Consider the following 56,756-nt stretch of genomic DNA (forward strand, 5'->3'; position numbering starts at 1 on the left):
ACATGGCGCGAGTGACGGGGCTCGAACCCGCGACCTCCGGCGTGACAGGCCGGCACTCTAACCGACTGAGCTACACCCGCGCATATGACCCAAGGGGCCAGTATTACCACCATCGGCATTTTCTGAAAATGCCTCAAGTCAAACCATGTCAAGAATGGCGCGAGTGACGGGGCTCGAACCCGCGACCTCCGGCGTGACAGGCCGGCACTCTAACCGACTGAGCTACACCCGCATCATCTTGAAGTGGCTGGGGCGTTTCCGCCCCGGCACCGAAGCGGGCTTGCCCGTTCGATGAGCGGCTAACTAAGCGGTTCGCATTTGGGTGTCAAGCGTGTTTGGAGACAAATCCGTGACAGAGCCAAATTTGATCCACAGGCAAGATCAAAGCCGGCTCTTCCCTCCCCTATCATAGGAGGCTCGCTTCCCTTTGCACGGCCGGACGTCCCGCCATGAGGAGAGCCGGTGCGCGGATGTTCATCAAAGTCTCGATGATAAGAACCTATAGGACAGGCTCGATCGGGTTTTCTGGCAAGGAGAGATCCGCGGAGCGATGCTCGTGCATCGGTCAAGGATCTCGACACCGCCAGAAAGCTTGAGAAGCCTGCCGAAGGTAATGCGTGGCTGGCTCTGGCGTCGTTGCGATGTTTGCTCGATGCAGCACCGCGCCGAGGCAGAGACCAGCGATGAGCCGTGCGCCATCCTATGGGTTCCCATCATCGAGACTTGGTATTGGTCCCTGCTCGACGGATTCGAGCGAAAGTCGCCGTGAGACCAATCGTCGTTTTCCACAGTCGCCGTTCACCGTTTTTTTTCCACAACGCGAGAACCCGACAACTCCTGCACTTCTGTCGCGTCGTGCAAAAAAAATCGAAAAAACGACGGAAATGCTCTTGCGGTTTTTTTCGGTTACGCCTAGATCACGGCCACCGACGCGGCGGACACATCCGGTCCGGACGCTGAAGGGCGATTAGCTCAGTTGGTAGAGCGCCTCGTTTACACCGAGGATGTCGGCGGTTCGAGTCCGTCATCGCCCACCATTTTCTCTTCTCATGTAATTGATGACGTAGTTCAGGCCATGCGTCTGCCTCTCGCAGCGCTTTATGCCGCAATGCGCGATGAACGCCCGGCGTCTCGCGGACTCAACGCATCAAAACATCGTGCTGTTGGCGCTGCCAGCAAACTCAAGCGGTGGAAACCACTTTGGCGTTCAGTCGTGTCGCGGAGCGGATTCTCTTGAAAGCGCCCTTGCTCTGGCGGCGCGCTGCGAAAGAACGCCTCAAATCCGATTCGCCATCCCATCTCAAACGCGGCCGATTCGCATAAGAATCGGCTAGACACCGCGATACTGCTCGTCGCTGACATGTTCGAGCCAATCGACCGCCCTGCCGTCGAGTGCTTCCTGAATGGCGAGGTGAGCCATGGCGGTATCCGGCGCGGCACCGTGCCAGTGCTTTTCACCCGGCGAAAACCAAACCACGTCCCCAGTCTTTATCTCGCGCACCGGCCCGCCCCAGACCTGCGCCAGCCCGCGGCCCGAGGTGACCACCAGGGTCTGCCCCAGCGGATGCGTATGCCACGCAGTGCGTGCCCCAGGCTCGAACGTCACGTTCACGGCCCGCACACGAGCCGGCTCCGCCGCCTCGATCACGGGGTCCTGCCTGACCGCTCCGGTAAAATACTCGGCCGGAGGCCGCGTTGAGGGCCGTGAACCGCTGGGTATGATATCCATCTGCCGTTCCTCCAGTTCTTCGTGGCGACCATTCGGCAACAGCATGCCGATTTAAGCAAGCGTCAAAGCCTGTGGATGGTCACTTCCGGGCACGCCGCCCGGGCGATGTCGCAAAGATGCTCGTGATGCGTCAGATAGATCACCTGCCCGAGGCGGGCCATATCCGCCATCAACGCGAAGGCGCGACCGGCACGACCGTCGTCAAACGTCTCCATGATGTCGTCAGCAATGAAGGGCAAGGCTTCGCGCGCTGCGGCCACTTCATGGTAGCCCGCGATCCTGAGTGACAGATAGAGCTGGAAGCGCGTGCCCTTGGAGAGATCGCGTGCCAGCTTGGATCCGCCGGCAGCGGCGTTGGCAATCAGGAACTCCTGGCCCTTGTCGGCCTGTGCCGACAGACCCGTATATTCTCCGCCACTGATACGGCTGAAGGTTTCCGAGGCGCGCCGCATCATGGCGCTGCGGTGGCGCTCGCGAAAGAGCCGGAGCGCCTGTTCGGCAGCGATCAGACCCGCCCTCAGTTTGAGATAGCCGAGCGCCTTTGCCTCGATCTCCAAAAGCAGCGTGCGGCGACGCTGCTCGAGGGCTGCAACTGTGTCATCGCCGGCGATACTTGCAAGCGCGGCTTCCTTCGTTCGCATGTCGGCATGCAACTCGCTGACATCGCGGTCGCTTTCCTCAAGAAGCGCCTCGATGCGAACCAACTCCAGCCTTACCGCCTCGTCATCAAGCGTGGCCAGTAACGCCAACGCATCGTCGATGCTGACAACGCCAAGGCGCGACACCAGGTCGGCCTCCGCTTCGGTGATGCGCTGGCACAGCCTCTCTTGTTCGCGCGAAGCGTCGAGCCGCAAGCCTGCTTCATCCAAAGTCTCGCAGTCGAAAAAATCGAGCACGAGGCGCTTGCGGGCAACGTGGAGCTCCTGCTCCGCAGCGACCTTGCGTTTCTCCTCTTCAAGCCGGACACATTCCGCCAACAGCGCCGCGCGCCGAGCCTCGTGTTTTTCAGCGTCGGCAATGCGCGCCTTCATGGCGGCGAAGGTCGCAAGCGTATCGTCGACGGCCGAAGCGCCGGCAAGGTCTGCGATCGCCGTCTCAAAGGCCACTTGGTCCTTGCGCATGCCGGTGACGCGGTGATCGAGATCCACCTTGCGCTGCACCAGCTTGTCGAGATCCTGCAAGACGGCGAGCATGGGCGCAATTTGATCCGGCAGCGGCCGCTCAGACCGACCAGCAAGCCAGGTGCCCGACAGCAGATCATCCCATTGCGCCTGCCAGGACGACAAGGCGTCTTCGGCCTGCGTCAAGGTCGACAGCCGCTGCTCCAGACCGTCGCCGGCACGTCGAGCGGCCTCGCGCGCCGCCTTGCCGGCAACGAAGGCCGCCTGTGCCTGCGCGATGGCATTTTCGGCAAAGGCCATGAGATCATCAAGCCGCTGCGGCAGACGTTCGGTCAGTCCGATCTCGGCGAGTGATTCCTTGAGTGTTTCACGCGCGTTCTTCGCGTCGGCCTGGGCGCGATCGAACTCCAGCCGGGTTGAGCGCTGCTGCGTGCGAACATCGAGCGCCGCAAGCCGAGCCGCAAGCCAAGCCTCCAGTTGCGGCAGTTGCGTGACGCCAGGTAATCCACAGGCTGCCGCAGCCATCTGCACGGCTTCCAGCAACACGGACGATTCCCCGGCGACTGAAACCTGATTTTCCCGAAGCGAATCGAGCCGCGCCCGGCGCTCGGCGATCGACAAGGCGAGCGAGCGCATATCTGCGACCTTTGCCGCCTCGGCAAGCCGCAATGCCGTTGCATCGTCGTCGCGCCGCAAGGCGTCTTCAAAGATCACGGCGGTCGTTGCATCCAGCCGCGCCTTGTGCTTTTCCCAGGCATGCTGCCGATGCTGGCGAAGCTCGGTGGAAGCCCTGTCGTCAATGGCCCCACCCGAAGCCGTCAGGGCGTCGAGGCGGGCCGCCTCGCCAGCCAGCTGCTCGGTCTCGCCGCCGATGCGATCTGCAAGGCGCAGACGCCTTTCGTCCAGCGCCGCAAGCTCCCGTCGCCAGATCTCGATCGTGCCAGCGGCCGGCACAGGCAGACCGAGCAGATCATCGGCGCTGCCGGAAAACGGATTCAAAGCCTCGAGCTTATCGGCAAGCTCGGCATCCAGGCGCTCGAGCGACTGTCTTGCGGCATGCAGGCGCAGACCGCAATCGTCCTGCCGCAGGCGCCGAAGACGCTCGACAAGCACGGTCGGATCGGCACCCGGGCCGCCTTCGGCCTGTAGCCGCACCAGCTCGCCGGCCGTCTCCCGCTCCGCACGCGTTGCCGCATCCGCCTCCTGTCGGGCCGATGCCGCACGCTCCTGCAGCGCCGAATGTTGCCGGGAGAGTTCCTGCAGGCGGGTGTTTGTGGCCGCCGGCAGCAGCAGCGACGCCGGATCCCGGTCGCCGGGCTCTCCGAGCCGGACAAGGCAGGCGGCAATTTCGGTTTTCGTTCGCGACAGTTCGTCGATCCGTGCCGGCATGTCGCGCGCCGCGGTCACATACCGTGCATCAAGCGCGGTCTCCTGCAGCACGTTCAAACGTTCCGTCAGGACGAGGGCCGCCTCGTCACGCGGCAGATCTTCCAGTTCGTCCTGCCTGCGCCGGGCTTCGTCGTCAAGCTGGCGCAGCCTGGTCGCGATTTCGATGTCGCGTCGGCGCAACGCCGGCAGATCCGCTGCCCACTCGGCCGGCGCTCGCGGCAAGGCCGGCGCCTTTGCCAGATCGGCTCGCAGACCATCAAGTCGCCTGAAGAGCGGCAAGGCATCCATCTGAGCCTTCAGCCGGTCACGTTCCATGCGCAGCTCGACACGGTGCGCCATGGCCGCGTCGTGACGCTCACGGGCCGCCAGAAGCGTCTTGCGCAACGCCGCGTATTCGCGGGCATTGATATCAAGCCGACTGCGCTCGACCTTCAGCGCGTCGAGTTCGGCCTTCAATTCGGAAAGCTGATGCTTGCGTGCCTGAGGTCGGTAAAAGGCATCCGCCTCACCGCGGAGGATAGACAGGATCGCGGCGCTATCGGGTAGGCCGGAACTGGCGGAAAAAAGCAGCGAACCGAGTTCACCCTCACTCTTCAGGATCGATTCCCCGCCCTCCTCGATGCTGTCGTCGTCGAGCGAGAACATCATGCGATAGGTCGCACGGTCGATCGAGCCGAGCGAGGCGGAAAACAGATTGTCCGGCAGCGGCTGATCGTCGGCGCCCACCAGCGTGTTGGTCTTGCGCTTCACTCGGAAGGCCTGGTGCGTGCGACCAGCCGCCTCGACAACCCCGCCGACCCGCATGGTTGGATAGGGGTGCAGAAAGCCGTAAGAGCTGTAATGCTCGATGCCGAAAAGCAGATCGAGGAAGCCTGAAAACAACGTCGACTTGCCGGCCTCGTTCGGTCCGTAGACGATATGCAGGTCCGGCGTGCCCGATGCCGCCGGACCGAAATCAAGACGGCGCTCGGTAAATTTGCCGTAGCGCACCAGGTCGAGTTCGCGCAACCGCATCAGCGAGCCCCCCCGCCGGCGCTGCCGTGAAGATGCGCAAGCACCTCCGCTGCACCGGAGACACCGGCATCGAATGCCAGTCTTTCGACAGCCGCTTCATCCGGCGCCAAGAGCTGGCGCAACTCCGGCGGCAGTTGCTGCAGCAACTCCTCGACGGCGGCGCGCACGTCCTGACGGTAGCCATGGGCTGGCAGGACGTCGGTTGAGACAAGCGCCGCCAATTCATCGACCGGGTCGGCCATCACCGTCCCGGTTCCGGCATCCGGGTTGCGGCACTCGAGCTCGATCTTCTCGACCCAGCAGCCGCCGATACCCGCAGCCACATTGTCGATCTCTGCCTGGAGCAGATCGCCATCGCGGCGCAGGCGCCAGGCAAGCGGTGTCGCACCGGTCAAGGTCAGCCGAAGGATCACGTGATCGGCAGCGTTGGCATTGCGAGCCCGCAGGAAGGCGTTTCGGACCGCATCGAGCATATCGCCCCACTCGGAAATGCCCGCAAGGTCAATGCTCATCCTCTCGAAAGTCGCAAGGCCGATCGCCCGTTCCTCGATCGTCAACCGCCCCTCGTCGCTGACTGTCACCAGCATTACGCCCTTGGCCCCGGCTTCATTGATGTCGCGCCCCTGCGGCATGCCCGGCATGACGACAAAGGGTTCGCTGGCATGCACCTGATGTTGATGAACGTGGCCGAGTGCCCAATAGTCGAAGCCGTGTGCCTGGAGCTCCGCTACGCTGCAGGGCGCGTAAAGATCGTGGCCGGCTGCACCCGCAAGGCTCGTGTGCAGCATGCCGATATTGATCGTGTCGACAGCGGGCATGTGAAAGGACGGCAGCAGGCTTTCCGGCGCGTGCGGGCTCGCAAAGCTCATGCCGTGGATATAGACATCGCGGCCGCTCTCCAGCGTCTTGGCCAGAACAGGCTTGCTGCGGCCCTTGAAGACATGCGTAGACGGCGGCAAGGTCAGTTCATTCGTCACCTGCGATTGGGCATCATGGTTGCCACGGATGATGAAGACACGGATGCCGGCTTCGTCCAGGCGGCGCAGTTCGCCCGCGAGGAACAGCGCGGTGTTCATGGACGTCTGGCTGCCGTCGTAAAGGTCGCCGGCGATCAACAGGGCATCGACCTCTTCGGCAAGGCAGAGATCGACAATCCGCACGAGCGCCTGCCGGGTGGCGCCGCGCACGATTTCGGCAAGATCGGCATTTCGAAGCGCGAGGCTGCGTAGCGGCGAATCGAGATGGAGGTCGGCGGTGTGAACGAAACGGAAGGGCATGGGCGACCATGGCCCGCGACAGCAGCACCCGTCAATGCACCGGCGACCGTCATCCACGCGAACGCGCCCATCCCACACGGTTATTTCAGGCCACCCAAGTAAAGACAGTCCTAATACATGTGGACTGCAGTTTCGGCATGAAACGATCGCTCGAAAGAGCGCGTGCTCCTATGTGCAAATATCAGATTATACTCACTCTAATCGATTAGCGCTTTTGTAATAACTTGTTGGATAGGTTTCGCGCGGCTGCATTTTGCGTGCAGTCAAGCACAGGAATGACTCCCTGCTTCGGCATCCGCTCCGTCATGACGATCAAGAGCCGGAACGACTTATTCATGCACAAGCTTTTACGGACGCCGTTCCTCCGGAGTTATTCATGTCGCGCCTAAAGATATCACACACTCTTATTGCCCTTTTCCTGATGGTTGGCCTCATCGTCACCGTCTTGGCTGTCGCCTCGCTCGGCGGCATCAAGATGATGAACGAGCGCAACAACGAGATCGCCACCACCTGGTTGCCGCGCGTCTCGCTTTCGCGTGCGCTCGAAACCCAGCTTTCGGACACACGCATGTCGTTTGCCCGGCACCTGATCTCCCTGACGCCTTTCGAGAAGAAGGCAGCGGAGAAGGTCATCGGTGAAACCGTGGCCGGGTTCGGCAAGCTATCGGACGAATACGCCGCGCTCATGGTCACCGACGCCGACAAGGCGGCGCTCGACAAGGTAAAAAGTACCTACGAAGCCTATCTCTCCGTCTCCGCCGGCATGGTCAAACTCTCCAACAATCTCGAAAACATGAAGGCGCAAAGCGTGTTCAAGGTCGAGATGCGCGAAACGGAACAACTGGTCGATCAGGCGATCAAGGACATGCGCGCGCTTAACCTTGCCGGCGCAGACGCTGCCGTTGCTGCAAGCTCCGCCACGCACGACCAGATCCGCACGATCGAAATGGGTGTCATCGCGGTTGCGGCCTTCATCGTGCTCGGCGCCATCCTCTACGCAATCCGCGGCATCGCTCGTCCGATCCAGATCATCACCCGCTCGATGGCGGGTCTTGCAAACGGCGACACCTCCACCGCCATTCCCTACGGTGCGCGCAAGGACGAGATCGGCGAGATGGCCCGCGCGGTCGAGGTCTTCCGTGAAGCCGCCATCTCCAATCTGCAGCTCGAGGAAGATGCCAAGGTGCAGCGTGAGCAGGCTGAGGCCGAGCGTCGACGCGTAACGGAGGAGGCGGAAGCCGCCGCGCAGATTCGCCTGCAGGAAGCAACGGCGGGTCTTGCGACCGGTCTTCGCCGCCTGGCGGCGGGCGATCTCGCCTTCCAGCTCAACGAACCTTTTGCGCCGGATTTCGAACAGCTGCGTCACGACCTCAATCAGGCCGTTGCGCAGCTGGCCGATACGCTGGCTGCCGTCTCCTCCAGCTCCGGCAGCATCGACAGCGGCGCACGCGAAGTCAGCCAGAGCGCCGACGACCTGTCGCGCCGTACCGAACAGCAGGCCGCCTCGCTGGAAGAAACAGCTGCCGCCCTCGACCAGATCACGGCCAATGTCGGCAGTTCGTCCAAACGAACCAACGAAGCCCGCGCCATCGCCAGCCAGGCAAACGAAAGCGCCCACAAGTCCGGCGCCATCGTCTCCGGTGCGGTCGACGCCATGGGTCGTATCGAGCATTCGTCGAGCCAGATCTCCAACATCATCGGCGTCATCGACGAGATCGCATTCCAGACCAACCTGTTGGCGCTGAATGCTGGCGTGGAAGCGGCGCGCGCCGGCGATGCCGGCAAGGGCTTTGCCGTCGTTGCCCAGGAAGTGCGCGAACTGGCACAGCGCTCGGCCAATGCCGCCAAGGAGATCAAGGACCTGATCCGCAACTCGGCCGTCGAGGTGCAGAGCGGCGTCAAGCTGGTCCGCGAGACCGGCGAAGCGCTGCGCACGATCGAAGGTTTCATCGTGACGATCAATCAGCACATGGATGCGATCGCTGTTTCGGCGCAGGAACAGTCTGCCGGCCTTTACGAGGTCAACACTGCCGTCAACCAGATGGATCAGGTGACCCAGCAGAACGCCGCCATGGTCGAAGAGGCGAATGCCGCAAGCGCGACGCTGGCACAGGAGGCAGGTCGTCTGCGCGAGCTTATCGCCCGCTTCACGCTCGCCGAGACTTCCGGCTACGGCTACGCACCTTCGGCCGGTTCATCGCGCTGGGCGGCATAGTCCGAACAGGCGAAATTCTTGAGCATGCAAGTGAAACGGTCTCCGGAAACGGAGGCCGTTTCTTCGTTGAGGAGGTCGTTACCGTGAAACGGCAGAGGTTTTAGTCGACAAATGTAGCAATTGTAACTATCAATAATGTTGCTGCCATTTGACATGGCACCTCACAATTTTCCAACGATGATCATGAAGAAGACATTCGAAGTTTCCGACAGGCTGTTTGAGCTTTATCACCGCGTCCACCGGCTCGTGAACGAGTCGATGACAGAGGAAGGCGTTTCGCTGGCGCGCAGCAAATTCCTGTTTTTCCTGAGCAAGCTCGGCCCCTGTCGTTCGACGGATATCGCCTGCGCACTGAACTTCGCGCCGCGCACCGTCACCGAAGCGATCGATGGCCTTGAGCGTGACCGGCTCGTGATGCGCAAGCCGGATCCCGAGGACCGCCGCGCCAAGATCGTCTCGATCACCGACACAGGGCGCGTCATACTGGAAGCGGCTGAACACCCGCGCAAACAGCTGATCGAGGAAATCTTCTCGGCACTCGACGACAAGGAGCTCGATCAGCTCTTCGATATCGTCGGCAAGCTCGTCGACAAGACGGACGAGATCCGCAAGCGCAAGGACGAGGCGGAAGCCGCACAGATTGCGGTCGCCCGCTAAACACTTCTTTCCGCCAATGCTGATAGCCAAAACAGAAAGAGGCCGGGACGTCATGTCCCGGCCTCTTCCGTTTTTCTCCTGGCCCGACGCTTACATCGCGTCGATGGCACCGATGGAGAAGAACAGCGTTTCGCCGGAGGAATCGTCGACACCGTCATTGTCGGTGACGACATAGCCGTTACCGGCGGCATCGACGGTAAAACCTTCGACCTTGTCGACGACGTAGCCATTGAGAGCCTTCAGATCGGGAATGAGGTCACGAACCTCTTCCTTCTTGACGACCGGAAGCTCGCCGCCGAGCGCTGCCGGCTTCAACTCGGCAAGCGCGACACGGTAGAGCTTCTTGAGCTTGGCGGCCTGACCGATCAGGTTGTCGCGTTCGATGATATAGGCGTAGTCGCCGTGCACCGAGATTTCCGAGAGGCCGACCCAGCCGCCGTCTGCCTTCTCGAGCGGATAGCGGACTGCACCCCATTCTTCGCTCGATGGCTTGTAGGAGACGAGCTTGACGAAGCCCTTCTGGTCGTCCTTCCATTCGCGCTGGACGGCCATCCAGAGCACCTGATCGTCGCCTTCGCCGACGACCGTCACACCCTCGAAGCCGAAGCGCGTCTCGCCTGCACGCAGAGCTTCGGGAAGAGCGATCTCCTTCTTGATTTCGCCCTTCTTGTTCACCTTCAGCAGTGCATGGCTATAGAGTTTGTCGGAGTTGCCTTCGGAAGCAAGCCAGAAGCCCCCTTCCCCATCATTGGCGACGCCTTCGATGTCGAGCTTCTGTGCCGGCGCGCCGTCGCGGGTGATGCGGAGCGTCTCGGTGATCAGCGCCGGCTTCTGGGTCGCGTCGATGGTGAAGATGGTCGGCTGCGACGCATAGACGGAATCATTGACGGCACGCAGGAAACCCGGCTTGTCGGCAACGGCGGCCAGACCCGAAAGCGCGCCAAACCCGACAGGTAGACCATCCTTGTCGGCCGAGCGGATCTGCGGATAGGCAGCCTCGCCTTCGCCACGCTCGTAGATCATCACATGCGAGCGAGCGCCGCCGTCCTCGCCAAGGTCGACCTCGTTGGCGGTGGCAAGCAGATTGCGCGACGGGATCGCAACGGCGCCTTCCGGCGAGATACCCGACGGCAACAACTGCAGCAGTTCCGGCTCGGCGCCGGTGTCCTTGTAGACGCCGACGACGGATGCGCGTTCAGCAAGCACGAACAACAGATTGTCGTCGCCGAACTTCGCGGCCTCGAGGCCCTCCGGCTCGACGCCCTTGGCCGACGAGCGCTTCTCCGGGTAATGGCCGATCGACGCAATCGCGTGTTCGAAGCTGGCGCCGGACTCGAACAGCACCTTGCCGGTCGTATCGAAAATCGTGAAGCCGCGCGAACCGCCCTCGTAGTCGCCCTCGTTGGCAACGACGATGCGGGTGTCGTCGAGCCACTTGACGGCATCGGGCTCGCGCTTGCGGCCGGGCTGCTCGTCCTTGAAGGCGACCGCGCCGTCGCGCTTGGTATCGATGTCCTTGAGGTCGACGCTGCCTGCAGAGAAATGCGTCTTCACCGTCGCCGACTTGGCATCGATGATGACGATGTGGTTGTTCTCCTGCAGTGTCAGCGCAATCTCGTCCTTGCCGTTGAAGGAAACGAATTCCGGCTCCGGATCGTCGCCGGCAACGTCGGCAAGGCCCGTCAGGGTCACGTGCTTGATCGTGGCGCAATCGGCAACACCGTCCTTCAGCGACAAGATCACCAGGTCGCCGGCAGGCATCTGCGGGATCTTGCCGTCATTGACCTCCTCGTCACGCTCATTCTCGATGGCGATCGCGGCAAGCGTGCGGTCCTTGTTGACCGCGACGGAGTCCGGCTGACCGCCGAGATCGCAGGTCGCTTCGATCTTCTTGGAGGCGACGTCGACGGTGGCGAGGAAGCCGGAGGGCTTGATGAAGCTTTCGCGCGTGTTGACGGCCACGAGTGCCTTGGCACCAGCGACGGTCACCGATGTCGGCTCGCCATCGAACGAAACGATGCCGGCCGCCTTCGGCGCCTTGGCGTCTGTGATGTCGATGAGGCCGATGCGCTTGCCGGGGCTATCGGAATAAATCAGCGTGTTGCCGTCTTCGGTGGCCGTGATGATTTCCGCAGAAGTCGTTTCCTTGCGGGCGTCACCTTCCAGATTGTCGGCAACGGCGAAGGACGCGATACGATTGAACACCGGTTCGGCAGCAGCCGGAAAAGCAACAGACGCAAGAAGCATGGCGGCGAGCGCCGTTCTGCATGATGAAATGGTCATGAAATCCCCCATGTCGAATATCCAAAACAAGGGGGTTCTGCGGGATGGCGATGACAGGCGCATGACAATCCCGCAGCTTTGTTGTGCAGCGTCGCTTTACGCGCTTGCGCGCTCGCGTTTCATCTCGTGGCGCATGATGAAGAGCGAGGCGCCGAGGATCAATGCGGCTCCCAGCCAGAGATAACCGCTCGGCGCATAACCGAAGACGAGCCAGCCGGCGAGAACGTTGAGTGGCAACTTGAGATCATCGAAGGGCTGCACATAGGCGGCATCGGCAACCGTATACGCCAGCGTCAACAGAAACTGTGCCACGACGGTCAGGAGCCCCGCCAGCGCCAGCAGCGCGAGCATGGTGCCGCTCGGCACGACGAAGCCTGCCGACAGCGCCAGCACGCCGTTGATCGGCGTCAGAAGCACGAGCAGCCACACTGTGATCGTCTCGGGACGCTCGATGCCGGTCAGGCTCTTCGTGATCAGCGACGACGCACCCCAAAGCAGCGCCGAGAGAACCGGCAGCAAGGCTGCCCAGGTGAAACTCTCCGACCAGGGCTGCAGAATGATCGCAGCGCCGGCAAAACCAACTGCCGCAGCGCCCCAACGGGACGCGCCGACGCGTTCGCCAAGGAAGAGCCGTGCACCGAGAATGATGAAGAACGGTGACGTCATCACCAGCGCGATCGCCTGCCAGATCGGGACGGAGGCCAGGCCCGAAACCCAGGCCCCGACCCCCAGGGCTGCGAGGCCTACGCGGACGATGTGACGCCAGGGATAAACGGTGCGCATCGCCGATAGACCGACCCGCAACAGGAAAGGCAGGGAGAAGATGAGCGCGAACGCATATTGCCAGAAGGCGGTCGAGGTGGCGGAAAAGCCGAGTTGCATCGTCATCCATTGCGTGACGACATTCAGCAGAGCAAAGGCAACGCCGGCCAGTATCATCCAGGCGGCCCCGGCCATGGCACGGGAGGTGAAAAATGCTTGAGTAGTCTCGCTCATGTCCTTCATCCGCAAACAGGGACCAACAAAAACCAGGACGCATGAGCGCAGGGTGCGAAGACGGGCAGCCGTGCCCTTCGCATCCACGATCATTCTCTTTCATCCGGACTGTGACCGTCGGCTCCGGAATTGCACCGGATCTGCTATCCTTCCAGCCCACAAAGGCTGGAAGTGCTCGCGGGCTTGAGCCGAAGCCCTTACCGCCGGTGGGGACTTTCACCCCGCCCTGAGAACAGGCTGAGCCGTAGACCAAAGCCTGCGCTGCTGCAAGGCCACCCGAAAATGCAGAAGGGTCCGGCGTGAGCCGAACCCTTCAAGACTTGGACTGCCGGCCTCGTATCCGGCCGTCAAGCAAACTTATCAGCCGTTAACGGCATCCTTCAGGCCCTTGCCGGCCGTGAACTTCGGAACGTTACGTGCCGGGATGTCAACTTCAGCGCCCGTGGACGGGTTGCGGCCCTTGGAGGCTTCGCGACGCGAAACGGAGAAGTTGCCGAAACCGACGAGGCGAATGTCGCCACCGTTCTTCAGTTCAGCCTGGATGGTCTCGAAAACTGCATCAACTGCGGAAGATGCGTCGGTCTTGGAAAGTCCGGCCTTCTCAGCAACGGCAGACACGAGCTCATTTTTGTTCATGTTTCCACCCCTTTCAAAATGGTTCGAAACGACTGTGTTTTTAAGCCGCGGCGGCTTGCGCATCGCCCGCGTCTTGCCATTCCCAATTGCGCCTAATCCCTTGGAATGCAAGGCTTGCGGCATGCTTTTACAACAAAAAAGACCGGCCAGGGGCCGGTCTTCCTTGTTTTTCTGCCAAATGAGCCTGAGACGAGCAAAATTGCGCCCGCCAGCCCTGTCGATCAGTGGGCGATGGAAGCGCCCGCTTCGTCCTGCGAATCAACCGCAGCGACGGTTGCCGGCTCATTTGCCGGGTCCCATTCGATCGGCTCCGGGACGCGGATGAGAGCGTGTTCGAGCACTTCGCCCATCCGCGAGACCGGGATGATCTCCAGCACGTTCTTCACGTTGTCCGGAATCTCGGCCAGATCCTTGGCATTCTCCTCAGGGATCAGCACCTTCTTGATGCCGCCGCGGACGGCAGCCAGCAGCTTTTCCTTCAGACCGCCGATCGGCAGCACGCGGCCGCGAAGGGTGATTTCACCCGTCATCGCCACATCCTTGGAGATCGGAATACCGGTCATCACGGAGACGATCGCCGTTGCCATGGCAACACCGGCCGACGGGCCATCCTTGGGCGTCGCGCCTTCCGGCAAGTGCACGTGGATGTCGCGCTTGTCGAACAGCGGCGGCTCGATGCCGAAGTCGATCGCGCGCGAACGGACGTAAGACGCCGCCGCAGAAATCGATTCCTTCATCACGTCACGCAGGTTGCCTGTAACGGTCATGCGGCCCTTGCCGGGCATCATGACGCCTTCGATCGTCAGCAGTTCGCCGCCGACCTCTGTCCAGGCAAGTCCTGTGACCACGCCAACCTGATCGTCGCGCTCGGCTTCACCGTGCCGGTACCGCGGCACGCCCAGGTAATCCGGGATGTTTTCAGCGGTGACGGCTACGGACTTGGCCTTGCCCTTGATGATCTCGGTCACAGCCTTGCGGGCGAGCTTCATCAGTTCGCGCTCGAAGTTACGAACGCCCGCTTCACGCGTGTAGGTCTGGATGATCGCCATCAGCGCACCGTCGGTGACCGAAAACTCCTTCGGCTGCAGCGCATGATCGCGGATCGCCTTCGGCAGCAGGTGCCGCTTGGCGATCTCCAGCTTTTCCTCTTCGGTGTAGCCGGCAATGCGGATCACTTCCATGCGGTCCATCAGCGGCGCCGGAATGTTCAGCGTGTTCGCCGTGGTGATGAACATCACGTTGGACAGATCGTATTCGACTTCCAGGTAGTGGTCCATGAAGGTCGAGTTCTGTTCCGGATCCAGCACCTCCAAGAGGGCCGACGACGGGTCGCCGCGGAAGTCCTGGCCCATCTTGTCGATCTCGTCGAACAGGAAGAGCGGGTTGGACTTCTTTGCCTTCTTCATCGACTGGACGACCTTGCCGGGCATCGAACCGATGTAGGTGCGGCGGTGACCGCGGATTTCCGCTTCGTCACGAACGCCACCCAGCGCCATGCGCACGTACTCACGGCCGGTCGCCTTGGCGATCGACTTGGCAAGCGAGGTCTTGCCGACGCCCGGAGGGCCAACGAGGCACAGGATCGGGCCCTTGATCTTCGTCGAACGCGCCTGAACGGCCAGGTACTCGACGATGCGTTCCTTGACCTTGTCGAGGCCGAAGTGATCGACGTTGAGCACTTCCTCGGCATGGTTCAGGTCGGTCTTGATCTTGGACTTTTTGCCCCACGGCATGCCCAGCAGCCAATCCAGATAGTTGCGCACGACGGTTGCTTCCGCCGACATCGGGCTCATCTGGCGCAGCTTCTTCAGCTCCGCATCAGCCTTTTCGCGCGCTTCTTTCGAGAGCTTGGTCTTGGCGATGCGCTCTTCGATTTCGGCCATCTCGTCGCGGCCGTCTTCGCCGTCGCCGAGTTCCTTCTGGATCGCCTTCATCTGTTCGTTGAGGTAGTACTCGCGCTGGGTCTTCTCCATCTGGCGCTTGACGCGCGAGCGGATACGCTTTTCCACCTGCAAGACGGAGATCTCACCTTCCATGAAGCCGAGCGCCTTTTCGAGACGCATCTTCACGCTGGTGGTTTCCAGCATTTCCTGTTTCTCGACGATCTTGATCGACAGATGCGAAGCGACCGTGTCGGCAAGCTTCGAATAATCTTCGATCTGGCTCGCGACGCCGACGACCTCAGGAGAGATCTTCTTGTTGAGCTTCACGTAGCTTTCGAATTCGGAGACGACCGAGCGGCTGAGCGCCTCGATCTCAACCGGGTCTTCCTCCGGCTCGTCGAGCGCCTGTGCTGTCGCTTCATAGAATTCTTCACGCGGCGTGTAGTTGTCGATCTTGGCGCGCGTGCGCCCTTCGACCAGCACCTTGACGGTGCCGTCGGGCAGCTTCAGCAGCTGCAGAACATTGGCAATCGTGCCTACCTGGTAGATCGCGGAGGGTTCCGGATCGTCGTCCGTCGCGTTGATCTGGGTGGCAAGCATGATCTGCTTGTCGGTCCCCATGACTTCTTCTAGCGCACGGATGGACTTCTCACGGCCGACGAAAAGCGGCACGATCATGTGCGGGAAGACTACAATGTCGCGAAGCGGCAAGACCGGATAGGTCGCGCTTTCGGTCGCCGGAGACGTTTTGCTCGTCATGTCATTTCCTTTCCGTCCCGATTTCGGGCCCGTTCCCGGGAGCCACAGCGGCACTCCCGGTTGTCATGTTTTCCACATGAAAGTGGAGTGCTAGAGAGTCCTTTTCAAGGCTCGACGCGACATCCACCATCATTGGCCGGGTCCTTCTGACTACGCTTTATTGCTGTTGCGTACCTTGCGACGGAAAACGAGGCTTCAAGGGTGCGCAACGGCCGAGGCCCGTTACTGAATCGTCACATCATTGCGTTGTTAAGACACTTTAGCAACAACCGAATTGTTAAATCTCGCGCCGCAGAAGCCATCTCAACAACTAAGTGTGGGGTCATGAAAAAGCCCGCACGAGGCGGGCTTTTTCAAATCTGATCTGTGCTTCGCGCTTAGGCCGAGACGTTGGTCTTCTCTTCCGAGCGCTCGGAATAGATGTAGAGCGGCCGTGCTGCACCCTTCACCACCTCGTCGGAAATCACGACTTCGCGGACGCCTTCGAGCGTCGGCAGCTCGAACATCGTGTCGAGCAGGATCTTTTCCATGATCGAGCGCAGGCCACGTGCGCCGGTCTTGCGCACGATGGCGCGACGGGCGATCTCGCGCAGCGCGTCCTCGTGGAAGGTCAGCTCGACGTCTTCCATCTCGAACAGCCGCTGGTACTGCTTGATAAGAGCGTTCTTCGGCTCGGACAGGATCTGGATCAGCGCGTCTTCGTCCAGGTCTTCGAGCGTCGCCAGAACCGGCAGACGTCCGATGAATTCCGGGATGAGGCCGAACTTGACCAGGTCTTCCGGCTCCAGCTCGCGCAGAACCTCGCCGACGCGGCGATCTTCGGGTGAACGGACCGTTGCGCCGAAACCGATCGATGTCTTCTCGCCGCGGGCGGAAATGATCTTGTCGAGGCCGGCGAATGCACCGCCGCAGATGAACAGGATGTTAGTCGTATCCACCTGCAGGAATTCCTGCTGCGGATGCTTGCGGCCACCCTGCGGCGGCACGGAGGCGACGGTGCCCTCCATGATCTTCAGCAGCGCCTGCTGCACGCCCTCGCCCGAAACGTCACGGGTGATCGACGGGTTGTCGGACTTGCGCGAGATCTTGTCGACTTCGTCGATGTAGACGATGCCGCGCTGGGCGCGCTCGACGTTGTAGTCGGCAGCCTGAAGCAGCTTCAGGATGATGTTTTCGACGTCTTCACCGACATAGCCGGCTTCCGTCAACGTCGTTGCGTCAGCCATCGTGAAGGGCACGTCAATGATGCGCGCAAGCGTCTGCGCGAGATAGGTCTTGCCGCAACCGGTCGGGCCGACGAGCATGATGTTCGACTTCGCCAACTCCACATCGCTGCCCTTGGCCGCGTGGGCCAGGCGCTTGTAGTGATTGTGCACGGCGACCGACAGGATGCGCTTCGCCTGCTGCTGGCCGATGACGTACTCGTCGAGGACCTTGATGATTTCCTGGGGGGTAGGAACACCATCGCGGGACTTGACCATCGAGGTCTTGTTCTCTTCGCGAATGATGTCCATGCAGAGCTCGACGCATTCATCGCAGATGAAAACCGTCGGTCCGGCAATCAGCTTGCGGACTTCGTGCTGGCTCTTGCCGCAAAACGAACAATAAAGCGTATTCTTCGAGTCACCGCCGTTGCTACCGCTGACCTTGCTCATTTCCATTTCCTTCCAGCACGCCGGATATCCTCGAAAAGATACCACGGACCACTCAATTCGCCCCGCGCAAAGATCTGCGCTGCATTAAGAGGGCTTCCGGGAGTACCCACCGTATCAGGGCATTTTGCCCAAGATTCGGCCGCAACGACTCTCCCACCTAACTCTGAACCCTATGCCTTCACAGCTCAACATAGCATTAAGGGTTCATCTTAGCGGCTTTACCCCCTCGATAAAGCCCTTTCACTATTACAATTGTGTCACAATTGCATCTATCGTGACACAAAAGCGCGCCATCACGCCTGCTCTGCAGCCTCGATCGCTTCGCGCGACGTGATGACCTTGTCGATCAGACCCCAGTCGAGCGCCTCGTCGGAACTCATGAAATGGTCGCGATCGAGCGTCTGTTCAACCTCTTCGTAGGTCCGGCCGCAATGCTTGACGTAAACCTCGTTGAGGCGACGCTTCATCTTGAGGATGTCCTTAGCGTGGCGCTCGATGTCGGAGGCCTGGCCCTGGAAACCGCCGGACGGCTGATGAACCATGATGCGCGAATTCGGGGTGGCGAAACGCATGTCCTTGTGGCCGGCAGCCAGCAGAAGCGAGCCCATCGAGGCGGCCTGGCCGATGCAGAGCGTCGAAACAGCCGGCTTGATGAACTGCATGGTGTCGTAGATCGCCATGCCAGCGGTAACGACGCCGCCCGGAGAATTGATGTAAAGCGCGATTTCCTTTTTCGGATTTTCCGCTTCAAGGAAAAGAAGCTGGGCGCAGACGAGCGTCGCCATCTGATCTTCGACCGGACCGGTCAGGAAGATGATGCGCTCTTTCAGAAGGCGCGAAAAGATATCGTAGGAACGTTCGCCGCGGTTGGTCTGCTCCACAACCATCGGCACCAGCGCCATGGCGGTATCAACTGGATTTCTCATATCGAACCTTCATCAATCGGGCCCGCAAAACCTTTGCGAGCCGGGAATCACAGGATTAGCCTTCTGCTCCTACATAGAGTGTCAACACCCTTCACTTCAAGTCGCGAACGTCCGATAACCTTAATCGGCGGCGCCCTTCCAGCCTAAGAACAGAACTCCTCCACACGTGATTGCTGATAGAACATTTTTTCGCCAACGCCTTCGCCGGCGCCTTGGCTTTTGCGCTTTGCGCACAGCATTCGCCGCCGCTCGGTAAACGAACGGTAAACCCGTGCACGCTGGCAGCGACGTCAGAGCTGAGATTCGATCGGCAGGATGCGAATGAGCCCAGCGATGAAGCGCCGCAGCAGACTGGCATCCGGCTCGCCCCGTAACAATCGCTCTGTCCCGTTGGACCGGTCGTGCCAGACAAGCCGCGTGCCTTCGAGGCCGAGCCGGTAACTGACGGAAGGCGCCGTCTCCTCCTCAAACATCTTCACGAGTTCACCCGCAAGCGCGGCATCCGTAAAAACCACGCCCATCTCGGTATTCAGCGATGCCGACCGCGGATCGAAGTTCATCGAACCGACGAAGCCGTTGAGACCATCGACGACAAAGGCCTTGCTGTGAAGGCTGGCATTGCGCCGGCCGAACAGGGACATGCGATGGCTTTCGACGGCATCGCCCTGCTCTTTCAGTTCGAAGAGCTCGATGCCGGCGCGAACGAGGCTTCGACGATATTTCACATAGCCGCCGTGAACGGCGGCCACGTCGGTGGCGGCCAGCGAGTTGGTGAGCACCGCCACCCGCGCGCCATTCTTCACCAGAGCCGTCAGTTCGCGTGTCCCGGCGGTGCCGGGAATAAAGTATGGCGAGATGATGCGCAGATCCCTCTTTGCCGCCTGGATTAGGGGGAAGAGTTCGCGCAGCAGCCAGTTCTGCCGCTTCTGCATCAGGGCCTTCTCGGGCGGATCGGCCTTAAGACGGACATCGTCGATCCAATGCAGCGCCTTCGATCCGCTAAAGGACGCCTCGCCCCCCATCACATCGGCCACGCGCTCCAGATAGAAACGAGCGGCGGGTGTTCGCGCATGCGCGTCGAGCGCGTCCCTAAGGGCCGGCAGGTATTGTTTGCGCGGGGTGCGCAACTTGCCGATCGGCAACACGGATGTACTGTTCCAATAGCGATCGAACATTGCCGATGCCTGCTCGACCACCGGCCCGATCATCCAGACATCGAGGTCACGAAAGTTCGAAAGCTCTGCCGCATCGAAATAGGCGTCACCAATATTGCGGCCGCCGGCGATCGCCACACGCGCATCGGCAACCCACAGCTTGTTGTGCATCCGGCGCGTGGCGCTGAAGGCGCGGATGGCCATCTCGAAACCGCGGCGGATGCGGTCGGTGCGGGCACGGCTGGGATTGAAGAGTCTCACTTCAATGTTCGCATGGGCATCGAGCGCGATGCACATCCGGTCGTGGATGCCGGCATTGATATCGTCGAGCAGCAAGCGGACGTGGACGCCGCGATCCGCTGCCGCCAGGATTTCCCGTGTGAGCAGGAGACCGGTCAGGTCGTCCTTCCAATAGTAGTACTGCAAATCGAGGCTTCGTCCGGCCCTTCGCGCTGCATGCGCCCTGACGACGAAAGCTTCGATGTTGTCTGAGACGAGCGATATGCCGTTCGTTCCGGCGTGGGTACCAAGCAATGGAAAGATGGCTCGGTCCAGTTCGGTCTCGGCCTCGGCGACGGGAAGCGCTGAAGACGGGTCTCCGTGCGGACGCCGACCGAAGCGGCCGTAGACATAGAGGATCGCTGCGCCGAACGCGCCGCCGATGGCGACAACGGCAACAATGACAAAGGACAACATCACCTGCCCGCCAGAAAGTGTCTCAGACCGATCCGGCCCGGCTCACTTCAATCCGTTCGTTGTTATGGTCTTCCCGCTTGCCGACCTTCAGATCGATCGATGCCTTGACCGGCAAATGATCGGAAGCGACGCGGGCCAGTGGAGAATCATGCACGGCGACCGACGTCACCAGGCTATGGGGATTACCGAGAACGCGATCGAGCGGCAACAGCGGAAAACGGGAAGGAAAGCTCGCGACCGTTGCATGCGACGGGTCGAACACCGGGCTGAGGAAGGACAGTGACGAGCGTTTGCCCATGCGCCACTCGTTGAGATCGCCGATCAGCAAGGTCGGTCGCCCGCCCGCATCGGATGCCGCCTCGATGATCGCCTCGGCCTGCTGGGCGCGGGAGTGCCGCAACAATCCGAGATGGGCCGCGATCACGCGCAAGGGACCCATCTTGAGGTCCAGATCGACCACGAGCGCTCCGCGCGGCTCGACGCCCGGCAGCTTCAATTGCTGAACATCGGAAACCGCACCCTCACGCAGAAGCAGCACGTTGCCGTGCCAGCCATGCCCTTTTGTGGAAAAGCCGGAGATCGGAACAGATACCAGATGCGCCTCGCGTCGCAGGTGCTCGAGGTCGAGCAGCCCGGCACGCTCACCGAAGCGCTGGTCAGCCTCCTGAAGGGCGACGATATCGGCGCCGAGCTCGCTGATGACCTGGGCTGTACGCCCCGGGTCAAAGCGGCCGTCGGTGCCGACGCATTTGTGGATGTTATAGGAAGCGATGACGATATCACCGCGGCTGACCGCCGCCTCACGGCTGACGACAGTGGGTCGCCGCTTGCGGATTGCCGCTACGATGCCCGCCGATAGACTGGTCTGGTTTTTTGCCATGCCGCTCCCTGCTTGCTGCCGCATCATGCGCAAATAGGTCGCCAGACGCCACTGAAAAAGGTTTCAGACGAAAACTTGTTCCGCGCCGAAGGGCGATAACAAGGCTTTTCGAACAGCATGACGTGCACACAATCACTCGAAAACTCAGCCCTTATTGCTGCCCCAAGCTCCAGCCGTAGAACGATATCCGCCTTGTTCTTAAGGCTGGAAGGCGAAGGCGAGCGATTGCCGCACGCCGTCGCGCAAATGCGATCCGTCAATCCACAGGGCCAGAAAACAGGATCAGGTTGCCGTCGGGATCAAGGACGATGAAGTTTCGCGCGCCCCACGGCTCCGTCCGCAAGACGTGATGAAAGCGCACCCCGGCCGCTTGATAGTCGAGGAACAGGCGCTTGATTTCGTGCGACGTGGCAACGGTCAGCGACGCGGAAAGCAGATGCTCGCGCTCCCTGACGTCGCCGACGAAGACGGGCTCGCAGACCAGTCGCAAGGCGAGCAACGCATTGTCGCGCTTCACCTGACCATAAAAGGGCGGGTCGCCATAGACGAAGTCGACGGCAAAGCCGAGCTTGTCCGTGAAGAAGTCGCAAGACGCCTTGATGTCGGCGACAAACAATTGTGCCGAGGTCGATCGCAGAACAGGGCGCGGTGCTTGTTGTTTCGCTTGCGTGGTCATTGTCAGGGCTCCTGATTTGAGCGCCTGCCAGCCGTCAAAACCCATCTGGCGCGCGACAAGTTCCTGGGCGTCGGCGAGCTTGAAGTCCGCCTTCAAAATCTCCCGGTCATCCAGATCGCGAAAGCGCGGCAAAGCAGCCCTGATCTCGGCCGCAACCGGAAAATATCCGTCGCGATGCCATCTCAGATACTGTTTGGCCTGCTTCTTGAGGTTTTCGAGGTTCGGCATGGGCGCAACGAGGGTCTATCTACCGTAGGTGGGCGTTGCCCTTTCGACCTTGCACCGATGCGCCCTACTCAGCGACATAAGATTGACCCGCAGTAAGCCATTTTGTCAACGCAGCGACACCACAAGTCGAAGGCAGACTGCGACGACCGCCTGGCAGCGTCGTTGGTCGCCAATCCGATACAACTTGTGCTCTTGCAGGCGGAACCACGCCACCCTTACAAATGGTCGCCGTCCCCGCCTTGCAAAGAGCCAGCGCCATGCCACCTAAGCCCGCCATCAGCATCGACCGCGCCGAGCGGCGCGTTTCGATCGACGTACACAATCCGGATTTCTATCGTTCGCCATCGTCGGCCTATGCCGAGATCCATGCGCATTGTCCGGCATTTTACTGGAATGAGCGTGAGCAATGGTATTTCGCGGGCTACGACCAGGTGAACGCGTTGCTGCGCGACCGGCGTTTTGGACGGCAGATCCTGCACGTGGCCACACGCGAAGAATTGGGCATACCGTCACCCAAAGCACATTTGAGGGATTTCGACGCACTCGAGGAGCATTCGCTGCTGGAATTGGAACCGCCAGCCCACACCCGACTGCGCACGCTCGTCAACCGCGCCTTCGTCTCCAGGCAGATCGAGCAATTACGGCCGGATATCGAACGGCTGTCGCACTCGACAATCGATGGCTTCGAGCGTGACGGCGAAGTCGAGCTGCTGAAGACCTACGCGGAAACAATCCCGGTCACCATCATCGCCCGCATGCTCGGCATCCCAGTCGAGGCCACACCAAATCTTCTCGACTGGTCGCATCGCATTGTGCGTATGTACGTCTTCAACCCGAGCCACGAAACCGAGCTCGACGCCAACCAGGCATCCGCCGACTTCGCCGACTACCTCAGGACCATCATCGCCGAGAAGCGCCGCGCGCCGGCAGACGACCTCCTGACGCATATGATCACGTCGGAGAAGGACGGCGAGCGACTGTCTGAGGCGGAACTGATCTCCACGGCGGCGCTGCTTCTCAACGCCGGCCACGAGGCGACCGTGCATCAGATCGGCAACGCGGTCAGAACGATCCTGCAGTCGGGCCACGCGCCCAAAGATCTGTTCTCAACCGAGGCGACGACCGCGCTTGCGGTCGAGGAATGCCTGAGATTTGCGGCACCGCTGCATATCTTCCAGCGCTACGCGCTATTGGATCTCGATCTCGACGACAGGATTTCGCTGCGCAAAGGAGACAAGATCGGTTTGTTGCTTGGCGCTGCCAATGTCGATCCCCGAAAATTCAGTGACCCACTCCACTTCAACCCCATGCGCAATGAGGGCGCCAACGTCTCGTTCGGTGCGGGCCTGCATTTTTGCATTGGGGCGCCGCTCGCCCGCCTCGAACTCAACCTGTCGCTGCCGATCCTGTTTCAGCGGTTGCCCGGGATGCGGCTAAAGCATGAACCCGAGGAACGGGACAGTTTCCATTTCCATGGACTTGAGCGGCTGGACCTCGCCTGGTGACGGTTTGCGCTGCCCCGTTCGTGAAAAACAAACGGCTTCGACGACATCGCCGAAGCCGTTTGAAACCAGACCAGTTTGGGGAGCGACCCCGCTTGAGCGTCAGACCGCCTGTGCTCGCTCGACACCGTAGCGGGCAGCCGGCCTGTCATGCGAAAGATTAGGCGCCAGGACCAGGCGCGCCTTGGTGAAGGCGTCCCAGTCGTCAGCGTCGGGCAGCGATGGAATTGTGATCAACTCTCCCCGATCGAAACCGGCAAGCGCCGCATCGACGAGATCGGTGACGTCCATCACCATCGACGGATCGAGCCGGTCGATCGAGCCGCCGGCGCGATCGAAGATCTCGGTTCGGGTCAGACCGGGCAACACCGCCTGAACCTTGACGCCCTTGCCGGAAGCTTCCGCGTTGATCGACTGCGTCAGGTTCAGCACGAAGGCCTTGCTCGCATTGTATGTGCCGTTGAACCGCTCGGGCACCAGCGCCACGACGGAGGCAATATTGATGATCGCTCCCCTGCCGCGTTCCGCGAATGTCTGGGCGGCGGCAACCGCCAACCGGTTCACGGCAACGACGTTCAACTCGATCATGGCTTCGAGATAGTCCAGGTCGTCGGCGAGCAACGGCCCCTTCGGCCCGATCCCGGCATTGTTGACGAGGAGTTCGATTGCCGCGTCGTCGCGCAGCCGCTTCTCGACCGCCCTTACGTCATCCCGTAGCGTCAGGTCCGCCTTCAGCACATCGACCGTCACGCCGTATTGCGCTGACAAATTTGCGGCGAGATCGGAAAGACGCTTTTCGTCGCGCGCCACCAGAACCAGGTCGTGGCCGCGCTGTGCCAGCCGGTCCGCATAAGTCGCGCCGATGCCCGAAGACGCGCCCGTCACCAGCGCCTTACCCTTTTTCTCCACTGCACTCATTGTCGGTTTCCTTGTTCCGATTTCAATTTAGTGGTATATGCCACTAAATATACAGCAAACTGGACGCTGCGCAAGAGTGGCGCTACCAAAGTCGAAAACGGGCGCCACGGCCGCGACGGAGAAAACGATGGATGACACGCCGAAGGTCTGGGACTTCTGCACCAACAGCGCATTGAAACGCGCCTCACGCCAATTGGGTCAGCTCTATGAGGATGTGCTCGCACCAAGCGGATTGCGCGGTACGCAATATTCGCTGCTCAGCCAGATCGCCCACAGCAAAAATGCCTCGCTGCGCACGCTCGCGGATCTCCTGGTGATGGATCTATCGGCGCTTGGTCACACGCTGAAACCGCTGATCCGCGATGGTTACGTGGAGCTTGTGCCCGACGCGTCGGACAGGCGGGTGAAGCGCGTTCAGCTGACGCCGTTCGGCCTGAAGAAGCAGCAGGAGATGACGGTTCTCTGGCGCAAGGCGCAGGCGCGCTTCGAAAATGCCCTCGGCAAACCGGAAGCCGAAGCGCTGCGGCGCGCGCTGAACGGAATCTCGGAAGCGTCGTTTGCCGAAGCCTTCACCCGTGCATCTGATGACACCGAGTCGGGTGCAAAGGGATAGCGGCTTGATCAGAGGCGAATGACGTAATCCTTGCGGGTGGTTTCTACGACCTCCCACGTCCCCTTGAAACCGGGCCTGAGGATCATGCTGTCGCCGGCGCGCAGATGCACGGCCTCACCGCCGTCCTCGGTTACGACCGAGTAGCCGGACAGGATATGGAAGTATTCCCACTCGTCGTAGACAATCCGCCATTTGCCGGGCGTCGATTCCCAGACGCCAGCATAAAGGCCACCATCGGCCTCTTCGACGTTCCAGGTCCGAAACCGGGGCGTGCCGGCGATCAGGCGGTCCGCGGCGGGCTCTCCGACTTCGGGCTCGACCGTCGCCAGGTCGAATTTTTTCATCTTCACCATCAGGCACCAGCTCCATGAGGAGACGGAGCAACCCGTCCCCTCATTTTGATGTCAGTCTCAGATCTTTCCGAGCGACTGCTCGAGATCGGCGATGATGTCGGAAACATCCTCGATACCAACAGACAGACGCACGACGTCGGGGCCTGCCCCTGCCGCAACCTGCTGTTCAGGTGTCAGCTGGCGGTGGGTGGTCGAGGCCGGATGGATGACCAGCGATCGGGTGTCGCCGATATTGGCGAGGTGCGAGAACATCTCGAGCCCCTCGACGAAGCGCTTTCCTGCCTCGTAACCGTCCTTGAGGCCGAAGGTAAAGACGGCGCCGGCACCCTTCGGGGCGTAACGCTTCTGCAGCGCGTTGTTCGGATCGTCTTCAAGCCCGGCATAGTTGACCCAAGAAACCTTGTCGTGGCCCTTCAGCCACTTGGCAACAGCCAGTGCGTTGTCGCAATGGCGCTGCATGCGCAGCGGCAGCGTCTCGACGCCGGTCAGGATCATGAAGGCGTTGAACGGCGAGATCGCCGGGCCGAAATCGCGAAGACCGAGAACACGCGCGGCAATCGCAAAAGCGAAATTGCCGAACACCTGGTGCAGCACGACGCCGGCATATTCCGGCCGCGGCTCCGACAGCATCGGGTACTTGCCGGACTTCGACCAGTCGAATGTGCCGCCGTCGACAATGACGCCGCCCATCGAATTGCCGTGGCCGCCGATGAACTTCGTCAGCGAATGCACGACGATATCGGCACCGTGCTCCAGCGGGCGCAGGAGGTAAGGTGTCGCCATGGTGTTGTCGACGATCAGCGGCAGGCCATGCTTGTGGGCGACCTCGGCGATCGCGGCGATGTCGACGAAGGTGCCGCCCGGATTGGCGAGGCTCTCGATGAAGATCGCCTTGGTGCGCGCGTCGATTTTGGCTTCAAAGCTCGAGGGGTCGCTCGGATCCGCCCAGCGCACCTGCCAGTCGAAGGACTTGAAGGCATGGCCGAACTGGTTGACCGAGCCACCGTAAAGTCGGTTTGCGGCGACGAAATTGTCGCCGGGGCTCATTATCGTGTGGAAGACGAGAAGCTGGGCCGCATGACCGGAGGCGACAGCCAGTGCCGCGGTGCCGCCTTCAAGCGCTGCGAGGCGCTCTTCCAGAACCGCCTGCGTCGGGTTCATGATGCGGGTATAGATATTACCGAACTGTTGCAGGCCAAAGAGTGCCGCCGCATGGTCGGTGTCGTTGAAGACGAAACTGGTCGTCTGGTAGATCGGCGTCGCCCGGGCGCCCGTCGTCGGATCTGGTTGCGCTCCGGCGTGGATTGCGAGCGTGCTGAAACCAGGATTGTCTTTCGTCATTCATCCCTCCCATGACCAGGGCGCCGCACCTCCCGTGGAGGTGCCAAAGGTACCCTATCGCTTTGATTCCAGGCACAGTGCGCGTCGAAGATCCGCTCGGACTTTCGGCTCGGTGCTCTGGAGCGGCGGCACTATCCCAGAGCTGCCACGCATGGTCAAAGAAAGATTTTTTCAAAACTGACGGTTGAGCGAAACATCGCTGCAGCCGATACCGCGTCAACCGATCAGGCGCGGGTATTCCATTGCCGGACAGCGATCCATCACGACCTTGATGCCGGCGGCCTCCGCCTTGGTGGCGGCAGCGTCATGCCTCACCGACAGCTGCCCCCAGATCACCTTCGGCAAGGTCTCAAGAGCCAGGATTTCGTCGACGAGCGCCGGCAGGGCATCGGCGGCGCGGAAGACATCGACCATGTCGATCGGCTCCTGGATGTCGGCGAGCCTGCCCACGACCGGCTGATCAAGAATTGTCTTGCCGACATGGCCGGGATTGATCGGGATGACGCGATAGCCCTTGCGCAGAAGGAACGCCATGACGCGGTGGCTCGGCCGCTCGGCGTTCGGCGACGCGCCGACGAGGGCGATCGTCTTGGCCGAGCGCAGGATATCGGCAAGGTAATAATCCGGGTAGGCGTCGTGGTTCATGGTCTGATCCGAACTCATCTGTTAACGCGTGCATCGTTTGCACGGTGGTGGCGCCTGTCAATCGAACGCCCGATGGCAGCGGCGACGCTGCCCACGCCGCACTCCTGCCAGTTTCCGGTTGCTTTTCCCGTACAGTGGCGCGACAAGGCTGGCAACGGCCTACACCATCGTCCGAGGTTTCATCTTGCCCCTTGATGTCATTGCACTCGTCCTTTTCGGGGCGCTGTTGCACGCGACCTGGAATGCCCTGGTCAAGGCGGGCTCGGAAAAATCGCTCGATGCGGCCATGATCGCGCTCGGCGCGGCCGCCGTCGCGATCCCCTTCCTGCCGTTCCTGCCTCTGCCGCAGCCAGAAGCATGGCCGTACATCCTGGTGTCGGCGCTCTTCCAGTTTGCCTATTTCCAGCTGGTTGCAGCTTCCTACCGTGCCGGCGATATCGGCCTCGTCTATCCATTGATGCGCGGCGTCGCTCCGTTGATCGTCGCCTCCACCAGCAGTCTCATCATCGGTGAGCAGCTGACGACCGGCGCCATGGCAGGCGTGCTGACGATCAGCGTCGGCGTTCTCACGCTCGCGTTCGAATCGCGAAAGGGCGGCAAACACGCGATAATATTGGCATTGCTCAATGCCTGCGTGATCGCCTGCTATACCTTTGTCGACGGCATCGGCGCCCGCGTTTCGGGCAACGCCATTTCCTACACGCTGTGGATGGCGCTGCTTCCGCCGGTCCTTCTGTTTACCTGGGCCTTTGCCCGACGCGGCATCAAACCGGTCGCCCGCCACGTCTACAAGAACTGGTGGCGCGGCCTCATCGGCGGCGCCGGCTCCATTGGTGCCTACGGTCTGGCACTGTGGGCGATGACGAAGGCGCCGGTCGCTTCCGTCGCCGCCCTGCGCGAAACCTCGATCCTGTTCGCCGTCGTCATCTCGGTGGTGTTTCTGAAAGAACGCGTCAGCATCTGGCGCATTGCGGCGGCCTGCGTCATCGCGCTCGGCGCGCTTCTCCTGAAACTGGCATAGGCAAGATTTACTTGAAACCAAACTCGCTTTTCAGGATCTCGAAAAGTTCCCGTGCTGCTCGTTCGTCCACTTGGAACGTCTGACTGAGCTTGCCAACATCCTGACGACTATCCCTGCCGTAAGTGGAAATCTGCATTAGGCGGCGTCCATCGAAATCTTGGACGAACAGCTTCGCATCCACTTCGTCATGGAGTTGAAACCGGCTGATTTCACCACGCTCAAATTTTGTTATTCGGGCCATTAATCTACCTTCCACTCCGGCATGCGTTTACCGAGGAAAGCACCGATGCCGTTTTCGGCGTCGCCCGCCAGCATGTTTTCGACCATAACGCCGACGGCGTAATCATAGGCCTCGGGAAGGCTCATTTCGGCCTGGCGATAGAAGGCTTCCTTGCCGATCTTCAATGCCTGCGGCGATTTCGAGGCGATGACGGCCGCGTACTTGTCGACGACCTGGCGAAGATACTGTTGCGGCACGATGCGATTGACGAGGCCGAAATCCTTGGCGGTCGATGCGTCGATCGTCTCGCCGGTCAAAAGCATCTCCATCGCCTGCTTGCGGTGGGATGCACGCGACAGCGCCACCATCGGCGTCGAGCAGAACAGGCCGATATTGACGCCCGGCGTGCAGAAGGTGGAGCTGTCGGTGCAGATCGCCAGATCGCAGCTGGCAACCAGTTGGCAGCCCGCCGCCGTCGCGAGACCGTCGATCTCGGCGAGGACTGCCTGGGGCAACCGTGTGATCTTCATCATCAGGTCTGCTGCCAGGCGGATCGTCGTTTCGAAGAATGCCCTGCCCCCGTCGGCATCGGCCCTGTGCGCGGTCATTTCCTTGAGGTCATGGCCCGCAGAAAACAGCTTGCCGGACGCCGAGAGCACGACGACGCGGATGTCCTTGGAATGGGCAACGGCGTCGAGCGCCGTGTGCAGGGCTTCCATAAGCTCGATCGAAAGCACGTTGGCGGGCGGATTGTTGAGCGTCAGCCGGAGCACCGGCCCCGAGACCTCACGCTGCAGCAATCCGCTTGGCTCTTCCTTCCGAAATGAAACAACGTCCGCCATGCTCTTCTCCTGCTGTCCTGTCTCATTCAATCGATCGGTACGTGGTACGCCGCCGCCTGCGTGCTTTCAAGTCAGCGATCACCACCGCGCCTAAGACCTTTTTCCGCCTTGCGCAAAAGAGCATACCGGCTTCACTTGGCGCGAAAGCTTGCACAAAGGAAACCTGCCGATGACGATCCAGCCCATCATGACAGTAGAGGAGCTGAACCGGTTTCTCGATACTGACTTCCCGCAGGTCCACACCGACGGCAAGGTCTTCCATGTCACTGACACCGGCCCCGGATTTGCGACGATGCGGCTCGATCCGAACGAACGTCATATCCGGCCGGGCGGCACCGTCTCGGGCCCAACGCTTTTCGCGCTGGCGGACGTTTCCGCCTATATCGCCCTGATCGCCCATATCGGGCCGGTGGCGCTGGCTGTCACCACCAGTCTCAACATCAATTTTCTGCGCAAGCCGGATCCGCGGCCACTCGAATGCACCTGCCGCATTCTCAAGCTCGGCAAGAGATTGGCCGTTCTCGATGCGTCGATCGCCATGGTCGGCAGCGACGATCTCGTGGCCCATGCGACGGCGACCTATTCGATTCCGCCGCGTTAATTTGAGGTATCGAAATACCACAAGTATAACACATTGTTTTTACTTCACATTATTTCACAGCGACGAAATCGCTGTTGTTGACGCCCATTTCGCGCTTGCGTATAAGCTCCCTCAGATCGCGGTCCCCTTCGGGCCGCTTTCTTCTTTTGGCTGAAATTCAGCCAAAACCAAGCAACAAGAAACGCCCAGCGGTTCGCCGCTCGGGTCCAGAGAAAGAGTTTTGTTATGGGAACCTTCGTTCAGAAGCCTGCAGAGGTGGAGAAGAAGTGGATCATCATCGACGCCGAAGGCCTCGTTGTCGGTCGCCTCGCTTCCATCATCGCGAACCGCCTGCGCGGCAAGCACAAAGCCACCTTCACGCCGCATGTTGACGATGGCGACAACGTCATCGTGATCAACGCCGAGAAGGCCGTGCTCACGGGCAAGAAGTACACCGACAAGAAGTACTACTGGCACACCGGCTACCCCGGCGGCATCAAGGAGCGCACTGCGCGCCAGATCATCGAAGGCCGCTTCCCGGAGCGCGTCCTCGAGAAGGCCGTCGAGCGCATGGTTCCGCGCGGCCCGCTCGGCCGTCGCCAGATGAAGAACCTGCGCGTATACGCAGGCTCGAACCACCCGCATGAAGCACAGCAGCCGGCCGTCCTCGACGTCGCCAAGCTGAACAGCAAGAACACAAGGAGCGCCTAATGGCCGACCTTTCCGCTCTCAAGGAAATCGCCACGACTGCGGAACCGGCAGCTCCGGTTCACGTCAAGAAGGTCGACGCTCAGGGCCGCTCCTATGCGACCGGCAAGCGTAAGAACGCTGTTGCCCGCGTATGGGTCAAGCCCGGCTCGGGCAAGATCACCATCAACGGCAAGCCGTACCTCGACTACTTCGCTCGTCCGGTTCTGCAGATGATCCTGCAGCAGCCGATCGTCGCAGCTGCCCGTGACGGCCAGTTCGACATCGACGCGACGGTCGCCGGTGGCGGTCTCTCCGGCCAGGCCGGTGCCGTTCGTCACGGCATCTCCAAGGCGCTCACCTACTTCGAACCGGGCCTGCGCTCGGTCCTGAAGAAGGGCGGCTTCCTGACCCGCGACAGCCGTGTCGTTGAACGTAAGAAGTACGGCAAGGCCAAGGCCCGTCGTTCGTTCCAGTTCTCCAAGCGTTAATCGCTGGAAGACACTGCATCTTGGAAGGCCGGGTTCGCCCGGCCTTTTTTCGTTTCAGATCGGCAATTCCGTCGTCGATTTCAGTTCGCGCAGCACGAAGCTCGACACCACCGTGCGCACATGCGGATTGCGCATCAGGTAGCGCGTCATGAAGGCGTCGTAGCTGTCGACGTCGTTTGCCCGGATCTTCAGCATGTAGTCGAAGGTGCCCGACAGCGCGTAGCACTCCATGATCTCCGGCCGGTCGCGCACGACCGCCGAGAAGGCGGCAATCGCCTCGTCGTGATGATCCTCCAGCGTCACGTGGGCAATGATGCACAGTTTCAGATCGAGTTTTGACGGATCCAGCAGCGCCACCCGCTTGCGGATCACCCCGTCGGCCTCAAGCTCCTGAAGCCGCCGCCAGGTTGAGCTTTGCGACATGCCCGCCCGTTCCGCGAGTTCCGACAGGGACTGGCCGCTATCGGCCTGAATCAGCCGCAGCAGCTTACGCAACGGTTGGGAAGTTTCCTTCAAATCCGATGACATTCCGAAATTTCCTCCCGCAACAGCGTCCTCCACCGGCAACTGTGAAACAAATACTCGCTCCATTCGCGATACAATTGCAACAACTTGGTGTTTTGGCGAAGAGGAGACGTCATGCCGAAAGAAAGCAGCTACACCGCGAAACTACCCGAGCCGGACGGCAGCTATCATTACACGCCCGAAGAGGACGCGATCTGGGGCGAGCTTTACCAGCGGCAGATGAAGCTGCTCGCCGACAAGGCCTGCGACGAATATCTGGAGGGTGCACGCAAGCTCGGTCTTGGCCCGGACCGCGTACCGCAGTTGCAGGAGGTCAACCGCCGCCTGCAGGAAACCACCGGCTTCGGCGTCGAAGGCGTACCGGCGCTGATCCCGCCCTCGCGGTTCTACGAGCTTCTGTCAGAGGGCAAGTTTCCGCTCGCGACCTTCATCCGCCGGCGCGAACATATCGACTACATCGAAGAGCCCGATATCTTCCACGAAGTGTTCGGCCACTGCCCGCTCCTGACCAACCAGAGCTACGCCCATTTCGTCCGCCGCTTCGGCGAAAAGGCCGTAGCCCTCGGCAAGGGCTATTCCTGGCACATGTTCCGGATCTTCTGGTTCACCGTGGAGTTCGGCCTGATCAACACGCCGCAAGGACGGCGCTGCTTCGGTGCCGGCATCGTGTCGTCGCCGAACGAGACCCGCACGGCCATGGAGCCATCGACGAGCGAATTCCGCCCGTTTGACCTGATGTCCGTGCTGCGCACGCCGTACCGCATCGATATCGTGCAACCGATCTATTATGTCATCGACAGCTTCGCCCAGCTCGAGGCGATCATCGAGGAGGATATCGGCGCGCGGATCAACGAGGCCAAGGCGCTTGGCGACTTCGCGCCGACCTACGAAGCCAAGGCGTCTTGACCGCATTACAGCGCCACGCGTCAAACATGATGCACAGACGGCGCTGTAACGCCATGAATATACTGCATAATTTATCCTTTGATCGGAATCGATCTAAAGGGGTGCGCAAGAGAATTCGCCGGCAGGGACTTGCCTTGCCGGCGACGATTGTCCAACGTCTCGCCATACACGGGAGACGGGATATGGCGAACAGGACGATCGATCACGCGCTGACGGCGCGCTCACTGACTTCGGCGGCATCGGACCCGACGCATGCCGGCATTCTCTCCTTCATGCGAAGAAAATATTCAAAGCAGCTGAAAGACGTCGATGCCGTCGTCTGGGGCATCCCCTTTGACGCCGCCACCTCAAACCGTCCCGGTGCCCGCTTCGGGCCGCAGGCGATCCGCCGCGCATCGGCGATCTTCGACAACGATCCGCAGTACCCGTTCGAGCGCGATCTCTTCGCCGAGATGGCGACCATCGACTACGGCGACTGCCTGCTCGATTACGGCAACCACTCGAAAACACCGGCAACGATCGAGCGTGAAACGGCAAAGATCCTGAAGAGCGGCGCCTATCTCCAGACACTGGGCGGCGACCATTTCGTCACCTATCCGATCCTCAAGGCGCACGCTGCGATCCACGGCCCCCTCGCCCTCGTCCAGTTCGACGCGCATCAGGACACCTGGCCGGACGAACGCGGCCGCATCGATCATGGCTCCTTTGTCGGCCGTGCAGCGCGCGCTGGCCTCATCGACACCGACGCTTCGATCCAGATCGGTATTCGCACCCATGCGCCGGAGGATTGCGGTATCCGCATTCTCTATGGCTACGACATCGAGGAAATGAGTGTCGCAGACATTGCAGACGCCATCATCCAGCAGGTCGGGGAACGCAAGGCCTATCTGACGTTTGACATCGATTGCCTCGACCCGGCCTATGCGCCCGGCACCGGCACGCCCGTTGCCGGCGGGCCGTCCAGCTCAAAGATGCTTTCGGTTCTGCGCAAGCTGGGTGCACTGACGGTCGTCGGCAGCGATGTGGTCGAAGTCGCACCCGCCTATGACCACGCCGATATCACCGCCATCGCCGGTGCCACCGTCGCCATGTACATGCTTGGCCTGCATGCCGAAAAGCTGGCGGAGCGCTCGACGCTGCGCTGATCGCACGGCCATCAATCGAGATTGAGCAGTCCCGCATTCTGGCGTTGGCGAAGATGCTGGTCGACGAGCGAGCGGTCCGGGCAGGTGTGGTAGTATCCGCCGCAGGCATCACGCAGGCGCGCCAGCGCCTTAAATGTCGGCGAAGTCGGCAGGCCGGCGGCCTCGATCAGGCTTGCCGAGAGGAAGCCGACATCCAGCGGCTTGGCAAAAGGCCGCATATCGATCTCGCGCCCGTAGGCGTAAACCGAATAGTAGGTCTTGTAGGCGAGCGATCTGAGGTCGGCAAAGACATTGCCTGCGGGCGCATCAGCCAGCAGATAGTCCTTGGTGGCAACTGCTTGGTGATCGCCGAAATCGAGAACGACAGTGCCATTGGGGCCAGGCGCCCGCTGGCGCTTGCTGCGAAAATCCTGAAGATCTTGCTTTGCGAGCGCCACACGGCGCAGGTACTCGTTGGGTTCGGCGTCAGGGGCGAGAGCCTTGCCCGGTAACGCGTCCGCCGGCACAAGGTTCATATCATAGGGCCCGTGCGGAAAAAGCGTCTGCATGGCAATGAACAACGGACGCCGATCCTTCTCGCGATGCTGTCGAACGATCCGTTCGACAGCATCGAAATAGAAGCTGTCGCGCACGAAATGCGATTTCGGCTTCATCGCGTCGAAGTCGACGATCTCCTGAAAACCGATCGACGTCAGGAATGGCCCCTCGTTGACGAAACTCGCCTGCATCGGCATCACCGCGACGGTGCGATAACCGCATCGCGCCAACAGACTTGGCAGGCTCGTCTTCACCCTGCCCTCGAGGATTTGCGTGACATAGGGGCTTTGCCAGCCAAAGTCCGCACCGGATAATCCTGTCATGACGGAAAAGTTCGTGACCCATGTGCCGCCGCCGAACGTCTCGACCTGCAGGGGGTGCACCTGGCCGTCCTGCGACTGGAACGACGCGCTCATCCATTCCGGAACGTTCACCTGCGGGAAGTAGCTGGGGCTCGTCTGGCTCTCGCTGAGCACGACAAAAAGGTCGGGTTTGCTCGCGGCCACGTCGCAGCTGATGTCATCGCGAAGGCTGCCCTTCGCCTCGACATTTTCAAGCCGATCGGCAAGTACGATACGCCCGAGCGGAAATTCGAGATCGCCGATCGAGACAAAAAAAGACGAGGCGTCGTAGCCGGAGATGTAATGGACGTAGTCCGGTTCATCCTTCTTGTCGGGATAGAGAACGAAGACGCCGGCGGCCATGGCGAAAAGCAGGCCGGCGCGAACGCCAAAAGAGCGTCCCGACGGACGATCGCAGCGAAATGCCATGATCAGGAACACGAGCGCTGCGATCAGCGCCGCGATGCCAGCGATCAGAAGATGGAAATAGGAACCGACGAGAAAGGAGAGCGCGGATCGATCGAGGCCGGTGAAGGCGAAATCGAAGACGTGAAGGGAAAAGCCCTTGAGGCGGAACTTGACCTCCGACATCGCCGCAATCAGCAAGACCGTCAGGCCCGCAGCCCAAAGCGAAAAAGCCGGCCGACGCGACAACAGGAACAGCAATGCGGCGATCGCCAGCGTCACCGTGACGAGGAAGGGCACGAACCGCCAGCGCGTATCGAAGTAGTGCAAGGCTTGCAGCAGCGCGAGAAACGCCAGCGCGATAGGCAGCGGGTGCCTGAGCACGCGCCCAGACTTCTCCATAACGCTCTTCACCTGCCGCTTCCCCATGACAGTTTTATGACAACTCTTCAGATGCGGAATTTCCGGGCAGAAGGCAACCTTTAGGTTGCAAATCGCAAGTCATGGTTAAGGGCGCAAAGCGCGCCGCCGCGCCACCAATCCGCCGCGAGCACCGGCTGCACGGTTGCGGGCTCCGGCCGCTGCTTATATATGAACACGACCGCGCCACCGGTCGGGCGCTCGACGCTCGAACGGTGCGTTGAGAAACTGAATCAAATCTGTGTCAGATTGATTCCGCAATGACTCGTAACCTTCTGGAAGAACGGGAAAATCATGAAACCGAAGATCTTCATCGATGGCGAACACGGCACCACCGGGTTGCAGATCCGCACCCGCATGGCCGGCCGCAGCGATCTCGAACTCCTGTCGATACCGGAAGCCGAGCGACGCAACGCCGCGATGCGTGAAGATCTTCTGAACAATGCCGACATCGCCATCCTGTGCCTGCCGGACGACGCCTCACGCGAGGCCGTTTCCATGGTCTCGGGCAACAACCGGGTGCGCGTCATCGATACCTCGACCGCCCATCGGATCGCACCGGACTGGGCCTATGGCTTTGCGGAGATGGACAGCGCGCAGCCGGCCAAGATCCGCGACGCCCGCCATGTTGCCAATCCCGGCTGCTACCCGACAGGCGCCATCGGCGTCATCCGGCCGCTGCGCCAGGCCGGCATCCTGCCCGATGGCTACCCGGTGACGGTCAACGCCGTTTCCGGCTACACCGGCGGCGGCAAGCAGATGATCGCGCAGATGGAGGACGAGGCGAACCCGGACCACATCAGCGCGCCGCATTTCCTCTACGGCCTGACGCTCAAGCACAAGCACGTGCCCGAAATGAAGATGCACGGGCTGCTCGATCGCGCTCCGGTCTTTGCACCTTCAGTCGGCAAATTCCCGCAGGGCATGATCGTGCAAGTCCCGCTCTATCTCGACGATCTCGCCTCCGGCGCGACGATCGAGAGCATTCATTCCGCATTGGTCGAGCATTATGCCGGGCAGTCGATCGTCGAGGTCGTCCCGCTTGCCGCCAGTGAGAAGCTCGGGCGTATCGATGCGACGGAGCTCGCCGGCGCAGACACGATGAAGCTGTTCGTGTTCGGCGCGCCGGGCGGAACCCACGTGAACCTGGTCGCCCTGCTCGACAACCTCGGCAAGGGCGCCTCAGGTGCGGCCGTCCAGAACATGGATTTGATGCTGTCGGCCTGATCGGCGGCAGCGTCACAAACAAAAAGCCCGGCGAGACGTTTGCCGGGCTCTTTTTATTGATGTGGCAGGCTTTAGCTGCGCAGCTCGATGGCCGTCGGCTTCGGATATTCGCCGATAAAACCGCGCCAATGGGCAATGGCAAATCCGAGCACGACAAGCGCCCCGCCCTGATGCAGGACGCCCCAGCCGACCGGCACCTGTAGCAACAGCGTGGTGATACCGATCACCGCCTGAATGCCGATGAGCACGAACAGCAACACCGACCGGCGCGCGTGGGTGGACTGAGGGGCGGCCTTCACCGAGGCGATCACGTGCATCAGCGCCAGTGCGAAGAGCACGTAAGCGCCGATCCGATGGATGAACTGCACGGTCTTCGGGTTCTCGAAGACGTTGATCCACCAGGGATGCTGCAGGAACAGATCGGACGGGATCAGCGCGCCATCCATCAGCGGCCAGGTATTGTAGCTGAAACCCGCATCAAGGCCGGCCACCAGCGCGCCGAGATAAATCTGAAACAGGCTCATGATAGCGATGATCGCTGCCATCTTACGCGAGCGATCTGTCGGCGCGGCGTCGCCTGAATGCGGACAAAGCCCGCGCTGGATCCACATGCAGGCGGCAAAGATCAGGCAGGCGATGACGAGGTGGGTTGCGAGGCGATACTGGCTGACTTCGGTTCGCTCCACTAGGCCAGAGGATACCATCCACCAGCCGATGAACCCCTGGAAGCCGCCAAGCGCCAGAATCCCGAGCAGCGGCCACCGCAGGCGGCGTTCGACCCGACCGGTGAACCAGAAGAAGGCGAGCGGAACAGCAAAAATCACGCCGATCGTGCGGGCCAGCAGCCGATGCGCCCATTCCCACCAGAAAATCGTCTTGAACTCGCCGACGGTCATGCCCTTGTTGACCTGCTGATATTGCGGAATGCGCTGGTAGAGCTGAAACTCTTCTTCCCACTCCTCAGCCGTCAGCGGTGGGATGACGCCGTGGATCGGCTTCCATTCGGTGATCGACAGGCCGGATTCCGTCAGACGGGTTGCGCCACCGACAAGCACGAGCGCAAACAGCGTGAAGAGAACGACGACCAGCCAGCCGCGGATCTGCCGGCGGTTGCGATCGGCCCTGCCGATCTCGCTTCGAAGCATCTGTTCTGTCGCCAATTCGACGCCTGCCATGGTTTTCCCTCTGGTATCGCGGGGTTGGCGGCAGGGGATCGGGCGGTTCATCGCCGCGCCTGCCGGAAAGCCGTTGATTTGCACCAGAGCGGCATGCAAAACAAGGCCGAACCCTTTGCGGCATGCCGTCGCGGCCGGATATCGCACCCTTTGAAAGAAATGAAATGCCCGTACGTCTCAGAAAGCTGATCGGCACGATCCTGATCATCATCCTCGTCATCGTCTATGCGCTCGCCGCGGTGACTTTCGCTTCGTTGCTGCTCGGTGCCGCCCCGTGGTGGGTGCATCTGATGTACTTCTTCTTTACCGGCCTGCTTTGGGTGCTGCCGGCCATGCTGATCATCAAGTGGATGGAAAAGCCGGCGAAGGACCGCTGAGCCTTAAGGGAACGCCGATGAAGGTTGCGATCATTTCCGATATCCATGGCAACGACCTCGCGCTTGAGGCGGTGCTTGCGGATATTGACGCGTTGGGCATCACCGACATCGTCAATCTCGGCGATCACGTCAGCGGGCCGCTCAACGCCGCCCGCACTGCCGATATCCTGATGGCGCGCGACATCCCGTCGATATCCGGAAATCATGACCGATACCTTCTGACGCTCGACCCCGCCGACATGGGGCTGTCCGACCGCGCCGCCCACGCGGAATTGCAGCCTCGGCATATCGAATGGCTGGCGACATTGCCGGCCACCCGCATCTATCGCGATGCGCTCTTTCTTTGCCATGGCACGCCAGGGAGCGACGAAACCTACTGGCTCGAAGCATTGACGGCGGAGGGCGTCGTCCATCAGGCGGCACGCAGCGCCATCGAAGCCTTCGCGACAGGCATCACGCAGCCCGTCATTCTCTGCGGCCACACGCACATTCCCCGGGCGATCCGCCTTGCGGACGGACGGCTCGTGGTCAACCCCGGCAGTGTCGGCTGCCCAGGCTACACTGACGATCACCCGGTCGCCCACAAGGTCGAGGTCGGCTCACCGGATGCGCGCTACGCCATCATCGAGCGTTCCGGCGACAATTGGAGCACGACGTTCCGCACGGTCCCTTATGACCACCAGGCGATGTCGAGGCTGGCGGCGCAGCGAGACCGTCCGGAATGGGCAGAGGCCCTTGCATCGGGTTTTCTCGGCGCTTAGCCGCACTGACTTCACGCTTTGCTAACTGCATTCTCCGGTTGTTGCCCGTGGGAACCGGCGATATTTGAGGTATTAAGCGGATCGTAGCGGAGTGTCAGTTCAATGGCAGCAGAAACCCGCATCCGGACGGCTTTGCCGATGTTGAACACTGAACTCACCATAGGCCGATCGGGCCAGCGAGGCGCAAAAGCTGCGTCAAGGTCCGACGCCGCCGTGAGCCGGTTCGAGATTTCCGTCCACGATACGGTGGAATCGCTGGAGCAGGAATGGCGCTCACTCGATGCCCATGCACTCAATTCTCTACATCAGAGTTACGACTGGTGCGTCGCCTGGGCGCAAGTCCATGACAGTGAACTGCTGATCATTCGCGGCACCTTCGATGGCGAATTGCTCTTCATCCTGCCGCTGGAGATCGTGTCTGGTCGCCTGTTCAACACGGCTCGGCTGATCGGTGCACTGCACAGCAATCTCAACACCGGGCTTTTTGCAACGGACGCACTGCCCATTTCCTCGGCCGAGTTTGCCGATCTGTTGACGCGTGCACTCCATCACCACCTGCGCCACAAGGTCGACCTCGTGACGCTCGAAAAGACACCGCACGACTGGCGCGGAACCGCAAGCCCGCTGGCACGCCTGCCCGGCGTCAAGCACCAGAACGCCTCGTTTCAATTGCCGCTGCTTTCGAGTTTTGAAAAAACGCTCGCCCAGGTGAATGCAAAGCGCCGGCGCAAGAAAATGCGGATTTCAGAGCGGCGGCTGGACGCGCTCGGGGGCTATGACTACGTGATTGCCGAGAGCCCGCAACACGCAGAGGAGTTGCTCGACGTCTTCTTCCGTCAGAAGGCGGTCCGGTTTGCAGCCCTCGGTCTTCCCGACGTTTTCCATGATCATCGGACACGCGCATTCTTTCATGCGATCGCCGGCCGCCGTAGCGTCGCCGACGACGAGTTGCTCGAACTCAATGCCATCCGCCTGAGGGGTGAACATGGGGGGCGTATCGTCGCTGTCGCCGGTCTTTCGCGAAAGGCCGACCATGTCATATGCCAATTCGGCTCGATCGACGAGGAACTGGCGGGCGATGCCAGTCCTGGTGAGCTTCTGTTCTATAGAATGATCGAGAGGCTCTGCGGAAAGGATGTGACACTCTTCGACTTCGGGGTCGGCGACCAGCCCTATAAGCGCTCGTGGTGCACCATTGAAACGCCGCTCAGGGATATCGTCTTGCCGCTGACGCTGCGCGGTCGCCTGGCTGCCTGTTATCACCGGGCCGTGGTGCGGGCAAAGGCGACGATCAAGGCGAACAAGGCCGTCTATGCCTTCCTCCAGCGCGCGCGCAGCCGCAAAACACACACCGACCGACGGACTACCGACGCCGATAGCGCTTAGGCGGCACCGACCGCGCGACGCTCAATTCTCAATTTGAAGACGGCGCCGTGCCTGCTCATGCCGCATCGCGATCGGTATAGTCCGGGCCCGTTTCACCGCGCCCGGTCATCAGCACGATGTCGCGATAGCCTGCCTCGCCGAAACCGGTCAGGACTTCGACGATCCGTTCATCGCTGACCGACGGTGCCGACAGGATGATCTCAGCATCGCCACGACGGGCAATCTTGTCGACGGCTCCCTCGTCGGCCGGTCCGCACTCGACCAAAACCAGATCATAGGCATTGGTCAACGCATCGATGATCATCTGCAGCCGCTCGATGCCGCGCATCGCCGTTCGCGGATCGGCATCCCCTTGCGGAATGATATGCGCATCGGAGAATCGGTCGGCATGGATGGTTTCGGTGAATGGAACCTCGCCCGCGAGCAGATTGGTGATACCGGGGAGTTGCGCCGAGCGTGCCATCAGGCGGGTCGGGCAGGCGGAACCCGTCAGGTCGATCAGCACGACCTTTCGTTCTTCTTCGGCGATCAGGCGCGCCAGCATGACCGTCGCCGTCGATCCTTCGTCGCCGCCCGGTGAAACCGAGATTGCGATCCGAACTTCGTTTTCCCGCAGGTGATCGGCAACCGCTTCGATCGAGAAGTCCGGTTCGGCCGTCTCGCCGTCTGGCGCCTTCACGACATCCTCCGCTTCGGCTGCAACAAGCGGCACAAGAGGCGGCAGATCGATGGCATCGTTCAACTCAGACGATATTACCGGCTTGTCGTCGCCGGCATCCGCCGCAGCGACAGCGGCGATTGCCGGTCTCGAGGGAGCTGGCCGCCGCTCGGTGCCGGCCGACACCGGCCGCAACGCGCGGCCGCTGAAAAGCTCCCCAAGCATGATGATGATGCAGCTCAAAAGAAAGGTCGCAAGGGCCGCAACGATGGTGATGGGCATCACTTTGGGGAAGCTGGCGCCCGTGGGAACCACCGCACTCGAAATGACGCGAGCATCGGCGGGCGTTGCATTCTCGACCGTGCGCGATGTCGCTTCGCGGTAACGTGCCAGATAAGTCTCAAGCAGCTGCCGCTGGGCAGTTGCTTCGCGCTCAAGCGCGCGCAGGCCCACCTCTTCCTCGCCGGCCTGAGCCGATTCTGCCTTGAGCGCGTTCAACTGCTGGGTCAATTGCTGCTCGCGCAACGCGCCGACCTGCGCTTCATTTTCAAGGCTGCTGAGGATTTTACGCGTTTCCGAGCGGATTTGCGCCCTGATGCCCTCGACCTGCGATTTCAGTGCCTTCAGTCGTGGATGGCCGTCCAGCAGCGTCGTCGAAAGGTCGGCCACCTGCCCCTGCAGGTTCGCCTCAGTCTCCTTGAGGCGCTGGATCATCGGTGAACTGACGACGTCTGCAATGGTGTCCGCGTCGCGGCCACTCGCCAGTGCCGCCCGCACGCCCTCGGCGCGCGCCTCGGCATTGGCCCGCTCGCCGCGCACACGGGTCAGCTCGGTCGATATGTCGGTGAGTTGCCGGGTGGCAAAATTCGTGGTCTCGCCGGTCGGCAGCAGATCGGAAGACGAACGATAGGCCGCGACCTTAGCTTCGGCCTCCCTCACCTTCTCGCGCAGATTGGCGATTTCCGGCTCCAGCCAGCGGCTTGCCTCGGAATTGGTGTCAAGCTTTGCACCACTTTGCACCGACAGGAAGACCTTGGCCATCTCGTTCGGGATCGCGGCCGCCAGCTGTCGATCCTTCGACGTAAAGGCGATCGCGATCACACGCGATTTCTCCACCTGATAGACCTGCAGCTTCGACGTGAACTCTTTCAGCACCCGCTCTTCCGGCGGCATTTCCAACGGGTTCTTCCTCAAGCCAAGCATGACCATCAGATCGGAAACCGCCGAAGGATCGGCCGAAGGATCAAACTCCTTCAGCTCGTACAGCTTCATGTTTCGCGCAACCTGCTTGATCAGGTCGGCCGAGCGCAGCACCTGAACCTGGCTCAAGATGCCGGATTCGTCGAAGACGCGGTCTGACCCGGTCTGCGCATTCTGGTTCGAGCCGCTGAATTCCGGTTCCCGTGATTCGATGAGGACGCGTGTCTCGCTTTGAAAGTCCGGCGCAATCATCTTTGCGGCGCCGAAAGCGAGGGCTGCAACACACGCCGTGGCGAGCAATACCTTGACGCGTCGATCCCACACGGCGCGGAACAGCCCGCCGAGATCGATATCCACATCCTGTTGTCCGCTGCCGTTTCCCGACATGCTTATGGCTCCGAACCTTATAATTTCGCTGGAGGGTAAATGAACATGGTAACGCAAGGGTTAATGGTCGCTCAACCTCTGGGCGATTGCCCCCCTTCGAGCGGGCCAGTCCCGTTGAAAATTCTACTTCGAGTTTACCAGCTATTAACCCTAACAGATCGATAACGACGAAAGAGGTGGTCGTTTCCGGAGCCCAAGAGCAGTATGTCAACCGCAGGTATGAAGACGGGTCTCGCTATTGCGGTGGCAGCACTGTCGATGTTGCTCGGCGGCTGCACAAGCTACCAGCCGGCACCCAAGGCGTTCAGCGAGGCAACGATCCAGCCCTACCGGCTGGACAGCGGCGACCGGCTACGCATCAACGTCTTTGAGCAGGCGGGCCTCAGCGGTACCTATACGGTCGATCAGGCGGGCTACGTTGCCTTCCCGCTGATCGGCACAGTCGCCTCCCGTGGCCACACACTGCCCGAACTCGAAGGCATGATCGCAGCGAAGTTGAAGCAAGGCTATCTGCGCGACCCCGATGTCACCATCGAGGTCGATCGCTATCGTTCGGTCTTTATCATGGGCGAAGTCGGCCAGGCTGGGCAGTATGCCTATGTGCCGGGAATGACGGTGCAGAACGCGATCGCGGTTGCCGGCGGCTTCTCCCCGCGCGCCAACCAGGCGAGCGCCGACGTCACGCGCAAGATCAACGGCCGCATCATCACCGGCCGCGTGCCCATCACCGATGCCGTGCTGGCCGGCGATACGATTTACATTCGCGAACGGCTGTTCTGATCTCGATGCAGCCGCAGCACCCCTTGCGCATCATTCACTGCTTCAGATCGCCTGTTGGCGGAATATTCCGACATGTGCGTGATCTGGCAGAGGCGCATGCGGCAGCCGGGCACCAGGTCGGCATCCTCTGCGACAGCACGACCGGTGGAGCCTACGAGGATTCACTTTTCGACGAAATCCGGCCCTATCTGGCATTGGGTCTCGTGCGCATGCCGATCCATCGTTCGGTTGGCCCAATGGACTTTGCCGCGCTCTGGCGCTGCTACAAGGAAATCAGAAGTTTGCAACCGGATGTGCTGCATGGGCACGGCGCCAAGGGTGGCGCCATCGCCCGCCTCATCGGTTCAGCCTTGCGGGTGAACAGGTATCGCGTAGCCCGCCTCTATTCGCCTCACGGCGGCAGTCTCCACTACAACCCTAAATCATTCGCCGGGAGAATGGTCTTCCCGCTGGAACGCCTTCAGGAACGCTTGACCGACGCCCTGGTCTTCGTCTGCGATTTCGAACGCCAGACCTATCTTACCAAGGTCGGAAAACCACGCGCGCGCTACGAACTGATCTACAATGGCATCGACGATCGCGAATTCGAGGCCATAGAGGCGTGCCCGGACGCGGTCGATTTCCTCTATATCGGCATGATGCGGGACCTCAAGGGTCCCGATCTGTTTGTGGACGCCTTCGCCCGCACCGAACGGATCGTCGGCCGCCCGCTTTCGGCCCTGATGGTCGGCGATGGCCCACAGCAGCAGAAGTATCGCGACTTGACGCTTGAGCAGGGACTGGGGAGGCGGATCGCCATGCGCCCTGCCATGAACGCCCGCGAAGCCTTTGCGCTGGCGCGGAACATCGTCATTCCGTCCCGGGCGGAATCGATGCCCTACATTGTCCTCGAAGCATTGGCGGCGCAAAAGCCGGTGATCGCCAGTCGGGTCGGCGGCATACCGGAAATCCTCGGCGAACGCAGCGCCGCCCTGGCGAACCCGGCAGATGCGCAGTCACTTGCCACGATCATGGCTTCGGCAGTCGTCGAGAAGGACTGGTCAGCCCGCGTCATGCCTGCTCCAAAGACATTCAAGTCCCGGTTCGCCGCCTCGGTCATGACGGCCGAGGCGCTGCGGCTCTATGGGGATTTGTGCCGAAACCAAACGGCCCAGGCCCCTCCGAAGGCTGCAACGTAAGCGTTTCTTAGTGGCTTTCTGCTATCCCGGCTGAGGACTTCAGTGCCGGAAGGAAGCCATGAACGAGTTTAAGCGGTCGGAAGCCTTCGACCCGGAAGCGCTTCGCAAGAAGATATCGGAAATCCGCACCCGTGCGCCGGACGAAATGGCCGGCGGCGAGACGTCTACCGAGCTCAACCCCCTGGCCCGGCAGATTGCCGAACAGTTCAGCGCCGATACCTATTCGCCGGCGATGATCATGGGGCTGATGCGGCTGTTCGAGTTCTGTGCGCTTTTCGCCATCGGTTACGCCATCAATGCGCTTTATGTGCAGCCGGGCTTCGATCAGTTGCCGCTGTATCTTGCGATCCTCGTTGGCGGTTCCGCGCTCGCCGTTGCCGCCATGCAGCTCGCCGACACCTACCAGGTCCCCGCCCTTCGCGCCTGGCTGCGGTTCACGCCACGCATCCTCGCGTCCTGGGCAATCGCGTTTGGCGGCATTGCCGTCGCCCTCTTCTTCCTCAAGTCCGGTCACCAGTATTCGCGTGTGTGGTTTGGCGGCTGGTTCGTCGCCGGTGCGGTCTTCCTCGTCGCGGAACGGGCCTTCATCGCCTATTCCATCCGACACTGGGCCCGCAACGGCACGATGGAGCGTCGTGCCGTCGTCGTCGGTGGCGGCCAGCCGGCCAAGGACCTGATCCGCACGCTCGAACACCAGACCGACAACGACATCAGGATCTGCGGCATCTTCGACGACCGCGACGAACGCCGGTCTCCGAATGTCATCGCCGGCTATCCAAAGCTTGGAACCGTCGACGAACTGGTCGAGTTCGCGCGCCTGGCGCGCATCGACATGTTGATCATCTCGCTGCCGCTGACCGCTGAAAAACGCATCCTGCAGCTGTTGAAAAAGCTCTGGATCCTGCCGGTCGATATCCGCCTGGCAGCGCATGCCAACAACCTTCGCTTCCGCCCGCGCAGCTATTCCCATGTCGGCGAAGTGCCGATGCTCGATATCTTCGACAAACCGATCGCCGATTGGGATTCCGTTGCCAAACGTGGCTTCGACATCTTCTTCAGCGTCGTCGCCCTGGTATTGTTGTGGCCGGTCATGCTGGGCGCTGCGATTGCGGTCAAAACCACCTCGCCCGGCCCCATCATCTTCAAGCAGAAGCGCCACGGCTTCAACAACGAGACCATCGAGGTTTACAAGTTCCGCTCGATGTACACGCATTTGAGCGATCCGACCGCCCGCAACGCCGTGACGAAAGGCGACCCCCGTGTCACCGCAGTCGGGCGCTTCATCCGCAAGTCGTCGATCGACGAACTGCCGCAGATCTTCAACGTGCTCAAGGGCGAGCTTTCGCTCGTCGGCCCGCGTCCGCACGCCGTGCTGGCACAGACGCAGAACCGTACCTATTCCGATGTCGTCGAAGGCTATTTTGCTCGCCACCGCGTCAAGCCCGGGGTTACCGGCTGGGCACAGATCAACGGCTGGCGCGGCGAGATCGACAACGACGACAAGATCCGCCTGCGCACCGCCTTCGATCTTCACTACATCGAGAACTGGTCGCTGCTCTTCGACCTGAGGATCCTGTTCCTGACACCGTTCCGGCTACTCAACACGGAAAATGCCTATTGAGCACTGTCGACACATCACAGCCGGTCGTCTTCCGTCCGCAACTCGCAGCACTTTCCCTGTTCGGTTCGTGGCTGGTTGCGCTTGCTGTGTTCCTGTCGGGTTTCGTAATCGCCGAACCGGCGCCCTACGAGCTGTTCCTTGTGGTACTCATCGGCCTTTGGGCGCTCTTCGGCCTGAAGATCTCGCGTTTTGTGGCACCATTGCTGACACTGCTCACCCTGTTCATGATCGGCGGAATCCTGTCGCTAATGACGATGGTCGACCTGACCAAGGGGCCGATGTACATGGCGGTCTCCGGCTTTCTGGCGCTGTCGTCCGTCTTCTTCGCAGCGATCATCGAGGAACGTCATCAACGCCTCCCGCTCATTTTCAACGCCTGGGTCGCCGCCGCCGTCCTGACTGCCCTGCTCGGCATCTTCGGGTATTTCGGCGCAATTCCCGGGGCGGAGAATTTCACGCTCTATGATCGTGCGAAAGGCGCATTTCAGGATCCGAACGTCTTCGGTCCGTTTCTGGCTGTCCCGTCGCTTTACCTGATCCACGGATTGTTGACCCAGCCCGTGCACAGGGCACCGCCGAAGATCGCAGCCCTGCTTATCCTGGCGCTGGGCGTGTTCCTGTCGTTCTCGCGCGCCGCCTGGGCGCTGAACCTGTTCTGCGTCGTCGCATTCATTTTCGTGATGTTGCTGAAGGAGCGCAACGGTCTATTTCGCCTGCGCATCCTGGTCATTGCGCTGGTGGGCGGACTGTTCGTCGTGGGCGCATTGCTGGCGGCCCTGCAATCGGAGCAGGTTGCCACGCTCTTTTCCAGCCGCTCGCAGCTCGTACAGGACTATGACGGCGGCCATCTCGGCCGCTTCGACCGTCACCGAATCGGTTTCCTGATGTCGATGGAGAAGCCGTTCGGCATCGGCCCGATGGTCTTCAGCACGATCTTCCCCGAGGACGAACACAATGTCTGGCTGAAGTCGTTGACGTCCTATGGCTGGCTCGGATTCGTCAGCTATGTGGCGCTGATCATCTGGACGCTGTCGCTCGGCTTTCGCTTCCTGTTGCTCGACCGGCCCTGGCAAACCTACCTCATGATCGCCTGGGTGGTGCTGATCGGCCATGTCGGCGTCGGCAACGTCATCGACACCGATCACTGGCGCCACTTCTACATGCTTGTCGGCATCGTCTGGGGCTGTGCCGCGCTCGAATATCGACACCGCCTGAAGGCGCGCACCGGATGGCAGCCATGAACATGGAATATCCCTTGTCAAATCGCCCCTCTCCCGCGCCCTTGCGCGTGCTCGAAGTGCTCGAGCCAAGCGGTGGCGGTTCCGGCCGGCATTTCATCGATCTTTGTCGCGGCATGCATCTGCGCGGCCATCATGTCGAGGCGGTCTATTCACCGGTGCGGGCCGAGGAAAGTTTCGTCCGCGAGCTCAAGACCGTCGGCCTGCCCGCGGTCCACGCCGTCGAGATGAAACGTGCCCCGGGCCCCTCAGACGTCCCAGCCTTTCTGGCGCTGCGCCGGATCATGCGCCATCATGGTCCGTTCGACATCGTTCACGGCCACAGCTCCAAGGCCGGGGCGCTGACGCGCCTGCGCTTGCCCGGTCGCCACGTCCCGCGCATCTACACGCCGCATGCCTTCCGCACGCTGGACCCGACGCTTGGGCGCGGCGGCAGGCTGATCTACGGTGCGATCGAATGGGGTCTCGCCTGGTTCTATACCGATCACCTCATCTGCGTTTCAGACGACGAGCTTTGCCACGCCCAGTCGCTGCATATGCCGGATGAGCGGATGTCGGTGATCGTCAACGGCGTCGCTCCGCCCTCACCCGATATGGCAGCGACCATCCGTGCAAGCTTCGGCATTGCGCCGGATGCATTTGTCTACGGGTTCATCGGTCGCCTGACCGCACAAAAGGCCCCCGAGCGGCTCCTTGCGGCCTTCCGGCACGTCGCCGGATCGGTGAAGAACAGCCACCTCGTCATGGTCGGCGCCGGCGAGATCGAGGGCTCTCTGCGTCAGGCCATTTCCGAAAGCGGCCTTCAGAACCGGTTGCACCTGACATCCGCGTTCACCGGGCCGCAAGCGGGCCCTGCATTTGATGTGCTGGTCATGCCAAGCCGCTACGAGGCGATGTCCTATGTCATGCTGGAGGGGGCGGCCGCCGGGAAACCGATTATCGCCACCGATATTGGCGGCGCCCGAACCGTAATCGAGAACGGCCGCAACGGCTTCATCGTGCAGAACACCGACGATGTCTCGGAGCTTGCAAAAACGATGGTGGCTGCGGCTGAACCGGAAACCTTCGGAAAGCTGACCGCCACCGCCCGCATGCTCAAGGACCGCTTCACGCTCGATGTGATGCTGGACAGCACCGAGATGCTCTACTGGAAGCTGGCGGAACGGCGGCGCGTGCGGGCGACCGTTTGAGCATCAATACACAGATGATCCAATATTGTGATGGCTGATGCGGGCGCCGGATGACGTGGGCGCCCCCGCGACGTCGACATCGTCGAAGACGACGCTGCGAATGCAATCGAGCGGCATTTACACCGAAGCGATACGGAAAAAGTCAGGGTAAGTGCGCGGATTATTTCGGGATTGGTCGCCGGGATTTTTGCGCTTGGAGCATTACATGCTCCCAAAATGAAAGAAGGCCCCAGAGGGGCCTATCTCGCAAACCTGTCGTTACCGGCAGATTAATGGTCGGAGCGGCGGGATTCGAACCCACGACCCCTTGACCCCCAGTCAAGTGCGCTACCGGGCTGCGCTACGCTCCGAACCGAGGAAATCCCTATATTCACAATGCTTAGAGCGCAAGCAGGAATCTTGAGGTCGGCGCGAAAAAGGAACGAACGACGTGGATAAGCCACGACCAGAACGTTCAACCCCGTGCAAGCGCCACAAGACCTGCAAGACCGGCGAGTAAACGGAAGACGACCATCGTCAACGACGCGGCGGCCCTTCTTGCCATATTCGCCGCATACCGAGAGATGCAGAAAATTTCTTCCTTATCGGCATAGCAGGCGCCTAACGGTTGCAAGACTGGCCGCATTCACTCTTTACGGCATAACCACCTCGCCTTGTCCTACAGTTAGCCATTGACTTCTCACGCCAACAAGAACATTTGTAGAACAAATTGGAGTCTACGTCATGTCTGAGAAATTCATCGTCATGCCCTTCAAGCGCGTTCGCGGCGGGTTGGCGCCCGGCGAGATGCGCGCGGCCACAACTGCAGCCGGGGCTGAGAAGGTTGCGGCGGCCATGGCGCCAAGGCACATCGGCGTTGCCGCCTATGCGGTGCAGGTGGATGAGGAAAGCGGCGACATGAGCAGCCCTCGCCTCCTGGTTCAATTCGGCGAGATAGCTGATTTGAACGCTGCCTGAATTGCTGAAAGACGTCTGACGGCCATCGATGTACTTGGTCGCCGCGCACTGACGCAAAAACATGTCGATGTAATCCCAGCATCCCCGACACTGGACACGCCAACGCGCTATCGTCCGTCGATGGCTGAGGCGTGGGCTCGACCGAATCGGCTGTGCAGCGACAAAGATCGCTCCGGGCGACCCGCGGTCTGACTTGGCCGGCGGCCGCTCGCGGCAAAAACCTAGAGCGTTTCCGATTTAAACGGAAACACAGAAACGCTCTATGTCTCTGTTTTTAAGCATTTCCTGACGGAAAACCGCTCCGCACTTTTACTGGAAATGCTTTAGCCGCCACGCAGCTCACGTCGCGGTCTGCGGCTCTCGTCGGCAGACGCCGAAGCTTTGCAGCTAAATCGCGTCGCGATCTTTCACAAAGCCTTGCTCGTTTTAAGCTATGGTTCTTGCGCATGCCGACAGCGCAGAATCGCTGAACACTTTTGCACAACACGCCTTAGTCCAGCAGACGCCCTTTACCGCGCCTGGTCGAGCAGTCGCTTGCATTCCAGGAGATCGTAGAGCGCCTCTTGAAGCAGCGCCCGGTCTTCCTTGCCGACGGAGGACGATTTGCCGAGAGATATTTCCGGAACGTCGTCATTGCCGCCGCCGAAGGAGAAAAAGCGGCGGCTCGCAGGCGCCTTGGCGCGGCCGACGATCTGATCCTCTTCGGACAGGCCGGCCTTCGGCGGTTGCGGTTCCTCATTGCTCGAGGCGGCCAGAGCCTCGACGGTCGCCAGATCGCCGCTGGCGATTGCCGCCACGAACTTGTTGCCGTTGGTTTTCAAGAGCTTCTGCACGCCCTTGATCGTGTAGCCGTGATCATAAAGCAGATGACGGATGCCCTTCAGCAGATCGACATCCTCGGGGCGATAGTAGCGCCGGCCGCCGCCACGCTTCATCGGCTTGATCTGCTGGAACCGTGTTTCCCAGAAACGCAGGACGTGCTGCGGCAGATCGAGATCGTCGGCGACCTCGCTGATGGTGCGAAAAGCGTCGGGGCTTTTTTCCATTTCGTTCCCATTCCATGCCATGCGACTCGGGGCAGGCCTGCGTCGCAATGAACCGATGCGTGCGATGATCGCACGAATCGGCTCCATTTCAACGGCTTATGGATGGGTTTTCAACCACATTGTGGTTGCCGTCCTCCGCTTACGATACGGGAGAGGCCGGCTTCTGCTTGGCCTTGCGGCTCAGATGCGATTTCAGCACGCGCTGCTTCAGGACATTGGACGCCTTGAAGGTCATCACCCGCCGCGGCGAAATCGGTACTTCCTCGCCAGTCTTCGGGTTGCGGCCGATGCGCTCGTTCTTGTCACGAACCTGAAACGTCGCGAAGGAGGACAGTTTCACGCTCTCGCCACGCACGATTGCGTTGCATATTTCGTCAATGACGGTTTCCACCAGCTCGGCAGACTCTGTTCGCGACAGACCCACCTTGCGAAAAACCGACTCAGCCAAGTCTGCTCGTGTTACTGTTTTTCCGCTCATCTTCCCCCACCGATGTCTGGCACGCCGATCAGCGAACGAAGACTATTGCCCTTGTCATTTCCGGTCAAGCGCCTGCGTTGCTTCAGCATTTTTTACCAGCGTATCAGAACGGAGCCCCATGTGAAGCCACCACCCATGGCTTCGAGCAGAACGAGATCCCCCTTCTTGATCCGGCCGTCGGCCGCCGCGGTGTTGAGAGCGAGCGGAATGGAGGCTGCAGAGGTGTTGCCATGGAGATCGACCGTCACCACAACCTTATCGAGAGGGATGCCAAGTTTCTTGGCAGAACCGTCGATGATGCGGCGATTGGCCTGGTGCGGCACGAGCCAATCGATATCCTCGGCTGTCGTTCCTGTTGCCTCGAAAGCGGCCTCGATCACATCGGTGATCATGCCGACAGCGTGCTTGAAGACCTCGCGGCCTTCCATCTTCAGGTGGCCGACCGTGCCTGTCGTCGACGGTCCGCCGTCGACATAGAGCTTTTCGCGATGCGCACCGTCGGAACGCAGCTTGGCAGTCAACACGCCCCGATCGGCAATCGTGCCCTCGCCTTCCTGGGCTTCCAGGATGATGGCGCCGGCGCCATCGCCGAAGAGCACGCAGGTCGTGCGGTCAGACCAGTCGAGAATGCGCGAGAATGTCTCGGCGCCGATGACCAGCACGCGCTTTGCCAACCCGCCGCGGATGTAGGCGTCCGCCGTGGTCACCGCATAGATGAAGCCGGAACAGACAGCCTGCACATCGAAGGCAGCGCCGTGGTGCATGCCGAGCCGGTTTTGAATGTTGACGGCGGTTGCAGGAAACGTGTTGTCCGGCGTCGAGGTCGCCAGGATGATAAGATCGAGATCAGCGGCGGTCAGGCCGGCATTGTCGAGCGCAGCGCGAGCTGCGGCTTCGCCCAACGATGCGGTCGTCTCGCCTTCACCGGCGATGTAGCGCTGGCGAATGCCGGTGCGCTGCACGATCCACTCGTCTGACGTATCGACCTTGGATTCCAATTCCTGATTGGTGACAACGCGCTTCGGCAACGCTGCGCCAAAGCCGCGAACGACGGAACGGATCATTTATTCAAACCTCATCATTCATGCCGGCGGGAAGTGCGCTCGGCGGCTCGGCGCCGTGGTACTTCGCCAGATCGATCTCGATCTTCGCTTTCAGACCGTTTTTCACCATGTCGTAGCCGACATCGATTGCAGCGGCGAAGCCTTCGGCATCGGCCCCACCATGGCTCTTGATCACGACACCATTGAGGCCGAGAAAGACGCCGCCATTGACCTTGCGCGGATCCATTTTTTCCCGCAGCCGATCGAAGGCGCCCTTGGCCAAGATGTAGCCTAGCTTGGCCATCAGGGTGCGCGACATAGCGGCACGCAGATATTCACCGATCTGCCGCGCCGTTCCTTCGGCTGCCTTGAGCGCGATGTTGCCGGAGAAGCCTTCTGTGACGACCACGTCCACAGTGCCGCGTCCGATATCGTCGCCTTCGACGAAGCCGTAGTAGTCAAAGCCTTCGATATTGGCGTCACGGATGAGCCGTCCGGCTTCCTTGACTTCTTCCTGGCCCTTGATCTCCTCGACGCCGACATTGAGCAGGCCGATGGTCGGCCGTTCGATCTCGAAAAGCGCCCGCGCCATGGCGCCGCCCATCAACGCAAAGTCCATGAGTTGCTGCGCGTCGGCACCGATGGTCGCACCGACGTCGAGCACGATGCTCTCACCCTTCAGGGTCGGCCAGATCGCCGCGATTGCCGGGCGCTGGATGCCCTGCATCGTGCGCAGACAGAAGACCGACATGGCCATCAGCGCGCCGGTGTTGCCGGCCGACACGACGACGTCGGCCTCACCGGCATTGATCGCATCGATCGCCCGCCACATGCTCGACTTGCCGCGGCCGCGCCTGAGCGCCTGGCTCGGCTTCTCGTCCATGCCGACCGCGATCTCGCAGTCATGGAAGGTGCTGTTGGCCTTGAGCTTGGGATGTTTGGCCAAGATATCGGCGCACTGCGCTTCTATGCCGAACAGGACAAACCTTATGTCCGGATGACGTTCAAGCGCCCTTGCGGCGCCCGGGATGACGACTTCAGGACCATAGTCGCCGCCCATCACGTCAAGAGAAATTCTGACCACGCGTGTCTTATCCTTTTTTCCTGCCACACAACACGTGCTGCCGTGCGCACGCATTCGAACGCAACGACGTTACATATTGCTTCTGACGCTTGAGCCAGACACGCGGCGGAACGCTGCGGGGGCTCATTTGGCCGGAGTCGGGCCAAAATACTGCTTTTCGCCCGCGTGACAACCGAATTGTAGGGGCGGCTCTGGCGGCCTCAGTCCTTTTTCCAGTCCTTCAGCGCTGCAAACGGGTTCGGCTTCTCGTCGTCTGCCGCCGTACTTTCGATACGCGCGCCAAATGTGACACCCGGCTTACGGGGATAAGGCTCGATCGCGAGCGCCACGTGCTCGCTAACCACGACACCTGCATCAATCGTGTCGCCGCTAAAAGTGTCGGGGATATCGGGGCCATCGGGGCTGAGGATCATCTCCCCGCCGTCATTGCTGGCCTGGCGGGCAAGCCTCGATCCTTCCGGCACGAAGATGGCCTCGATCGGCTCTTGAATGTCGGCCTCGACGGGCTCGAGCGTCACGACGCAGGACTGCACGATCCGGGCGGTAACGTCACCCTTGATCTTGACACCGTCCCTCTTCCAGCGCGCGATCTGCAGATCGGCCGAAAGCGACAGGACTTCGCGCACGTCCCAAAGTTGGGCGAGCGCCTGCCGTTCGCTCTCGTTTGCCGAGAGGCGGACAGTCACGGCATTGGCAGAGATATGTCCGACCTTCACCGGGTAGGAGAATGCCGGTCGGCTATCGTCTTTCATGATCAGGTCCTTCCTCGCGCGGGCGCCATGTCGGAAGCGCTCTTCTCGCGGATAGTGCCGCACACCGGTCACCGGAGGCGGCATAATGGCCGTCTATTACTCTCCGGCGGCAGGAATGTGCAACTGGCCCGTTTCGACCCGCTCTTCCGGCTCGGCGGCCAGTCGTTCCTCGACGGAGAGGAGATAGGTCGCAAGACCGTCCATCGCCGGGTCTCCCTCATCGCCCTTCGGATAGAAGTTACGCTTCAGCGCCGCAGCAAGCGAGACCGCGTCCCGACCTTCGAGCGCCGCCGCATAGGATTCGAGCCGGCCGTAGAACATGCCAGCCAGCTTCTTCATCTTCTTCGGGACGCCGGCATCACCGACGCCGAGTTCGCGGATCGAATGGTCGACATCCTCGAAGAAGGCGTCGACAATCTCCTGAGCGACCTCCTGGCCCGTGCGCGCCGATCCGCGCGTGCGCCGGAAATAAAGGATGAGTACGGCCGACAGCATCTCGAAACGCCCCATCACCGTGTCGGGCACGTCGAGGTCCGTGTAGAGGTGCGGCTGGCGCGCCGCCGAGGTCAATAGCGCATATTGCCGTTCGACAATCGCAATATTGCCGCTTTTTCTTTTGAACAGTCCAAAAATCATCACAAAGCCCAGCTTTGGCTTTCTCGAAATGCGCGCAAGCGCCCATGACGGTTGTTGCATGATAGCCGAAGCTGGTTTACCGAAGCATGCACGAATTGCAATGGCGGATCTGCCATCGTTACTCCAAAGGGAGCTGTCGTTGACGAAGCGGTTTTTCAGAACAAATTTGAAGGTCCTTGGCCGAGCTGCGGCCGTAGCGACTGTTAGCACCATTGCTCTCTCCGCCTGCCAGTCCGCTAATGTCGGTGAAGTTCTCCACCAGGGTTATGTGGTTGATCAGGAAACACTAAATCTCGTTCCTGTCGGTTCCAGCCGTGAACAGGTCCTGCTTTCGCTCGGCACGCCGTCGACGACCGCGACCTTCGACAACGAGGTATTCTACTACATCTCGCAGACCCGCAAACGCCCCGTGGCGTTCATGAAGCCGCAGCTCGTCGATCAGTCGATCCTGGCCGTCTATTTCGACAAGGAAGGCACCGTCAGCCAGCTCGCGCACTACACGCTCAAGGACGGCAAGATCTTCGACACACTGTCGCGCACGACACCGACCGGCGGCAAGGAAACGAGCTTCCTCGGCCAGCTTCTGACCGGCCCGGGCGCCGGCAAGGGTGCCGCGCAGAACCTCTTCAAGAACTTCGGCAACCAGTAAGCCGACTTTCACCGCAACAAAAAAGGCCCGCGGACCATGTGTCCCGCGGGCCTTTTCATTTCAGGTGACGATCAGGCGAGAACGGCCAGCAGCAATAACGCCACAATGTTGGTGATCTTGATCGCTGGGTTCACCGCGGGACCTGCCGTGTCCTTGTAGGGATCGCCGACGGTATCGCCGGTCACCGATGCCTTGTGCGCTTCGGAACCCTTGAGATGCCGAGTACCGTCCTTGTCAACGAAACCGTCCTCGAAGCTCTTCTTGGCATTATCCCAGGCGCCACCGCCCGAGGTCATCGAGATCGCGACGAAAAGGCCGTTGACGATGACGCCGAGCAAAGATGCGCCCAGGGCCGCAAAGGCGGATGCCTTGGAGCCGGACAGGAGCAGCACGCCGAAATAAACGACGAGCGGTGCCAGGACCGGCAGCAGCGACGGTACGATCATTTCACGAATCGCCGCCTTAGTGAGCAGGTCGACGGCGCGACCATAATCAGGCTTCTCCGTGCCGGCCATGATGCCCGGCTTTTCGCGGAACTGACGGCGCACTTCCTCGACGATCGACCCTGCCGCGCGCCCGACAGCGGTCATCGCAATGCCGCCGAAGAGATACGGAATGAGGCCCCCGAAGATCAATCCGGCAACCACATAGGGGTTAGAGAGATCAAAGGAGATCTGACCGACATCCGCGAAATACGGATACTTGTCGCCATTGGCGGCGAAGTAGCTGAGATCGTTGGAATAGGCTGCAAACAGAACCAGCGCGCCGAGACCGGCCGAACCGATGGCATACCCCTTGGTCACGGCCTTCGTCGTATTGCCGACCGCGTCGAGTGCATCGGTCGACTTGCGCACTTCGGGCGGCAAATGCGACATCTCGGCGATGCCGCCGGCATTGTCCGTCACCGGACCGAAGGCATCCAGCGCGACGATCATGCCGGCAATGCCAAGCATCGCAGTCACTGCAATGCCGGTCCCGAACAGACCAGCCAGCTGATAGGTGGAGATGATGCCGCCGACGATGATGATGGCCGGCAAGGCCGTCGATTCCAGCGAGACGGCCAGCCCCTGGATCACGTTCGTGCCGTGGCCCGTGACCGACGCCTGTGCAATGGAATTCACCGGGCGCTTGTTGGTGCCGGTGTAATACTCGGTGATGACCACGATCAGTGCCGTCACCACCAGGCCGACAATACCGCACAGGAACAGGTTCCAGCCGGTGATGTCCTGGCCCGCGACCGTGCCGATCGAGCCCCAGCCGATGGTCA

The 56,756-nt window shown here is 61.0% G+C and carries 50 protein-coding genes, 4 tRNA genes and 1 riboswitch (1 of these 55 cut by a window edge); of the genes, 22 read left to right on the forward strand and 32 right to left on the reverse strand.

Annotated elements, in window-relative coordinates:
• Nucleotides 1-3: 3 nt before the first annotated feature.
• Nucleotides 4-80 (reverse strand) — tRNA-Asp (locus AC07UR_RS22790).
• A 75-nt stretch (nt 81-155) separates the two neighbouring features.
• Nucleotides 156-232 (reverse strand) — tRNA-Asp (locus AC07UR_RS22795).
• 729 nt (nt 233-961) lie between these two features.
• Here AC07UR_RS22795 and AC07UR_RS22800 point away from each other — a divergent pair.
• Nucleotides 962-1,037, forward strand: a tRNA-Val gene (locus tag AC07UR_RS22800).
• A gap of 293 nt (nt 1,038-1,330) precedes the next feature.
• Here the strand turns inward: AC07UR_RS22800 and AC07UR_RS22805 are convergent.
• The 3 genes from AC07UR_RS22805 to AC07UR_RS22815 form a co-directional block, all read right to left on the reverse strand.
• Entirely contained in the window at nt 1,331-1,729 is a 399-nt protein-coding gene (locus AC07UR_RS22805; RefSeq protein WP_209791250.1) for a (R)-mandelonitrile lyase, read from the reverse strand.
• Nucleotides 1,730-1,791: 62 nt separating this feature from the next.
• Nucleotides 1,792-5,253, reverse strand: a complete 3,462-nt coding sequence (locus AC07UR_RS22810; RefSeq protein ID WP_209791249.1) for an ATP-binding protein — start codon at nt 5,251-5,253, stop codon at nt 1,792-1,794.
• Nucleotides 5,253-6,530: a metallophosphoesterase family protein gene (locus AC07UR_RS22815; RefSeq protein WP_209791248.1), complete on the reverse strand. Its 1,278-nt coding sequence runs from the start codon at nt 6,528-6,530 to the stop codon at nt 5,253-5,255. The genes AC07UR_RS22810 and AC07UR_RS22815 overlap by 1 nt, the downstream gene beginning before the upstream one ends.
• 376 nt (nt 6,531-6,906) lie before the next feature.
• On the opposite strand from AC07UR_RS22815, the gene AC07UR_RS22820 reads away from it, so the two are divergent.
• Together AC07UR_RS22820 and AC07UR_RS22825 are read left to right on the forward strand one after the other, a co-directional pair.
• Nucleotides 6,907-8,745 (forward strand): HAMP domain-containing methyl-accepting chemotaxis protein, encoded by a 1,839-nt coding sequence (locus tag AC07UR_RS22820; RefSeq protein WP_209791247.1) that lies wholly within the window; start codon nt 6,907-6,909, stop codon nt 8,743-8,745.
• Nucleotides 8,746-8,928: 183 nt separating this feature from the next.
• A complete protein-coding gene (locus tag AC07UR_RS22825) occupies nt 8,929-9,402 on the forward strand; it encodes a MarR family winged helix-turn-helix transcriptional regulator (RefSeq protein ID WP_173419669.1) in 474 nt (157 codons plus the stop codon).
• 90 nt (nt 9,403-9,492) lie between these two features.
• On the opposite strand, the gene AC07UR_RS22830 is transcribed toward AC07UR_RS22825, so the two are convergent.
• From AC07UR_RS22830 to AC07UR_RS22870, 9 genes are all read right to left on the reverse strand, one after another.
• Nucleotides 9,493-11,697, reverse strand: coding sequence for an esterase-like activity of phytase family protein (locus tag AC07UR_RS22830; protein ID WP_209791246.1), 2,205 nt, complete (start codon nt 11,695-11,697; stop codon nt 9,493-9,495).
• 84 nt (nt 11,698-11,781) lie between these two features.
• Nucleotides 11,782-12,690: a DMT family transporter gene (locus AC07UR_RS22835; RefSeq protein ID WP_412728393.1), complete on the reverse strand. Its 909-nt coding sequence runs from the start codon at nt 12,688-12,690 to the stop codon at nt 11,782-11,784.
• A 78-nt stretch (nt 12,691-12,768) separates the two neighbouring features.
• A riboswitch (FMN riboswitch) is annotated at nt 12,769-12,919 on the reverse strand.
• 122 nt (nt 12,920-13,041) lie between these two features.
• A complete protein-coding gene (gene hupB, locus AC07UR_RS22840) occupies nt 13,042-13,317 on the reverse strand; it encodes a DNA-binding protein HupB (protein ID WP_034803616.1) in 276 nt (91 codons plus the stop codon).
• 221 nt (nt 13,318-13,538) lie between these two features.
• Nucleotides 13,539-15,959 (reverse strand): endopeptidase La, encoded by a 2,421-nt coding sequence (gene lon / locus AC07UR_RS22845; protein ID WP_173419666.1) that lies wholly within the window; start codon nt 15,957-15,959, stop codon nt 13,539-13,541.
• A 377-nt stretch (nt 15,960-16,336) separates the two neighbouring features.
• A complete protein-coding gene (clpX, locus tag AC07UR_RS22850; protein WP_053247031.1) occupies nt 16,337-17,614 on the reverse strand; it encodes an ATP-dependent Clp protease ATP-binding subunit ClpX in 1,278 nt (425 codons plus the stop codon).
• A gap of 293 nt (nt 17,615-17,907) precedes the next feature.
• A complete protein-coding gene (gene clpP, locus AC07UR_RS22855) occupies nt 17,908-18,540 on the reverse strand; it encodes an ATP-dependent Clp endopeptidase proteolytic subunit ClpP (protein ID WP_025426569.1) in 633 nt (210 codons plus the stop codon).
• 290 nt (nt 18,541-18,830) lie between these two features.
• Nucleotides 18,831-20,390, reverse strand: coding sequence for a phospholipase D family protein (locus AC07UR_RS22860; RefSeq protein WP_209791244.1), 1,560 nt, complete (start codon nt 20,388-20,390; stop codon nt 18,831-18,833).
• Nucleotides 20,391-20,412: 22 nt separating this feature from the next.
• On the reverse strand, nt 20,413-21,270 hold the full coding sequence (locus tag AC07UR_RS22865) for an endonuclease/exonuclease/phosphatase family protein (protein ID WP_115421323.1): 858 nt from the start codon (nt 21,268-21,270) through the stop codon (nt 20,413-20,415).
• A gap of 256 nt (nt 21,271-21,526) precedes the next feature.
• Complete coding sequence (locus AC07UR_RS22870) at nt 21,527-22,174, reverse strand: VOC family protein (RefSeq protein ID WP_209791243.1); 648 nt, start codon at nt 22,172-22,174, stop codon at nt 21,527-21,529.
• 257 nt (nt 22,175-22,431) lie between these two features.
• Here AC07UR_RS22870 and AC07UR_RS22875 point away from each other — a divergent pair, with 257 nt between their 5' ends.
• On the forward strand, nt 22,432-23,679 hold the full coding sequence (locus AC07UR_RS22875) for a cytochrome P450 (RefSeq protein WP_209791242.1): 1,248 nt from the start codon (nt 22,432-22,434) through the stop codon (nt 23,677-23,679).
• Nucleotides 23,680-23,778: 99 nt separating this feature from the next.
• On the opposite strand, the gene AC07UR_RS22880 is transcribed toward AC07UR_RS22875, so the two are convergent.
• Nucleotides 23,779-24,594, reverse strand: a complete 816-nt coding sequence (locus tag AC07UR_RS22880; protein ID WP_209791241.1) for an SDR family NAD(P)-dependent oxidoreductase — start codon at nt 24,592-24,594, stop codon at nt 23,779-23,781.
• A gap of 127 nt (nt 24,595-24,721) precedes the next feature.
• Here AC07UR_RS22880 and AC07UR_RS22885 point away from each other — a divergent pair, with 127 nt between their 5' ends.
• Entirely contained in the window at nt 24,722-25,207 is a 486-nt protein-coding gene (locus AC07UR_RS22885) for a MarR family winged helix-turn-helix transcriptional regulator (RefSeq protein WP_209791240.1), read from the forward strand.
• 8 nt (nt 25,208-25,215) lie between these two features.
• On the opposite strand, the gene AC07UR_RS22890 is transcribed toward AC07UR_RS22885, so the two are convergent.
• The 3 genes from AC07UR_RS22890 to AC07UR_RS22900 all read right to left on the reverse strand — a co-directional run bounded on the left by AC07UR_RS22890 (nt 25,216) and on the right by AC07UR_RS22900 (nt 27,546).
• Nucleotides 25,216-25,560: a cupin domain-containing protein gene (locus tag AC07UR_RS22890; RefSeq protein ID WP_173419660.1), complete on the reverse strand. Its 345-nt coding sequence runs from the start codon at nt 25,558-25,560 to the stop codon at nt 25,216-25,218.
• A 57-nt stretch (nt 25,561-25,617) separates the two neighbouring features.
• Nucleotides 25,618-26,901: an O-acetylhomoserine aminocarboxypropyltransferase gene (locus AC07UR_RS22895; RefSeq protein WP_173419659.1), complete on the reverse strand. Its 1,284-nt coding sequence runs from the start codon at nt 26,899-26,901 to the stop codon at nt 25,618-25,620.
• Between the two features lie 216 nt (nt 26,902-27,117).
• Complete coding sequence (locus AC07UR_RS22900; RefSeq protein ID WP_209791239.1) at nt 27,118-27,546, reverse strand: CoA-binding protein; 429 nt, start codon at nt 27,544-27,546, stop codon at nt 27,118-27,120.
• A 184-nt stretch (nt 27,547-27,730) separates the two neighbouring features.
• Between AC07UR_RS22900 and AC07UR_RS22905 the strand changes: the two genes are divergently transcribed.
• Entirely contained in the window at nt 27,731-28,567 is an 837-nt protein-coding gene (locus AC07UR_RS22905; protein WP_209791238.1) for an EamA family transporter, read from the forward strand.
• A gap of 7 nt (nt 28,568-28,574) precedes the next feature.
• On the opposite strand, the gene AC07UR_RS22910 is transcribed toward AC07UR_RS22905, so the two are convergent.
• Together AC07UR_RS22910 and AC07UR_RS22915 are read right to left on the reverse strand one after the other, a co-directional pair.
• Nucleotides 28,575-28,808 carry a methionyl-tRNA formyltransferase gene (locus AC07UR_RS22910; RefSeq protein ID WP_209791237.1) on the reverse strand — a complete coding sequence of 78 codons (234 nt, stop codon included), beginning with the start codon at nt 28,806-28,808 and terminating at the stop codon, nt 28,575-28,577.
• Complete coding sequence (locus AC07UR_RS22915; protein WP_209791236.1) at nt 28,808-29,629, reverse strand: enoyl-CoA hydratase; 822 nt, start codon at nt 29,627-29,629, stop codon at nt 28,808-28,810. The genes AC07UR_RS22910 and AC07UR_RS22915 overlap by 1 nt, the downstream gene beginning before the upstream one ends.
• A 169-nt stretch (nt 29,630-29,798) precedes the next feature.
• On the opposite strand from AC07UR_RS22915, the gene AC07UR_RS22920 reads away from it, so the two are divergent.
• From AC07UR_RS22920 to rpsI, 3 genes are all read left to right on the forward strand, one after another.
• Nucleotides 29,799-30,230, forward strand: coding sequence for a PaaI family thioesterase (locus AC07UR_RS22920; protein ID WP_173419655.1), 432 nt, complete (start codon nt 29,799-29,801; stop codon nt 30,228-30,230).
• 225 nt (nt 30,231-30,455) lie between these two features.
• Nucleotides 30,456-30,920, forward strand: a complete 465-nt coding sequence (gene rplM, locus AC07UR_RS22925) for a 50S ribosomal protein L13 (protein WP_112809941.1) — start codon at nt 30,456-30,458, stop codon at nt 30,918-30,920.
• The gene (gene rpsI, locus AC07UR_RS22930) at nt 30,920-31,387 is read left to right on the forward strand and encodes a 30S ribosomal protein S9 (RefSeq protein WP_112809942.1); all 468 of its coding nucleotides are present in this window, start codon (nt 30,920-30,922) and stop codon (nt 31,385-31,387) included. The genes rplM and rpsI overlap by 1 nt, the downstream gene beginning before the upstream one ends.
• 54 nt (nt 31,388-31,441) lie before the next feature.
• On the opposite strand, the gene AC07UR_RS22935 is transcribed toward rpsI, so the two are convergent.
• Nucleotides 31,442-31,915, reverse strand: coding sequence for an Lrp/AsnC family transcriptional regulator (locus AC07UR_RS22935; protein ID WP_209791235.1), 474 nt, complete (start codon nt 31,913-31,915; stop codon nt 31,442-31,444).
• Between the two features lie 111 nt (nt 31,916-32,026).
• On the opposite strand from AC07UR_RS22935, the gene AC07UR_RS22940 reads away from it, so the two are divergent.
• Together AC07UR_RS22940 and speB are read left to right on the forward strand one after the other, a co-directional pair.
• The gene (locus AC07UR_RS22940) at nt 32,027-32,818 is read left to right on the forward strand and encodes a phenylalanine 4-monooxygenase (protein WP_209791234.1); all 792 of its coding nucleotides are present in this window, start codon (nt 32,027-32,029) and stop codon (nt 32,816-32,818) included.
• Nucleotides 32,819-33,000: 182 nt separating this feature from the next.
• A complete protein-coding gene (speB, locus tag AC07UR_RS22945; RefSeq protein ID WP_209791233.1) occupies nt 33,001-33,963 on the forward strand; it encodes an agmatinase in 963 nt (320 codons plus the stop codon).
• An 11-nt stretch (nt 33,964-33,974) separates the two neighbouring features.
• On the opposite strand, the gene AC07UR_RS22950 is transcribed toward speB, so the two are convergent.
• On the reverse strand, nt 33,975-35,660 hold the full coding sequence (locus AC07UR_RS22950; RefSeq protein ID WP_209791232.1) for a sulfatase-like hydrolase/transferase: 1,686 nt from the start codon (nt 35,658-35,660) through the stop codon (nt 33,975-33,977).
• Nucleotides 35,661-35,960: 300 nt separating this feature from the next.
• On the opposite strand from AC07UR_RS22950, the gene argC reads away from it, so the two are divergent.
• Complete coding sequence (gene argC, locus AC07UR_RS22955) at nt 35,961-36,893, forward strand: N-acetyl-gamma-glutamyl-phosphate reductase (protein WP_209791231.1); 933 nt, start codon at nt 35,961-35,963, stop codon at nt 36,891-36,893.
• A 71-nt stretch (nt 36,894-36,964) separates the two neighbouring features.
• Here argC and AC07UR_RS22960 read toward each other — a convergent pair whose 3' ends face one another.
• Entirely contained in the window at nt 36,965-38,068 is a 1,104-nt protein-coding gene (locus AC07UR_RS22960) for a COX15/CtaA family protein (RefSeq protein WP_173419649.1), read from the reverse strand.
• Nucleotides 38,069-38,232: 164 nt separating this feature from the next.
• On the opposite strand from AC07UR_RS22960, the gene AC07UR_RS22965 reads away from it, so the two are divergent.
• From AC07UR_RS22965 to AC07UR_RS22975, 3 genes are all read left to right on the forward strand, one after another.
• Entirely contained in the window at nt 38,233-38,445 is a 213-nt protein-coding gene (locus AC07UR_RS22965; RefSeq protein ID WP_025426549.1) for a DUF2842 domain-containing protein, read from the forward strand.
• A 17-nt stretch (nt 38,446-38,462) separates the two neighbouring features.
• Nucleotides 38,463-39,206, forward strand: coding sequence for a metallophosphoesterase family protein (locus tag AC07UR_RS22970; protein ID WP_173419648.1), 744 nt, complete (start codon nt 38,463-38,465; stop codon nt 39,204-39,206).
• 138 nt (nt 39,207-39,344) lie between these two features.
• A complete protein-coding gene (locus AC07UR_RS22975; RefSeq protein ID WP_209791295.1) occupies nt 39,345-40,592 on the forward strand; it encodes a GNAT family N-acetyltransferase in 1,248 nt (415 codons plus the stop codon).
• Between the two features lie 55 nt (nt 40,593-40,647).
• Here AC07UR_RS22975 and AC07UR_RS22980 read toward each other — a convergent pair whose 3' ends face one another.
• Nucleotides 40,648-42,837, reverse strand: coding sequence for a GumC family protein (locus tag AC07UR_RS22980; RefSeq protein ID WP_209791230.1), 2,190 nt, complete (start codon nt 42,835-42,837; stop codon nt 40,648-40,650).
• A 204-nt stretch (nt 42,838-43,041) separates the two neighbouring features.
• Here AC07UR_RS22980 and AC07UR_RS22985 point away from each other — a divergent pair, with 204 nt between their 5' ends.
• Genes AC07UR_RS22985 through AC07UR_RS23005 form a run of 5 tightly spaced genes read left to right on the forward strand, consistent with a single transcriptional unit; the run spans nt 43,042 to nt 48,844 of the window.
• Nucleotides 43,042-43,617 (forward strand): polysaccharide biosynthesis/export family protein, encoded by a 576-nt coding sequence (locus AC07UR_RS22985; protein ID WP_173419646.1) that lies wholly within the window; start codon nt 43,042-43,044, stop codon nt 43,615-43,617.
• Nucleotides 43,618-43,622: 5 nt separating this feature from the next.
• Nucleotides 43,623-44,795, forward strand: coding sequence for a glycosyltransferase family 4 protein (locus tag AC07UR_RS22990; protein WP_209791229.1), 1,173 nt, complete (start codon nt 43,623-43,625; stop codon nt 44,793-44,795).
• Between the two features lie 58 nt (nt 44,796-44,853).
• Nucleotides 44,854-46,416 carry an undecaprenyl-phosphate glucose phosphotransferase gene (locus tag AC07UR_RS22995; protein ID WP_173419644.1) on the forward strand — a complete coding sequence of 521 codons (1,563 nt, stop codon included), beginning with the start codon at nt 44,854-44,856 and terminating at the stop codon, nt 46,414-46,416.
• Nucleotides 46,413-47,657, forward strand: a complete 1,245-nt coding sequence (locus AC07UR_RS23000) for an O-antigen ligase family protein (protein WP_173419643.1) — start codon at nt 46,413-46,415, stop codon at nt 47,655-47,657. The genes AC07UR_RS22995 and AC07UR_RS23000 overlap by 4 nt, the downstream gene beginning before the upstream one ends.
• Nucleotides 47,654-48,844 (forward strand): glycosyltransferase family 4 protein, encoded by a 1,191-nt coding sequence (locus AC07UR_RS23005; RefSeq protein WP_209791228.1) that lies wholly within the window; start codon nt 47,654-47,656, stop codon nt 48,842-48,844. The genes AC07UR_RS23000 and AC07UR_RS23005 overlap by 4 nt, the downstream gene beginning before the upstream one ends.
• A gap of 273 nt (nt 48,845-49,117) precedes the next feature.
• On the opposite strand, the gene AC07UR_RS23010 is transcribed toward AC07UR_RS23005, so the two are convergent.
• Nucleotides 49,118-49,194, reverse strand: a tRNA-Pro gene (locus tag AC07UR_RS23010).
• A 373-nt stretch (nt 49,195-49,567) separates the two neighbouring features.
• Here AC07UR_RS23010 and AC07UR_RS23015 point away from each other — a divergent pair.
• Nucleotides 49,568-49,801 (forward strand): hypothetical protein, encoded by a 234-nt coding sequence (locus AC07UR_RS23015; RefSeq protein WP_077498526.1) that lies wholly within the window; start codon nt 49,568-49,570, stop codon nt 49,799-49,801.
• A gap of 509 nt (nt 49,802-50,310) precedes the next feature.
• On the opposite strand, the gene AC07UR_RS23020 is transcribed toward AC07UR_RS23015, so the two are convergent.
• From AC07UR_RS23020 to AC07UR_RS23045, 6 genes are all read right to left on the reverse strand, one after another.
• Nucleotides 50,311-50,847, reverse strand: coding sequence for a MerR family transcriptional regulator (locus AC07UR_RS23020; RefSeq protein ID WP_173419641.1), 537 nt, complete (start codon nt 50,845-50,847; stop codon nt 50,311-50,313).
• Nucleotides 50,848-50,986: 139 nt separating this feature from the next.
• On the reverse strand, nt 50,987-51,325 hold the full coding sequence (locus AC07UR_RS23025; RefSeq protein WP_077498528.1) for an integration host factor subunit alpha: 339 nt from the start codon (nt 51,323-51,325) through the stop codon (nt 50,987-50,989).
• A 92-nt stretch (nt 51,326-51,417) separates the two neighbouring features.
• On the reverse strand, nt 51,418-52,389 hold the full coding sequence (locus AC07UR_RS23030; protein WP_173419640.1) for a beta-ketoacyl-ACP synthase III: 972 nt from the start codon (nt 52,387-52,389) through the stop codon (nt 51,418-51,420).
• A gap of 4 nt (nt 52,390-52,393) precedes the next feature.
• Entirely contained in the window at nt 52,394-53,452 is a 1,059-nt protein-coding gene (plsX, locus tag AC07UR_RS23035) for a phosphate acyltransferase PlsX (protein WP_173419639.1), read from the reverse strand.
• A 200-nt stretch (nt 53,453-53,652) separates the two neighbouring features.
• A complete protein-coding gene (locus AC07UR_RS23040) occupies nt 53,653-54,204 on the reverse strand; it encodes a YceD family protein (RefSeq protein WP_209791227.1) in 552 nt (183 codons plus the stop codon).
• Nucleotides 54,205-54,300: 96 nt separating this feature from the next.
• Nucleotides 54,301-54,840, reverse strand: coding sequence for a ubiquinol-cytochrome C chaperone family protein (locus AC07UR_RS23045; protein WP_209791226.1), 540 nt, complete (start codon nt 54,838-54,840; stop codon nt 54,301-54,303).
• 139 nt (nt 54,841-54,979) lie between these two features.
• Here AC07UR_RS23045 and AC07UR_RS23050 point away from each other — a divergent pair, with 139 nt between their 5' ends.
• Nucleotides 54,980-55,489 carry an outer membrane protein assembly factor BamE gene (locus AC07UR_RS23050; protein ID WP_209791225.1) on the forward strand — a complete coding sequence of 170 codons (510 nt, stop codon included), beginning with the start codon at nt 54,980-54,982 and terminating at the stop codon, nt 55,487-55,489.
• Between the two features lie 71 nt (nt 55,490-55,560).
• On the opposite strand, the gene AC07UR_RS23055 is transcribed toward AC07UR_RS23050, so the two are convergent.
• Nucleotides 55,561-56,756, reverse strand: partial view of a sodium-translocating pyrophosphatase gene (locus AC07UR_RS23055; protein WP_173419635.1) — the 3' portion only. It continues 940 nt past the right edge of the window; 1,196 of the gene's 2,136 nt are visible here — the last part of the coding sequence; its start codon lies beyond the right edge, outside the window; the stop codon is at nt 55,561-55,563.

It is taken from the genome of Ensifer sp. GW821-FHT05G01 (assembly GCF_059419585.1).

Excerpts from the sequence above, each read along its gene's own strand:
- AC07UR_RS22805 (WP_209791250.1), bottom strand. The coding sequence starts at position 1,729 with ATGGATATCATACCCAGCGGTTCACGGCCCTCAACGCGGCCTCCGGCC.
- AC07UR_RS22970 (WP_173419648.1), top strand. The coding sequence starts at position 38,463 with ATGAAGGTTGCGATCATTTCCGATATCCATGGCAACGACCTCGCGCTT.
- AC07UR_RS22985 (WP_173419646.1), top strand. The coding sequence starts at position 43,042 with ATGTCAACCGCAGGTATGAAGACGGGTCTCGCTATTGCGGTGGCAGCA.
- AC07UR_RS23030 (WP_173419640.1), bottom strand. The coding sequence starts at position 52,389 with ATGATCCGTTCCGTCGTTCGCGGCTTTGGCGCAGCGTTGCCGAAGCGC.
- AC07UR_RS22885 (WP_209791240.1), top strand. The coding sequence starts at position 24,722 with ATGGATGACACGCCGAAGGTCTGGGACTTCTGCACCAACAGCGCATTG.
- AC07UR_RS23015 (WP_077498526.1), top strand. The coding sequence starts at position 49,568 with ATGTCTGAGAAATTCATCGTCATGCCCTTCAAGCGCGTTCGCGGCGGG.
- AC07UR_RS22830 (WP_209791246.1), bottom strand. The coding sequence starts at position 11,697 with ATGGGGGATTTCATGACCATTTCATCATGCAGAACGGCGCTCGCCGCC.
- AC07UR_RS22860 (WP_209791244.1), bottom strand. The coding sequence starts at position 20,390 with ATGTTGTCCTTTGTCATTGTTGCCGTTGTCGCCATCGGCGGCGCGTTC.
- lon (WP_173419666.1), bottom strand. The coding sequence starts at position 15,959 with ATGACGAGCAAAACGTCTCCGGCGACCGAAAGCGCGACCTATCCGGTC.
- AC07UR_RS22915 (WP_209791236.1), bottom strand. The coding sequence starts at position 29,629 with ATGGCGGACGTTGTTTCATTTCGGAAGGAAGAGCCAAGCGGATTGCTG.
- AC07UR_RS23045 (WP_209791226.1), bottom strand. The coding sequence starts at position 54,840 with ATGATTTTTGGACTGTTCAAAAGAAAAAGCGGCAATATTGCGATTGTC.
- AC07UR_RS23040 (WP_209791227.1), bottom strand. The coding sequence starts at position 54,204 with ATGAAAGACGATAGCCGACCGGCATTCTCCTACCCGGTGAAGGTCGGA.
- clpX (WP_053247031.1), bottom strand. The coding sequence starts at position 17,614 with ATGAGCAAGGTCAGCGGTAGCAACGGCGGTGACTCGAAGAATACGCTT.
- AC07UR_RS22910 (WP_209791237.1), bottom strand. The coding sequence starts at position 28,808 with ATGGCCCGAATAACAAAATTTGAGCGTGGTGAAATCAGCCGGTTTCAA.
- AC07UR_RS22990 (WP_209791229.1), top strand. The coding sequence starts at position 43,623 with ATGCAGCCGCAGCACCCCTTGCGCATCATTCACTGCTTCAGATCGCCT.
- AC07UR_RS22890 (WP_173419660.1), bottom strand. The coding sequence starts at position 25,560 with ATGGTGAAGATGAAAAAATTCGACCTGGCGACGGTCGAGCCCGAAGTC.
- AC07UR_RS22880 (WP_209791241.1), bottom strand. The coding sequence starts at position 24,594 with ATGAGTGCAGTGGAGAAAAAGGGTAAGGCGCTGGTGACGGGCGCGTCT.
- AC07UR_RS22960 (WP_173419649.1), bottom strand. The coding sequence starts at position 38,068 with ATGGCAGGCGTCGAATTGGCGACAGAACAGATGCTTCGAAGCGAGATC.
- AC07UR_RS22865 (WP_115421323.1), bottom strand. The coding sequence starts at position 21,270 with ATGGCAAAAAACCAGACCAGTCTATCGGCGGGCATCGTAGCGGCAATC.
- AC07UR_RS22940 (WP_209791234.1), top strand. The coding sequence starts at position 32,027 with ATGCCGAAAGAAAGCAGCTACACCGCGAAACTACCCGAGCCGGACGGC.
- AC07UR_RS23020 (WP_173419641.1), bottom strand. The coding sequence starts at position 50,847 with ATGGAAAAAAGCCCCGACGCTTTTCGCACCATCAGCGAGGTCGCCGAC.
- AC07UR_RS22815 (WP_209791248.1), bottom strand. The coding sequence starts at position 6,530 with ATGCCCTTCCGTTTCGTTCACACCGCCGACCTCCATCTCGATTCGCCG.
- AC07UR_RS22895 (WP_173419659.1), bottom strand. The coding sequence starts at position 26,901 with ATGACGAAAGACAATCCTGGTTTCAGCACGCTCGCAATCCACGCCGGA.
- argC (WP_209791231.1), top strand. The coding sequence starts at position 35,961 with ATGAAACCGAAGATCTTCATCGATGGCGAACACGGCACCACCGGGTTG.
- clpP (WP_025426569.1), bottom strand. The coding sequence starts at position 18,540 with ATGAGAAATCCAGTTGATACCGCCATGGCGCTGGTGCCGATGGTTGTG.
- AC07UR_RS22810 (WP_209791249.1), bottom strand. The coding sequence starts at position 5,253 with ATGCGGTTGCGCGAACTCGACCTGGTGCGCTACGGCAAATTTACCGAG.
- AC07UR_RS22995 (WP_173419644.1), top strand. The coding sequence starts at position 44,854 with ATGAACGAGTTTAAGCGGTCGGAAGCCTTCGACCCGGAAGCGCTTCGC.
- AC07UR_RS22980 (WP_209791230.1), bottom strand. The coding sequence starts at position 42,837 with ATGTCGGGAAACGGCAGCGGACAACAGGATGTGGATATCGATCTCGGC.
- AC07UR_RS22920 (WP_173419655.1), top strand. The coding sequence starts at position 29,799 with ATGACGATCCAGCCCATCATGACAGTAGAGGAGCTGAACCGGTTTCTC.
- AC07UR_RS22835 (WP_412728393.1), bottom strand. The coding sequence starts at position 12,690 with ATGAAGGACATGAGCGAGACTACTCAAGCATTTTTCACCTCCCGTGCC.
- rpsI (WP_112809942.1), top strand. The coding sequence starts at position 30,920 with ATGGCCGACCTTTCCGCTCTCAAGGAAATCGCCACGACTGCGGAACCG.
- AC07UR_RS22965 (WP_025426549.1), top strand. The coding sequence starts at position 38,233 with ATGCCCGTACGTCTCAGAAAGCTGATCGGCACGATCCTGATCATCATC.
- AC07UR_RS23025 (WP_077498528.1), bottom strand. The coding sequence starts at position 51,325 with ATGAGCGGAAAAACAGTAACACGAGCAGACTTGGCTGAGTCGGTTTTT.
- AC07UR_RS22935 (WP_209791235.1), bottom strand. The coding sequence starts at position 31,915 with ATGTCATCGGATTTGAAGGAAACTTCCCAACCGTTGCGTAAGCTGCTG.
- AC07UR_RS23005 (WP_209791228.1), top strand. The coding sequence starts at position 47,654 with ATGAACATGGAATATCCCTTGTCAAATCGCCCCTCTCCCGCGCCCTTG.
- rplM (WP_112809941.1), top strand. The coding sequence starts at position 30,456 with ATGGGAACCTTCGTTCAGAAGCCTGCAGAGGTGGAGAAGAAGTGGATC.
- AC07UR_RS22975 (WP_209791295.1), top strand. The coding sequence starts at position 39,345 with ATGTTGAACACTGAACTCACCATAGGCCGATCGGGCCAGCGAGGCGCA.
- AC07UR_RS22875 (WP_209791242.1), top strand. The coding sequence starts at position 22,432 with ATGCCACCTAAGCCCGCCATCAGCATCGACCGCGCCGAGCGGCGCGTT.
- AC07UR_RS22900 (WP_209791239.1), bottom strand. The coding sequence starts at position 27,546 with ATGAACCACGACGCCTACCCGGATTATTACCTTGCCGATATCCTGCGC.
- AC07UR_RS22820 (WP_209791247.1), top strand. The coding sequence starts at position 6,907 with ATGTCGCGCCTAAAGATATCACACACTCTTATTGCCCTTTTCCTGATG.
- AC07UR_RS22870 (WP_209791243.1), bottom strand. The coding sequence starts at position 22,174 with ATGCCGAACCTCGAAAACCTCAAGAAGCAGGCCAAACAGTATCTGAGA.
- speB (WP_209791233.1), top strand. The coding sequence starts at position 33,001 with ATGGCGAACAGGACGATCGATCACGCGCTGACGGCGCGCTCACTGACT.
- hupB (WP_034803616.1), bottom strand. The coding sequence starts at position 13,317 with ATGAACAAAAATGAGCTCGTGTCTGCCGTTGCTGAGAAGGCCGGACTT.
- AC07UR_RS22825 (WP_173419669.1), top strand. The coding sequence starts at position 8,929 with ATGAAGAAGACATTCGAAGTTTCCGACAGGCTGTTTGAGCTTTATCAC.